The organism is Paenibacillus sp. J22P90 (assembly GCF_059692195.1).
Genome location: NZ_JCAUAY010000004.1, coordinates 230686 through 288356, shown reverse-complemented (window position 1 = coordinate 288356; position 57671 = coordinate 230686). Strand labels below are relative to the sequence as shown.

General features: G+C 45.1%; 50 protein-coding genes, 1 riboswitch and 1 other annotated feature (2 of these 52 only partly in view). Of the genes, 42 read left to right on the top strand and 8 right to left on the bottom strand.

Annotated features, from left to right (window positions below):
* The 7 genes from AC58UX_RS15545 to AC58UX_RS15515 form a co-directional block, all read left to right on the top strand.
* Positions 1 to 1354, top strand: partial view of an extracellular solute-binding protein gene (locus tag AC58UX_RS15545; protein ID WP_497254189.1) — the 3' portion only. The gene continues 299 nt to the left of window position 1, outside the view; 1354 of the gene's 1653 nt are visible here — the last part of the coding sequence; its start codon lies beyond the left edge, outside the window; its stop codon occupies positions 1352 to 1354.
* A gap of 85 nt (positions 1355 to 1439) precedes the next feature.
* Positions 1440 to 3020, top strand: a complete 1581-nt coding sequence (locus tag AC58UX_RS15540) for a sulfatase family protein (RefSeq protein ID WP_497254187.1) — start codon at positions 1440 to 1442, stop codon at positions 3018 to 3020.
* 4 nt (positions 3021 to 3024) lie between these two features.
* Complete coding sequence (locus AC58UX_RS15535) at positions 3025 to 4341, top strand: sulfatase family protein (protein ID WP_497254185.1); 1317 nt, start codon at positions 3025 to 3027, stop codon at positions 4339 to 4341.
* 25 nt (positions 4342 to 4366) lie between these two features.
* Complete coding sequence (locus AC58UX_RS15530; protein ID WP_497254183.1) at positions 4367 to 5422, top strand: alpha-L-fucosidase; 1056 nt, start codon at positions 4367 to 4369, stop codon at positions 5420 to 5422.
* Between the two features lie 57 nt (positions 5423 to 5479).
* Positions 5480 to 7831, top strand: a complete 2352-nt coding sequence (locus tag AC58UX_RS15525) for a helix-turn-helix domain-containing protein (protein ID WP_497254181.1) — start codon at positions 5480 to 5482, stop codon at positions 7829 to 7831.
* 210 nt (positions 7832 to 8041) lie between these two features.
* Positions 8042 to 10756: a right-handed parallel beta-helix repeat-containing protein gene (locus AC58UX_RS15520; protein WP_497254179.1), complete on the top strand. Its 2715-nt coding sequence runs from the start codon at positions 8042 to 8044 to the stop codon at positions 10754 to 10756.
* Entirely contained in the window at positions 10746 to 12479 is a 1734-nt protein-coding gene (locus AC58UX_RS15515) for an arylsulfatase (RefSeq protein WP_497254177.1), read from the top strand. The genes AC58UX_RS15520 and AC58UX_RS15515 overlap by 11 nt, the downstream gene beginning before the upstream one ends.
* Before the next feature lie 52 nt (positions 12480 to 12531).
* Here the strand turns inward: AC58UX_RS15515 and AC58UX_RS15510 are convergent, their stop codons facing one another.
* Positions 12532 to 13926: a sulfatase family protein gene (locus AC58UX_RS15510; protein WP_497254175.1), complete on the bottom strand. Its 1395-nt coding sequence runs from the start codon at positions 13924 to 13926 to the stop codon at positions 12532 to 12534.
* A gap of 84 nt (positions 13927 to 14010) precedes the next feature.
* Between AC58UX_RS15510 and AC58UX_RS15505 the strand changes: the two genes are divergently transcribed.
* Both AC58UX_RS15505 and nasC read left to right on the top strand, forming a co-directional pair.
* Positions 14011 to 14883: a helix-turn-helix transcriptional regulator gene (locus tag AC58UX_RS15505; RefSeq protein WP_497254173.1), complete on the top strand. Its 873-nt coding sequence runs from the start codon at positions 14011 to 14013 to the stop codon at positions 14881 to 14883.
* 140 nt (positions 14884 to 15023) lie between these two features.
* Positions 15024 to 17108 (top strand): assimilatory nitrate reductase catalytic subunit NasC, encoded by a 2085-nt coding sequence (gene nasC, locus AC58UX_RS15500; protein WP_497254872.1) that lies wholly within the window; start codon positions 15024 to 15026, stop codon positions 17106 to 17108.
* 21 nt (positions 17109 to 17129) lie between these two features.
* Here the strand turns inward: nasC and AC58UX_RS15495 are convergent, their stop codons facing one another.
* Complete coding sequence (locus AC58UX_RS15495) at positions 17130 to 18188, bottom strand: YheC/YheD family endospore coat-associated protein (protein ID WP_497254171.1); 1059 nt, start codon at positions 18186 to 18188, stop codon at positions 17130 to 17132.
* Between the two features lie 209 nt (positions 18189 to 18397).
* Here AC58UX_RS15495 and AC58UX_RS15490 point away from each other — a divergent pair, with 209 nt between their 5' ends.
* The 5 genes from AC58UX_RS15490 (at position 18398) to AC58UX_RS15470 (ending at position 23147) form a co-directional block, all read left to right on the top strand.
* Complete coding sequence (locus tag AC58UX_RS15490) at positions 18398 to 19705, top strand: collagen-like protein (protein WP_497254169.1); 1308 nt, start codon at positions 18398 to 18400, stop codon at positions 19703 to 19705.
* A gap of 139 nt (positions 19706 to 19844) precedes the next feature.
* Positions 19845 to 20540: a response regulator transcription factor gene (locus AC58UX_RS15485; RefSeq protein WP_497254167.1), complete on the top strand. Its 696-nt coding sequence runs from the start codon at positions 19845 to 19847 to the stop codon at positions 20538 to 20540.
* Positions 20533 to 21618 (top strand): sensor histidine kinase, encoded by a 1086-nt coding sequence (locus AC58UX_RS15480; protein WP_497254165.1) that lies wholly within the window; start codon positions 20533 to 20535, stop codon positions 21616 to 21618. Before AC58UX_RS15485 ends, AC58UX_RS15480 begins: the two co-directional genes overlap by 8 nt.
* Positions 21619 to 21714: 96 nt before the next feature.
* Positions 21715 to 22578: a M15 family metallopeptidase gene (locus AC58UX_RS15475; RefSeq protein ID WP_497254163.1), complete on the top strand. Its 864-nt coding sequence runs from the start codon at positions 21715 to 21717 to the stop codon at positions 22576 to 22578.
* Between the two features lie 38 nt (positions 22579 to 22616).
* Entirely contained in the window at positions 22617 to 23147 is a 531-nt protein-coding gene (locus AC58UX_RS15470; protein ID WP_497254161.1) for a VanZ family protein, read from the top strand.
* 128 nt (positions 23148 to 23275) lie between these two features.
* On the opposite strand, the gene AC58UX_RS15465 is transcribed toward AC58UX_RS15470, so the two are convergent.
* Positions 23276 to 24427 (bottom strand): stalk domain-containing protein, encoded by a 1152-nt coding sequence (locus AC58UX_RS15465; protein ID WP_497254159.1) that lies wholly within the window; start codon positions 24425 to 24427, stop codon positions 23276 to 23278.
* A gap of 125 nt (positions 24428 to 24552) precedes the next feature.
* Here AC58UX_RS15465 and AC58UX_RS15460 point away from each other — a divergent pair, with 125 nt between their 5' ends.
* From AC58UX_RS15460 to asd, 3 genes are all read left to right on the top strand, one after another.
* Positions 24553 to 24867 carry a hypothetical protein gene (locus tag AC58UX_RS15460; RefSeq protein ID WP_497254157.1) on the top strand — a complete coding sequence of 105 codons (315 nt, stop codon included), beginning with the start codon at positions 24553 to 24555 and terminating at the stop codon, positions 24865 to 24867.
* 123 nt (positions 24868 to 24990) lie between these two features.
* Positions 24991 to 26271 (top strand): L-cysteine desulfidase family protein, encoded by a 1281-nt coding sequence (locus AC58UX_RS15455; protein ID WP_497254155.1) that lies wholly within the window; start codon positions 24991 to 24993, stop codon positions 26269 to 26271.
* Positions 26272 to 26341: 70 nt separating this feature from the next.
* Positions 26342 to 26604, top strand: a binding site (T-box leader).
* A 146-nt stretch (positions 26605 to 26750) separates the two neighbouring features.
* Positions 26751 to 27836 carry an aspartate-semialdehyde dehydrogenase gene (gene asd / locus AC58UX_RS15450; RefSeq protein ID WP_497254153.1) on the top strand — a complete coding sequence of 362 codons (1086 nt, stop codon included), beginning with the start codon at positions 26751 to 26753 and terminating at the stop codon, positions 27834 to 27836.
* Positions 27837 to 27876: 40 nt separating this feature from the next.
* Here asd and AC58UX_RS15445 read toward each other — a convergent pair whose 3' ends face one another.
* Positions 27877 to 28287, bottom strand: coding sequence for a DUF1801 domain-containing protein (locus tag AC58UX_RS15445; protein ID WP_497254870.1), 411 nt, complete (start codon positions 28285 to 28287; stop codon positions 27877 to 27879).
* 176 nt (positions 28288 to 28463) lie between these two features.
* Between AC58UX_RS15445 and AC58UX_RS15440 the strand changes: the two genes are divergently transcribed.
* The 10 genes from AC58UX_RS15440 (at position 28464) to AC58UX_RS15395 (ending at position 37781) form a co-directional block, all read left to right on the top strand.
* A complete protein-coding gene (locus AC58UX_RS15440) occupies positions 28464 to 29369 on the top strand; it encodes a DUF3221 domain-containing protein (protein WP_497254151.1) in 906 nt (301 codons plus the stop codon).
* 27 nt (positions 29370 to 29396) lie between these two features.
* Positions 29397 to 30308 (top strand): aminoglycoside phosphotransferase family protein, encoded by a 912-nt coding sequence (locus tag AC58UX_RS15435; protein WP_497254149.1) that lies wholly within the window; start codon positions 29397 to 29399, stop codon positions 30306 to 30308.
* A 32-nt stretch (positions 30309 to 30340) separates the two neighbouring features.
* On the top strand, positions 30341 to 30949 hold the full coding sequence (locus tag AC58UX_RS15430; RefSeq protein ID WP_497254147.1) for a LysE/ArgO family amino acid transporter: 609 nt from the start codon (positions 30341 to 30343) through the stop codon (positions 30947 to 30949).
* Positions 30950 to 31015: 66 nt separating this feature from the next.
* A riboswitch (ZMP/ZTP riboswitch) is annotated at positions 31016 to 31096 on the top strand.
* Between the two features lie 47 nt (positions 31097 to 31143).
* Complete coding sequence (locus AC58UX_RS15425; protein WP_497254145.1) at positions 31144 to 31413, top strand: DJ-1/PfpI family protein; 270 nt, start codon at positions 31144 to 31146, stop codon at positions 31411 to 31413.
* Positions 31414 to 31687: 274 nt separating this feature from the next.
* Positions 31688 to 32353 (top strand): hypothetical protein, encoded by a 666-nt coding sequence (locus AC58UX_RS15420; protein ID WP_497254143.1) that lies wholly within the window; start codon positions 31688 to 31690, stop codon positions 32351 to 32353.
* Positions 32354 to 32367: 14 nt separating this feature from the next.
* Positions 32368 to 33459: a toxic anion resistance protein gene (locus AC58UX_RS15415; protein ID WP_497254141.1), complete on the top strand. Its 1092-nt coding sequence runs from the start codon at positions 32368 to 32370 to the stop codon at positions 33457 to 33459.
* A 147-nt stretch (positions 33460 to 33606) separates the two neighbouring features.
* Positions 33607 to 34431, top strand: coding sequence for a DUF6492 family protein (locus AC58UX_RS15410; protein ID WP_497254139.1), 825 nt, complete (start codon positions 33607 to 33609; stop codon positions 34429 to 34431).
* Positions 34428 to 35549 (top strand): glycosyltransferase family 4 protein, encoded by a 1122-nt coding sequence (locus tag AC58UX_RS15405; protein ID WP_497254137.1) that lies wholly within the window; start codon positions 34428 to 34430, stop codon positions 35547 to 35549. The genes AC58UX_RS15410 and AC58UX_RS15405 overlap by 4 nt, the downstream gene beginning before the upstream one ends.
* Before the next feature lie 48 nt (positions 35550 to 35597).
* Positions 35598 to 36923 carry a sugar phosphate nucleotidyltransferase gene (locus AC58UX_RS15400; RefSeq protein ID WP_497254868.1) on the top strand — a complete coding sequence of 442 codons (1326 nt, stop codon included), beginning with the start codon at positions 35598 to 35600 and terminating at the stop codon, positions 36921 to 36923.
* 72 nt (positions 36924 to 36995) lie between these two features.
* Positions 36996 to 37781 carry a hypothetical protein gene (locus tag AC58UX_RS15395; RefSeq protein ID WP_497254135.1) on the top strand — a complete coding sequence of 262 codons (786 nt, stop codon included), beginning with the start codon at positions 36996 to 36998 and terminating at the stop codon, positions 37779 to 37781.
* Positions 37782 to 37861: 80 nt separating this feature from the next.
* Here AC58UX_RS15395 and AC58UX_RS15390 read toward each other — a convergent pair whose 3' ends face one another.
* The 3 genes from AC58UX_RS15390 to AC58UX_RS15380 form a co-directional block, all read right to left on the bottom strand.
* Positions 37862 to 38863 carry a metallophosphoesterase family protein gene (locus tag AC58UX_RS15390; RefSeq protein ID WP_497254133.1) on the bottom strand — a complete coding sequence of 334 codons (1002 nt, stop codon included), beginning with the start codon at positions 38861 to 38863 and terminating at the stop codon, positions 37862 to 37864.
* 37 nt (positions 38864 to 38900) lie between these two features.
* Positions 38901 to 39044, bottom strand: a complete 144-nt coding sequence (locus AC58UX_RS15385) for a hypothetical protein (RefSeq protein WP_497254131.1) — start codon at positions 39042 to 39044, stop codon at positions 38901 to 38903.
* Positions 39045 to 39129: 85 nt separating this feature from the next.
* Complete coding sequence (locus AC58UX_RS15380; RefSeq protein WP_497254129.1) at positions 39130 to 39942, bottom strand: AraC family transcriptional regulator; 813 nt, start codon at positions 39940 to 39942, stop codon at positions 39130 to 39132.
* A 195-nt stretch (positions 39943 to 40137) separates the two neighbouring features.
* Between AC58UX_RS15380 and AC58UX_RS15375 the strand changes: the two genes are divergently transcribed.
* Both AC58UX_RS15375 and AC58UX_RS15370 read left to right on the top strand, forming a co-directional pair.
* Positions 40138 to 41172, top strand: coding sequence for a peptidylprolyl isomerase (locus tag AC58UX_RS15375; RefSeq protein WP_497254127.1), 1035 nt, complete (start codon positions 40138 to 40140; stop codon positions 41170 to 41172).
* 22 nt (positions 41173 to 41194) lie between these two features.
* Positions 41195 to 43084: a golvesin C-terminal-like domain-containing protein gene (locus AC58UX_RS15370; RefSeq protein ID WP_497254125.1), complete on the top strand. Its 1890-nt coding sequence runs from the start codon at positions 41195 to 41197 to the stop codon at positions 43082 to 43084.
* A gap of 60 nt (positions 43085 to 43144) precedes the next feature.
* On the opposite strand, the gene AC58UX_RS15365 is transcribed toward AC58UX_RS15370, so the two are convergent.
* Positions 43145 to 44530 carry an extracellular solute-binding protein gene (locus AC58UX_RS15365; protein WP_497254123.1) on the bottom strand — a complete coding sequence of 462 codons (1386 nt, stop codon included), beginning with the start codon at positions 44528 to 44530 and terminating at the stop codon, positions 43145 to 43147.
* A 262-nt stretch (positions 44531 to 44792) separates the two neighbouring features.
* Between AC58UX_RS15365 and AC58UX_RS15360 the strand changes: the two genes are divergently transcribed.
* The 13 genes from AC58UX_RS15360 to AC58UX_RS15300 form a co-directional block, all read left to right on the top strand.
* On the top strand, positions 44793 to 45647 hold the full coding sequence (locus AC58UX_RS15360; protein WP_497254121.1) for an ABC transporter permease: 855 nt from the start codon (positions 44793 to 44795) through the stop codon (positions 45645 to 45647).
* Between the two features lie 15 nt (positions 45648 to 45662).
* Positions 45663 to 46550, top strand: a complete 888-nt coding sequence (locus tag AC58UX_RS15355) for a carbohydrate ABC transporter permease (RefSeq protein WP_497254119.1) — start codon at positions 45663 to 45665, stop codon at positions 46548 to 46550.
* Positions 46551 to 46676: 126 nt separating this feature from the next.
* A complete protein-coding gene (locus AC58UX_RS15350; RefSeq protein ID WP_497254117.1) occupies positions 46677 to 48299 on the top strand; it encodes a type 2 periplasmic-binding domain-containing protein in 1623 nt (540 codons plus the stop codon).
* 151 nt (positions 48300 to 48450) lie between these two features.
* Positions 48451 to 49704: a DegT/DnrJ/EryC1/StrS family aminotransferase gene (locus tag AC58UX_RS15345; RefSeq protein ID WP_497254115.1), complete on the top strand. Its 1254-nt coding sequence runs from the start codon at positions 48451 to 48453 to the stop codon at positions 49702 to 49704.
* A gap of 24 nt (positions 49705 to 49728) precedes the next feature.
* Complete coding sequence (locus tag AC58UX_RS15340) at positions 49729 to 51456, top strand: polysaccharide deacetylase family protein (RefSeq protein ID WP_497254113.1); 1728 nt, start codon at positions 49729 to 49731, stop codon at positions 51454 to 51456.
* Positions 51457 to 51469: 13 nt separating this feature from the next.
* Entirely contained in the window at positions 51470 to 52687 is a 1218-nt protein-coding gene (locus tag AC58UX_RS15335; RefSeq protein ID WP_497254111.1) for a DegT/DnrJ/EryC1/StrS family aminotransferase, read from the top strand.
* Positions 52688 to 52730: 43 nt separating this feature from the next.
* The gene (locus AC58UX_RS15330; protein ID WP_497254109.1) at positions 52731 to 54041 is read left to right on the top strand and encodes a neutral/alkaline non-lysosomal ceramidase N-terminal domain-containing protein; all 1311 of its coding nucleotides are present in this window, start codon (positions 52731 to 52733) and stop codon (positions 54039 to 54041) included.
* 145 nt (positions 54042 to 54186) lie between these two features.
* Complete coding sequence (locus AC58UX_RS15325) at positions 54187 to 54666, top strand: RNA polymerase sigma factor (RefSeq protein ID WP_497254866.1); 480 nt, start codon at positions 54187 to 54189, stop codon at positions 54664 to 54666.
* Positions 54667 to 55623, top strand: coding sequence for a hypothetical protein (locus tag AC58UX_RS15320; protein WP_497254107.1), 957 nt, complete (start codon positions 54667 to 54669; stop codon positions 55621 to 55623).
* 91 nt (positions 55624 to 55714) lie between these two features.
* Entirely contained in the window at positions 55715 to 55984 is a 270-nt protein-coding gene (locus tag AC58UX_RS15315; RefSeq protein WP_497254105.1) for a hypothetical protein, read from the top strand.
* A gap of 95 nt (positions 55985 to 56079) precedes the next feature.
* Positions 56080 to 56544 (top strand): hypothetical protein, encoded by a 465-nt coding sequence (locus tag AC58UX_RS15310; protein ID WP_497254103.1) that lies wholly within the window; start codon positions 56080 to 56082, stop codon positions 56542 to 56544.
* Between the two features lie 120 nt (positions 56545 to 56664).
* Positions 56665 to 57177, top strand: coding sequence for a hypothetical protein (locus tag AC58UX_RS15305; protein WP_497254101.1), 513 nt, complete (start codon positions 56665 to 56667; stop codon positions 57175 to 57177).
* 136 nt (positions 57178 to 57313) lie between these two features.
* Positions 57314 to 57671, top strand: the 5' end (the start) of a protein-coding gene (locus AC58UX_RS15300) for an HD-GYP domain-containing protein (RefSeq protein ID WP_497254100.1). 758 nt of this gene lie beyond the right edge of the window; the window shows 358 of its 1116 coding nt (coding positions 1–358); its start codon is at positions 57314 to 57316; the stop codon falls past the right edge of the window.

Genomic DNA, 57671 nt, shown 5'->3' with positions numbered 1-57671 from the left:
GAAAAGGAATCTATTACTCGCAGCAAACTCGGATTTGCCAGATGTCTTTATGAACACGAAGATCAGTAATGTCCAACAAGTTCAGTATGGTAACCAAGGTGTGCTGCTGGAGTTGAATGGATTAATTGATAAATATGGCTTTCATATTAAAAAACTCCTGGATGCTAATCCGTTGATTAAGCAAATGATCACAACGCCAAATGGGAAAATCTATGCCCTCCCTTCCGTGGAAGAGACATACCATACGACATTAGGGCAAAAGCTCTGGATCAACCAGGATTGGCTGACGAAGCTTGGCCTCAAAATGCCGGAAACGACGGATGAACTCTACACGGTTCTCAAAGCTTTTAAAGAAAAAGATCCAAATGGCAATGGCAAAGCAGATGAAATCCCGTTAACAGGAAGCATCAATGGTTATAACACGAACGTCTATCACTATATTTTATCAGCTTTTGTGTATGATAGAGGCTTTGATGAAAGACCGTTTATTTTGGAAAATGGGAAAGTATCGACTTCCTTTGATAAGGCCGAGTGGAAGGAAGGCTTGAAATTCCTTAATAAGCTTTTTAAAGAAGGCTTATTAGATAAAGGAGCGATTACGCAGGATAATGCGCAGTTAAAGCAATTGGGCAACAATAAAAATGATGTGCTGATCGGTGCTGTTACCGCAGGTGCGATGACCGGATTCATGGCTGCAGGTACCGAGCGGATGAAAAGCTACACGTCTGTTCCACCGTTGAAAGGACCGAAAGGCGTACAGACAACAGGCTACTATCCATTCCAAGTGGACTCCGGTAAGTTCGCAATCTCAAGCGCAAGTAAAAATCCAGAAGCCGCGATTCGCTGGATCGACTGGTTCTACAGCATTGATGGGACACTGAGATCTAACGCTGGTAGACAGGATATTGAATGGAGATTCGGGAAAGACGGAGAGAAAGGAATTGATGGGAATCCCGGTTCGTTCTTCCGAATTCTGAAATTCGGCAACACGCAGAATGTCCACTGGAACAAGAATGCACCAGCCTATTACCCGCAAGCTTTCCGGAGTGCCAATATCGCGGAACCAACCGATCAGGAAACGATTTTATACCAAGAAACGAAGAAGAAATATGAGCCCAATAAACCGAAAGAAGTGCTGCCACCGTTTTTCCTAGAAGAAAAAGTAGCCGAAGAATACAATGGCATTGATTTCTCCATTATGGAATATGTGAAAGAGTCGACGGCTAGATTCGTGGTTGGTGATTTGGACGCGGACAAAGATTGGGATACGTACCTTAAAGAACTCGATAAAATCGGATTGAAAAAATACGTTGACCTGACACAGAAAGCGTACGACAAACAATACAAAAAGTAAGAAACAGATCATCTTCAAAAACGGGGCACGAAAGCTGTGCTCCTTTTTTTCGAATTCCTATAGTTGAGAGGACGGGGATGGAAGCATGCAGACAAAGCGCAAAAATATCTTATTCATCACAACGGATCAGCAGCGTAAAGATACGTTAAGGACATACGGTAATGAGCTTATCCAGACGCCGAATTTAGATCGGTTAGCTCAAGAAGGCGTCCAATTCAATCGCGCTTATTGCGAAAGTCCTGTGTGTACACCTTCACGAATTACGCTGATAACCGGCAAGAAATCGAGTCATCATGGGGCGACACATCACAATAATTCCATGCGCAGCGGTGAAAAAACGATAGGCGATGTGTTGACTGAGCAGGGATACAGGACCCATTTTATAGGCAAGCCGCATTTCAAATCTCAACAGCACAGAGGCTCGGAGGAATCGATCGCTGATTGGCGAGAAGGAAAGTTCGAGTCGTGGAATGGACCTTATGCAGGGTTTGAAACCGTGCAGATTATACTTGGACATAGCAATTCGCTGTATGGCCATTATGGCAAATGGCTTCGCGAGGAGCATGCCGAGCATTATCACTATTTTAAGTCGGAAAATATGCAGAAGTTGGACGTTTCATGTGGTCAAGGCGTGTACAAGAATGATATACCTGAGCATCTATTTTCCTCTAGCTATGTTGGAGATCAAACGTGCAGCTTTTTGGAGTCGATGAAGGATAGTGAGCAGCCATTTTACTGTTTTGCCAGCTTCCCAGATCCGCATTGGCCAGTTATGCCGCCGAAGCCGTTCTTTGAGATGTATGACAATGTGGAAATCCCGGCTGTGACTCCCTATAACGGCGAAGCCGAGAAGGACAATTACCCGCAGCAATTCAAGGCGCTTCGCTATGAGAATCGGAAAGGATATGATGGCGGCGGCCATTACCTGAAGGATCAATCCGATATTGCAACGATCACTCGCGCATATTGGGGGGCCGTCAGTCTTGTTGATAAAAATGTAGGGAAGATGCTCGATAAGCTGGAAGAACTCGGCATGGCGGACAACACCATTATCGTATTTACGTCAGATCATGGGGAGTATATGGGTTCGCATGGCTTGATGGCCAAGGGGGGCTGTCTCTACGAGGAGTTGATTAATATCCCTTTCCTTATTAAAAATCCGACATCATCCCATCGCGGTGTGCAAACGGAAGCCCTGCTTTCCTTTGTTGATGTGGTCCCTACTTTATTGGATGCCGTTGGCATCGAGCAGCATCTTTTGTCAGCAGACGGGGTGTCTCAATGGCCCGTTGTAAATGGCGAGATCGAAAACGCACGTGAACGATTAACACTTCTCCATGCCGGTCGAGATCGTCAGTTGAGCCCTGATCAACACGCTTTGGTCACAGACGAGTGGAAGCTTGTTTATGTGGCTGGTGACCCGAATGGCGAACTCTACAATTTGAAGAACGATCCACAAGAGCTCGATAACTTATATAACAAAAGAGAGTATGGTGTGATCCAAAAGCTGCTCACTCTCGACCTCTTGGATGAGTTGATCCTCCAAATGGATTTGGAACCTATTGCAACGCAGCAAAAGGCAGGGAAATTCGGCGCTCATCATATGTCTTACGAGGTTTGGAAAGAGGAGTTTGATCGGCTAGAGCTCCAGACTGGAAAGGTATGATGAGATGACGAAGCAACCAAATATCTTATTTCTATTTCCCGATTCTCACCGAGGGGATTGGATGCCCTATGCGGATAGTAACCTTCCTTTACGAATGCCGCATATTCGACAATTGATGGAGCAAGGGGTTACGTTTACCCAAGCTGTGACACCATCCCCATTATGCGCGCCTGCTAGAGCCTGTTTGGCCGCTGGTGTTAGGTATGATCAGTGTGAAACACCGAGCAATGAGGCGAATTTCCCATTGGAAAAGAAGACCTTCTACGCCGTACTTAAGGAAGCTGGATACAGGGTTGGCGGCGTTGGGAAATTCGACCTGCATAAACCTACTTATTGGTGGGGGCTTGATGGTTGGATCGATGATTTGGCAACCCTTGGCTTTACCGAAGCCATCGATAATGCCGGCAAAATAGATGCCATTATTTCGGGCAAAGAAGGCCCAAAAGATCCCTATATGGCATATTTGTACAGACGTGATCTGGCCCAGCTGCACATTGCAGACATGAAGGGACGAAAAGGGCATGATACGGCGCCAACTGAGCTTCCTGAAGAAGCCTATTGCGATAACTGGATAACATCGAATGCAGTAAGTATGCTGCAAGCATTTCCAGCCAAACAGCCTTGGTTTCTCATGGTGAATTTTACGGGTCCGCATGGTCCGTGGGATATTACCGCGAGGATGAAAGAGGAATGGCAGGATGTCGCTTTTCCACTTCCACATCATTGGGAAGCAGATTCGGAAAAAAATCCGACCGAGATTAGACAGAATTATGCCGCCATGTTGGCCAATATTGATCGGAATATCGGACTCATCATCGACGAAATCAAGCGTAGGGGAGAATGGGACGATACGATTGTTGTCTATAGCTCAGATCACGGTGAAATGTTAGGGGATCATGGTCGATTTGGGAAATGTGTGCCTCATCGCAGCTCTGTGCACATTCCAATGGTTATCAGCGGTCCTGGTATACAACGAGGGGAGATTTCTACCGCTCTTATTGAGCTGCAGGATTTAGCTGCGACGTTCGTTGACTACGCGGGGACTTCGATGCCTGAAGCTGCTGAATCCATTTCACTGAAGCCTCATCTTGAAGGTAAGCAGACGAAAATACGAGACTACCAAGTCTCGGCACTGGATGCAGATGGTAAGCACAACAAACAGTATTGGTCGATGATTTCAGATGGCACATATAAATTGATTCAAAAAGAAAACCAAATCCCAGAATTATTTAATGTGATTAATGATCCCTGGGAAACGAACAATATCGCGAGTCAGCATGAACATATCGTAAGAGAGCTTCTACACGTATTAAAAAGGTAATTAAAGCAAAGGAGAGATGATCAGGATGCGAGTGCCAGCCTATTTAGAACATTATGCTGAGCTTTACCAGAGCAACCCGCGTGAGGCGAACCTCGCTTGGTTCAAGGAAGCGAAGTATGGATTATTCCTGCATTACGGCCTATATTCCTTATTGGGAACGGATAGCCGTGAAGACGAGAAAATCATGGAATGGGTACAATACAACCGGCAAATCCCAGTTGCTGAATACGCGAAGTTGAAGGAGAAGTTTACGGCAGAGAACTTCGATGCCGATGCCATTGCAGCTTTTGCCAAAGAATGTGGGATGAACTATATCAACCTAACGACACGTCATCATGAGAGCTTCTGTTTGTTTGAGACGCAATGGACCGATTTCAACAGCTTGAATTCGCCAGCGAAGCGTGATTTGGTCAAGGAGTTGGCTGAGGCTTGTGAGAGGCATAAACTGGGTTTCTTCCTGTACTACTCGCATGGGAGAGATTGGAAGCATCCGCATGCACCCAACAATAATCTTTGGGGCAGTGCGGCGAGACCCGCATATAACCCTCCTGAGCCGTCATATAAGTATGGAGATGAGAGTCAGCTGTCTATTTATGTTGCATTCATGAAGGCGCAAATAACAGAATTGCTTATCCAATATCCAACAGCGGCAGGCATTTGGTTAGATGGCATTGGTGTATTGAAAACAGGAGATTTTACGCAGTTCAAATGTGAGGATTTGTATGCACATATCCGCGAAACATCGCTGCATGCATTGATCTCATATAAACAAGGCTTACTGGGAACGGAAGACTTCTTTGCACCCGAGCATCATATCAACAAGCTAGGCGAGCAGGATCAAGAAGGTCGTAAGCTTATTGAAGTCTGCACAACCATGATCAAAAATCCAGTCTCATGGGGGTACAAAGCCGAAGCTGAGCACCTGACAGAGGAGGAAGTGTGGGATAAGCTGCTGGCGGCTCGAGCCAGGAACTATAACTTACTTTTGAACATTGGCGTGTTGCCAGATGGATCTTTGGATCCTCGAGATAGGGATGTGCTTAAGCGAGTTGGCGGCAAGCTGGTTAATGAGCAAATATGATAACGTTTGATCTCGTGGAATTAATCCGACTTGACGCATTGGAATTATATGAATATAATGAGTTCAATGCTATTGTCGGAGGTGTTTCCGTTGAAAAATAAGCTGAAACGAACGTTCTCCAGCTTATTGGTATCCTATCTGGTTATCATGTTCTTCACCGTGTCTATAGGCGCAGTTATGTATGTTGTGGCTTTGCGAGTCGTTGAGAAGGATGCTACGGAATCCAATGTATCTATGCTCAGACAGAGCAGTGAAGTCGTGGATGCACGGTTGAAGGAAGTCGAGAATATCGTGACACAGGTGAGTTTTCATCCGAAAATCGGCTCATTACTAAATGTCACCTCAGTATCAGAGGATACAGATTCCTATAAGGCGATTGATACATGGAAGTATATACAGAATTACAAATTTACCAGTGATTTTATTGCTAATTTCTATGTTCATTTCAATAATTCAGATTTGATCATGTCCCCTAAGGATATGTCGCTCAGAATGCCGATGTACTACCAAGAATCTTTGAAGTACAGCGGGCTTAGCTATGAAGAGTGGAATACGGAGTTTTTGCAGAAATATCATAAAGGTGAGTATTTGCCTGCTCGGGAAATAAAGGTAAACGGAAAAACGAATACCTTTGTAACCTATATTCAGTCAGTTCCTTTAGGATTTAATCATCCGAAGGGAACGATTCTTGTCTTAATCCCTGAAGCCGAAATTCACCGACTCTTGAACCGGCTCAATCTACAGAATGGTGCATGGTCCTATATTTCAGATAGTAATGGTAGGATGATAACTTCGATAGGTGGAAAGAACGAACCTCTTCATGTAGAAAGCTTAGCGTTAACTGGCAAAGAAGGTTTCATCCAGCAACAACTGAACGGGGAGGAGATGCTCGTTAGCTATTATACATCTCCAGAAACCAAGTGGACCTATGTATCTGCGATTCCTACCCGATTTGTGATGAAGAAAGTGGATGATCTGAAGCAATTCAACACGATTATCATTATTATTGGTCTCCTAGTAGGCCTAATCATCGCGATCTTTTTTGCCAATCAAAATAGTAAACCTATTCGTGCATTAATTAAACGATTTGGTGAAAAGCTTGCGGGGACGAGTGAGGGCAATTCGAATGAGTATAGCTTTCTAGAAGGTTCAATTTCAAAGCTGATTGTGAATAATGAAAAGCTGCATTCTGAGATTCAACAGCAGACACCATTGCTACGAGCAGCCTTCGTAGACCGGTTATTGCGTGGAGAATTCAACGACTTGGATGAGATCGAGGCTACGATATCAGATATGGGCTTACACATGCAGGGAAAATACTATCTAGTTGCTGTACTGAGGTTGAAATGGCTGGAGGAAGCTCGCACGAGTGTGGCCCAAGATTCTTTGACGATGAAAAGGGTCGTTATGAAAGAGCTGCTGAGTCAATCGCTGGGACCCTCGGGCTTCATTCATGATATGCGACAGGATCGTATCGCCATTCTGATGAATTTCTCTGAAGGGAATCTGGAGCAGATTGAACAACTCGCGCTGGGAACCATCCGCAGATTAAGTGAGACGGTGAACGAATTTTCCGATATACAAGTCGACTTTGGCGTGGGTAGTATTTATGAAACGCTGCTAGAAGTGTATCGTTCCTTTAATGAAGCGAATAAAGCGCTTGAAATGCTGACGAATAGGAATGAGACATACATCCTTCGTTACGATGATATTCCAAAGGATGACAATGGCTACTATTACCCAATTGAAATCGAACAACGAATGATTAATTTAGTGAAGTCAGGGAATGAGAAAGAGGTTCGGAAGCTTTTTGAGGATATCTATAAGGAAAATGCATTGGACAGACGCATGTCTTCGAATACGATGAAGCTGCTCGTTTTTGATATTTCAGCTACGGGGTACAAATTAATTCATGAGGTTTTTCAGTTAAATGGCAGAGAGGAAGATATCGCCTATCGGGACTTCATTGAACGAGTAAGCTCATTTCAAGTCTTTCAGGACGCATTTGTCTACATAACCGACACGCTCGCAAGCTTATGTCGTTATGTGAATACACAGAAAAAGAGTCGTAATGTGGAACTGAGGGATCGCATTATCGGTTACTTGCATACGAACTATTCGGATGGCAACTTGTGCTTAGCAAATGTGGCGGAGCATTTCAGTATTAGCGAGGTGTATTTGTCCCAATTTTTTAAAGAGCAGGTAGGGGAGAATTTCTCTAGCTATATGGAGCAAATTCGAATGAATCATGCTTGCGAGCTCCTTTTAAAAGAAAGTCTTACGATTGATGATATCGCGAGACAAGTTGGTTATCTCAACACAAATACGTTTTATAAGGCTTTTAAGCGAATGGAAGGTATCAGTCCTGGAACGTTCAGGAAAAATACGGGGCAATTAAGAAGCATATGAGGAATTGGTTGTTAGTTTGGAGCATTGGCTCGAAGCTGTGGCCAATTCCTTTTATTTATTCCTAATCAAATCCAATCACACAAGTAAAATCAACCTGCTTTTTCTTAGTTTAATCCAGAAATCCAGGGTGTTTACAGTATAAAATATAAGGCGAATCAGCTAATCTCTACTATGTAGATAGGAATTATATACTATGTAGGAGAGAGGATGATGATAATGATTTTAAGATTGTCCAAGAAACGCTATTCGGTCTTCATGCTTTTCGTAACAGCCCTTCTTATTGTTCAGCTTTTTGCAGTCGCACCAAATGTCGGGCACGCAGCCACGCAGGCTGCGTATTATGTAGCTGCTAATGGTAGTGATACTAATCCGGGCACACTGTCGCAGCCGTTCAAGACCATTGCCAAAGCAAGGGACGTTGTCAGAACCATTAATACGAATATGACGGGAGATATCCTTGTTTATATTCGTGCAGGGGACTACTTCAATGATACTAGCATTATCTTCACGGAAGCTGATTCAGGAACCAATGGCTACAAAGTTATTTATAAAAATTACGATGCACTCGGGAGCGCACGCATCATTGGCGGTCAGAAGCTGACGAACTGGCAGCTGCATGCGGGCAATATTTATAAGACGAATGTCGGCACGAGCTGGAGCTTCGATACGTTGTACGAAAACGGTGAAAGAGCCAACATCGCCAGATTTCCGAACAACGGTTATAAGAAAATAAAAAGCAGCGATGCGAGTCAACCGAAAAAGGCGTTTATTTACAACAGCGGCGACGTTCCGGCGATCGCAGATATTAGCAACCTGCAAGTCTATGTTTGGCCTGGGGCTGTCAATTGGGCGAATGAAATCCTGCCTGTAGCCGCGATCAATACGACGAGCAAGAAAATCACATTGACGGAGAATCAACGATGGGCCTATTTAGGTAACCTTAGTGCGAACTCTAGGTACTTCCTGCAAGGGGCGATTGAGCTGCTTGATCAACTTGGTGAATTTTATTTGGATAAAGCGGCTGGCTATTTATACTACTACCCAAGGAATAGCAGCATCAGTACGCAGGAGATCATCGCACCGAAAGTGGATCGAATTGTAACCTTTCAGGGAACTACAGCGACGAATCGAGTGACGAATATTCAGCTGGAAGGCTTGACGTTCATGGTCTCTAATAGCACCTATGCGGATATGAATAGTGGAAAAACAGGGAATATTGTCATTCTGAATGCAGATCACATTACGATTAAGAATAATCGCATTGTGAATTCGGCATCGAATGGCGTCTCTTTTCCGCCGAATGATTTTCAGTCGACACCGGTGAAAACACGTGCCTACGACACACTCATCTACGGGAACTACATCCATGATGTTGGCGATAGCGGGGTGCGGATTACAGGTGCGGCTAATACAGCGGATTACACGCATACAGGTCATCTTGTCTCTAATAATGAAATCGATGATATTGCGCGTACGTCAACGAATGGTTCCGGGATTTATTTTGCTAATGCGGGCAGTACCGAAGCTTCCTATAACAAAGTGACGAATGCGACCCATTATGGGATTCAGGTGAAGGGAAGTAAATGGACGGAGATGCCGAATGTGATCGAGGGCATTACGGTGACGCCGGCGAATCGCTATAATTTTAACCCTGGTCGTTATAATGTCATTCAATTCAACGATGTGTCGAAAGTCAACCAAGATGCGCAGGATACGGGTATTTTGAAAACAGGCGGCATTGTCTATGCGACAATTAATAATAACCGTCTTCATGATAGCGGCAGATTCGGCTTACAGAAGGGACTATACCTCGACGATGTGTCTGATCACAATACGGTGACGAACAACATTGTTTACGGGCTAAAAGGCGGCACCAAAATAACCTATAATGTCAAAGGTATCGAAAATCTGGTGCAAAATAACATCGCAGACGCAACTGGCGGTGCCAAAGGCGTGCAATTGAACGTGATTGGCGATCAGCCTACACGTGATAATCAACTTTTGAACAACATCATATTTAAGGCCAGAGTGTTCTATAATTTCTCCTCATGGTCAAGCAGCAGGGTGCAATCATCTAACAATAATACGTTCTATAGTACAACGGGGGCGTACGCCTTCGTCAACATTCCTGGAAGTGATACGTTAGCAACATGGAAGAACCTCTACAATAATAAATATGATCAAAATTCAACAACAGCCAATCCGCTGTTCGTGGACGCGGCGAATCACAATTACACACTGCAATCCACATCACCAAGCTTAGCGCGCGGTTTCGTGCAAATTGATCAGAGCTCCATTGGCTTGAAAAGTGATTATCCTTACTCCGATTCAGCCACCACGATGAGTATTGAAACGAGCATTGTAGAGCCGAATCCAGATGCTTCGTTCGCGGAGGACTTTGAGAATGGCTTCGATGCGTGGACGCCTGTGTACGGAACACCTACGGCAACTACCGCGCATGCGCACACGGGAACCCAAAGCTTTTTCCCCAATCAGGAGCAGGATGAGATCGTCCATGTAATGGGGGATGAAACATATGGCATCCTATCGGTTTGGTTCTGTGACAATCTGAATTATAACGATATGAAGGTCCGCGCAAGATTAACGAGCACAACAACGGAAGAGAATGCGATGATCGGCGTGGTTACGAATACGTCGACGAATAAATATTCCTATTTAGTGGATGACCAAACATGGGTAGCTTCATCCGTCAATCGTTCGTCTGGCTGGCATGAATTTAAGTTTGATCTCTCATCGGGGATCGATACGAAGCTGTATATTGATGGCACATTAATTGCGACAACCGATATCCTCACATCCTTCGATGAAATTTATCTTGGAGATGCTGCCGATACGACGACAACGGGCAATGTCTACTTTGATGATGTGAAATTGTTTGATGTGTTTGAACAATATGAAGAATAAGGAGTCGAATCCCATTTCTAAAAAACCGAACATTGTCATCGTCATCACTGATGATCAAGGCTACGGGGATCTGGGTTGCTTAGGCAACCCGATCGTTTCCACCCCCCATATCGATAAGCTCTATACCGAGAGTAGTCACCTCACGGATTACCATGTCGGACCGACCTGTGCCCCTACAAGAGCCGGGTTGCTGACAGGTCATTATCACAACAGTACAGGCGTTTGGCATACGATTGGCGGCAGGTCGTTGCTTCGTAAGGATGAAGTGAGTCTAGCCGATGTGTTTCGGGCCAATGGTTACCGCACGGGCATTTTTGGCAAATGGCACTTGGGTGATAATTATCCTTATAGACCGCAGGATCGAGGCTTTGATGAAGTCGTTGTCCATGGAGGGGGAGGTATTGGTCAAACGCCGGATTACTGGGGAAATGATTATTTTGACGATACGTATTATGATCGCGGAGTTCCTAGGAAATTTGAAGGCTATTGTACCGATGTCTGGTTTCGATTAGGACTAGATTTTATAGAACGGCATCAGGATGAACCCTTCCTCTGCTATATTCCGACGAATGCACCTCATACGCCTCTCCATATTGCAGATCAGTATGTGGATCCCTATCGTGATCTTGTGCCAGAGAAGCGGGCCAAATTCTACGGCATGATCACAAATATAGATGAAAATGTCGGGGGACTCCGTCGAAGATTGGATGAGTTAGGGCTCACTGATAACACGATATTCGTGTTTACAACAGATAATGGCACTGCGAATGGGTGTGAGCTGGACTCAAGTGGATACGTTACAAGCGGATACAATGGCGGGATGAGAGGGAAGAAAAGCTCGCCTTATGAGGGCGGTCATCGTGTGCCATTCTTCCTTCACTGGCCTAACGGAGGCTACACCGCTGGAGTAGATATCAACCAGTTAACCTCCTACGTGGATATTATGCCTACACTTATGGAGCTGTGCGGGATTCCGACCCCAGCAGAGCTGAGCTTTGATGGGAAGAGTCTGACGCCGCTATTAGCGAATTTGGATGCATCGTGGCCTGAGCGAGCAGTAGTCACGGATTCACAACGTGTTCCAACCCCTGTGAAGTGGAAGGATAGCGCGGTGATGCGAGGCCATTGGCGGTTAATCAATGGCAAGGAGTTGTATCTGCTTCAGCTTGACCCAGAGCAGCGAAGTAATGTTGCAGATCAGTTTCCTGAAGTCGTTGAGCAGCTGCGAGCGGATTATGAGGTCTGGTGGAACCTTGTATCCAGACAATTTGATGAAGAGATTCCGATCAGCATCGGTTCGGAGAAGGAGCCAGTAACCAACATTACGTCTCATGATTGGCGAGGAGATGTCGGAGACTGCGCGTGGAATCAAGGTGATATTCGTGCAGGAAAGATATGCAACAGCTATGTTGAGCTGCATGTCGAAACGGATGGGGAGTACGCATTTGAGTTAAGGCGATGGCCGATAGAGGAAGACCGTGACATCATAGGCGGTATACCTGGCGAATTGCAAGGGTGGTACAGCGGTGGCTTGGCGATTGCGGTGACCAAAGCTACCTTGAAAATTCGTGGTATTGAGGTTACTAGCGCCGTTACCGAGCATGATAAACACATTACATTTACGTTAGCTTTGAGCGCAGGTCCTGCGCATCTGCAAACGTATCTGGAGGATGACGAAGGGAACATTCGAGGTGCTTATTACGTGTATGTGAGGAAAATGTAAAAAGAAGCTCCCACTCGATAGCGATATCATGGGAGCTTCCATTTCATTGTTGTTACCGCTGATAAGCTTCCCAAAACGATTTTCCTAATGGATGGAGTCGATCGTCCCACTCATCTCTGTAACGAAATAAGAGCTCGCGCAACTCACCTACAATCGCTTCGTACGCTTCGTCGTTAATCAAATTCTTCGTTTCATAGGGGTCATCGATGAGATCAAATAACTGCGTTTCTCGCACATTTCTCACATATTCTATGAGCTTATAGCGGTCATTTTTCACACTGCGAATCAGATCACTATAGGCAAAATAAAGCGAATCCCGCAAACGCACAGCTGGATCCTGCATCATTGGGAGTAAGCTAAGTCCTTCTACAGTCGCTGGAGTTTCTACACCAACAAGATCACATAGCGTCGGATAGACATCAAGCAAGTATGCGTAGTTATCCAGTCGCAATCCTTTGGGAACTCCAGGTCCTGCTAAGACGAGTGGGACTCGAACGCTATGCTCATAGTGGCTTTGTTTCCCCATAAGTCCATGCTGGCCTACGGCAAGTCCGTTATCACCAGCGAGCAGAATGATCGTATTCTCTGCGTGCCCTGTCTGCTCCAAGGTAGCGAGGATCCTGCCAATTTCCTCATCGAGGTGGGTAATCATCGCATAGTACTCTAAAAGATGACGCTTAATCTCAGACTCTGTTCGTGGATACGAGGCTAATTCTTCGTCTCGAATTTGCTTAGCGCCGTAGTTAAAAGGGTGCTCCTCCATGAAATTCGGGGGTAGACTGATCTTCTCCACATCGTACAGCTCTCTAAAGCGAGGAGGCATCGTTCTCGGATCGTGTGGAGCCAAATAAGAGACATACATGAAGAAAGGCTCGTCTGATGCGTAATTCTCTAGAAATTGCACGGCTTCCTCACTAAACACATCGGTAGAGTGTTTACCCGTGGAGAAATAGTCGCAGTGAACGTCAGTGGTCTTACTCTCACGAAGAAAATTTTGCGTGAATGGAATGAGATTCTCATACTTACCTGTTGGGTCAAAGTGACAGAGCGGTACATTCCAATGGTCCCACATGCCGCCGAAGAAAACCGAATTCCCGTCCGAGAAGCTTCTGCCGAATGACGCTGGACCATTGTGCCATTTGCCGGTTGCGAAGGTGCGATAACCAACAGCGCGCAGTGTTTCGCCGAGCGTTATGTGCTCAGGTGGAATCTCTTGCCCATTTCTCTCAATATGAAACAGTGTTCGTCCGGAATGAAGCATAGCTCGGCTTGGCATACAAATCGCGGGTGATGTCCCGCTAGGAATATGAGCATGGGTGAAGGCGGTTCCACGAGCGATAAGTGAATCCATATGCGGGGTTATGATTTCAGTATTTCCTAGTGCGTGAATGGCATCGAAACGTTGATCGTCGGTAAATAAGAACAAAATATTCGGCTTTTGTGCCATAGTCATCCCTCAATATGATGTATTTATTACCTATCATTATAGGGCAAAATCATTACCTTTTACATGGAAATGGAGGAGTCTATGATGTCAAATTTGGAGAGTGATCCTGCACTAGCACTTAAGTTATTCCAGCACTTGATCGAATCCATGCTTTATCACTTTCATATCAAAATCCATAGCTGCTATAACCGAATTGTCCCTCGTCATTGGAAATTTCAAGACCGTATCAATGCGGATTTTCACATTATTTATATCAAGGACGGTGAAGGTCGCTATGATATTGAATCGTCAGCCATTCCATTTGAGAAAGGCAAAATCATTTTTGTCAGTCCAGGAATGCTTCATTCCGCTGTTCAAAACACGAAGCATCCGCCTTCGATCATTCCTGTACGTTTTGGTATCTATGATAACCGGACGATGGAGATGGTGAGGCATCACGAGCAGCCTTTTTATTTTTCCTTTACTTCGAACGACTCGATCGCCTTTCAGTTGTTATTTGAAAAGCTATTCGCCTATTCAAAGCTGGCTTCCAAGCCTTCTGGCGAAGCATTACGCGGCACGATTATGAGTGAGATTTTGTTGAGAATCCAAATGGAGCTCTTAGAGGAAGGGGCTGCACCAGCTTGTGATGAAAGAATTGAACGTGTGAAACGTTTCGTGGAACATAATCCGCAGCAGCGATACTTGCCAAATCAATTAGCGGAGATTGCCGGGCTTTCTGAGAAATATTTTCGTGAGCTGTTTAAAAAACAGGTTGGTCAGACGCCAATGGAGTACCAAGTCACAACTCGGATGGCACATGCTCGAATGCTATTAACGGAGAGTGGACAAAAAATTCATAAAGTAGCAACAGCTTTAGGTTATCCAGATCCGTACTCATTCTCCAAGCAGTTCAAACAATCCATGGGATATCCGCCAATTGCGGTGAAAAATAAACAGACAAGAGGTTGGTCATAGGAATCTAAGTTTACTAGGTGTTGAATATAAAGACTTTGTAGGTTACCATCGGAATGAGTTAGTCTGGAGTTGCTTTGGGAAAACTAAAAAGTAAATTCGCAGCCATGGGTTGCTAATAATAAGGTGAAACTATGAAAGTAATGGATACACAATGCCCTTTTTGCAGTGTACAGTGCAAGTTGCAGGTTGTTGAAAAAAGAAGATCTACCGACGGAGAACTGGTATATTCCGTTGTACCCAAGTCAAATCAAGCCTCAGAAGGACGTCTATGTATCAAAGGAATTTACGCACACCAGCATGTGCTCACAGGAGAACGCATTCATTATCCGATGAAGAAGAGGCATGGCGAGTTCGTACGTATTTCATGGGATGAAGCTTATGAGCTCATTGTCAACAAGTTTAACATGCTTCGCTCCGCTTATGGCAATCACACGGTTGGTGTCTATGGCGGCGGTTCACTTACGAATGAATCTGCCTATTTACTAGGCAAATTCGCCCGTGTTGCACTGCAAACGAAGTTTATTGATTATAACGGCAGATTTTGTATGTCGGCTGCGGCATCAGCGGGCGTCAAAGTATTTGGGATTGATCGCGGGTTAACGAACCAGCTGGCGGACATTGAACTCGCTGAATGCATCCTGCTTGCGGGAACGAATATTGCAGAGTGTCAACCGACGCTGATGCCTTATTTTACGAGAGCGAAAGAGAAGGGTACTCTCATCATTGCCATCGATCCTCGGGAAACGGGCACAACGCGGATTGCGGATATTCATCTGCAGGTGAGGCCAGGGATGGATGCAACTTTGGCAAATGGCATGCTGAAAGTTATTCTTGAGTACGGATTAATCGATACAGCCTTTGTGGCTGATCGAACGACGGGATTTCCCGAGTTGAAAGCTCATTTAGAATCCCTTGATATGGCTGAGATTGCTGAATTAACGGGTGTACCCGCGGAGTTGATTCGTAAAGCGGCGCTGAGTTATGGTAAAGCGAAAACAGGTATGGTATTCACGGCAAGAGGCGTGGAGCAGCAAACGGATGGCCACATGGCTGTGCGAAACTTTCTTAACCTTGTCTTACTTACGGGGAAAATCGGCAAACCTGGCTGCGGATATGGCGCTGTAACAGGCCAAGGGAATGGGCAAGGCGGCAGGGAGCATGGGCAAAAAGCGGATCAACTCCCCGGCTATCGTCTGATCGAGAATCCGGAGGATCGCGCTTACGTGGCGAAGGTTTGGGGGATCGATCCGAATGAGCTTCCAGGCAAGGGGGTCTCTGCCTATGAAATGATGGAGAAGGTCCACGAGCAGGAAATACGAGCGCTATTCGTCATGGGCTCCAATCCGCTCGTATCCAACCCGAATGCGAACTTCGTTGAAGAAGGCTTAAAAAAGCTTGATTTCCTTGTCGTAGCGGATTTTCTAATGTCCGAAACGACACAAATAGCTGATTTACTTTTACCAGTCTCCGCGTTTTTAGAGAATGCAGGTACGTTGACGAACCTCGAAGGCCGCGTGCTCTTAAGAGAGGCCGGTCGTCCTGCACCCGGCGAGGTTAAGCACGATTGGCAGATCCTTTGTGAGCTTGCTGAAAAGCTCGGGAGAGGTCGATTTTTCCAATTTGCGGATGTTGAAGCTATCTTTCATGAGCTGCGTGTTGCAAGCCGTGGAGGGACTGCCGACTACTACGGCATCACTTATGATCGGTTAAGGAAGGAAGGGGGCGTTTACTGGCCTTGTCCCGAAGAGGCGCACCCAGGTACTAAACGATTATTCGAAACCTCTTTTCCGCTGCCTGAAGGGAGAGCGCTGCTCACCACCGTGGAGAATCATCTGCCCAAAGAGCAGGTTAGTGAAGCGTATCCGCTCTATTTAACGACTGGCCGAGTGCTTGTTCATTACCTTACTGGCGTGCAAACTCGCAAAAGTCCATCGTTAGCCGCGCGAGATGTGGAATCCTTCATGGAGATCCATCCAAGAACAGCGAAAAGGTATCACATTGAAGATGCGACATTAGTGAAGCTGACCTCCAAACGCGGCGAAGTTTACGTGCGTAGTCGCTTTAGCGAAGCGATTCGCGAGGATACCGTATTCGTGCCTATGCATTGGGGAGATACGCAAAACGTCAACAAATTGACTAATGACGCACTCGATCCAACGTGCAAAATGCCTGGTTTTAAGGTGTGCGCCGTACAAGTAAGCCCATTAGTACCGGAATATGCCTAAAATGAAAACCGAACTCATCGATCACTTAAGCGATGAGTTCGGTTTATTTGTTTGAGTAAGATAATAAGCATATTCCATTGGTTTACGATAAAGATTTTTAAGTTTAAAACCCTTAAGATCCTCGTATATCGTTTTCTGGGGCATTCCATTAAGTTCAATAATCCATAAGCTACTTTGATTGTCTAATACAAAATCCACACTCAATTCTCCCAATGATCCCATAAGAGACTCTGCAACTTGAGCTGCCTTAATGCTTACTTCATTCAGTGACTGTAAGATTTCATTTGCTTTTTCAGGCGAAAGGAGTTGCGGGAGAATCTCTGCTACATCATAAACACGCTCACACATACTTGTGTTAAAGTAACGCTCGTAGGCCACTCTACAAGCTATGTTGGAAACTATCCACTGACCAACATTTCCCTTTTGAACAAGGACACGAATGTCAAAATATTGACGATTGAGTTGACTCATTTGAATCCCTTGTTGAACTAGATAATTCTCTTTTGCTAGAAGTTCATTTAACTTCTCCTGTAGGCTTTCATTTTTTCTGCAAATTATTCTTGGCGCTAAACTGTGTAAGGAAATGTGAATATCTTCATTATCAAGACGTTCAATTCGATAGACAGATGCGCCTTTAGATCCATAAATCGGCTTGATGAAGAGAAGATTATTTATCTCTAATAGTTCTGATATGTTCTCTTCATTATATGGAAGTGTGTTGGGTACATATTGAGAAAGACTTGATTGATGTAGCTGGTTATAGAGTTCCCATTTATTGAATTGATTGATCGTATTGAAACACATCTGATTACCTATTATTTTTTCTAAATGTTGAATTGTCTTGGATACTTTGTTGTAACAACGGTTATAGACGACACGTGGAAATGGGTACAAACGTTGAGTCCATTTGCCATTTTTCAAGCTAAGCCCAATAATACGTTGCTTCTTCCAACGTATATCTGCTGGAGTGAAAGCATAAAGTCTCAGGTTTTGATTTTGATAACGTTGACATAGAGCCAAAATTCTTTTTCTACTTTTCCTTGTAGGTACCATAATGCCTATTAATGGGCGCTTGTCCATTCATCTCACTCCCTAGTCATCGAACCATCTTTAGTAGCTAATGCTAGTAGGGGCATTTTGGTATGGGACAATGACATATACGATCTAATTTATAATGAATATTTGTCTTTATTTACCACTTTCATTAATTTGATAGGCATATACTGTGTCTATCTATTTAGGCTTTTAATATGATGAAATACGTTTGAAAATAGGGAGATGAGATAAGTATGGGGAAATGTAATTGCCCCCCAGGACCTCCAGGGCCAGAAGGACCTAGAGGGCCTCAAGGACCTACAGGGACGCCAGGGGCAGCAGGTTCTACAGGAGCAACAGGACCAGCAGGAGCTAGAGGAGCTACGGGGCCAGAAGGGCCGCGGGGTCACAAAGGACAAGAAGGACCGGAAGGGCCGCGAGGTCACAGAGGGCCAGAGGGGCCAGCAGGACCACGAGGTCAGCAAGGACCAGAAGGAGCAACTGGGCAAGAAGGACCTATGGGACCTATGGGGCCAGCTGGAACAGCGGGGGCTACAGGAGCTACAGGGGCTACAGGTGTAGGAACAACGGGAGCAACAGGAGCAACGGGTGCAACGGGAGCAACAGGGCCAGCGGGTGGTCCACCGGGCCCAGAAGGCCCAACCGGCCCACAGGGAACAGCGGGTGCAACAGGAGCAACGGGAGCAACAGGTGCTACAGGCATAGGAGCGACGGGCCCGACAGGAGCAACAGGAGTAACTGGTCCAGCGGGTGGTCCACCGGGCCCAGAAGGCCCAACAGGTCCAACCGGAGCAACGGGACCAGCGGGTGCAGGAGGAGCAACCGGAGCAACCGGAGCGACAGGAACAGCGGGTGCGGCTGGACCAACCGGAGCAACGGGGCCAGCGGGTGCAGGAGGAGCAACCGGAGCAACCGGAGCAACCGGAGCAACCGGAGCAACAGGGACCGCGGGTGCGGCTGGACCAACCGGAGTAACAGGTCCGGCAGGGCCAGCAGGAGCTGGAGGTTTAATTCCTTTTTCAACGGGGATCATCCTCAGTGGTGCTACAGTCGTTTCGGCTGCTCCGATTCTAATGGGGTTTGGTAGCCACACGGTTGAAGTTATTGATGGTTCTGGACAATCAACGAGTCCACCAGAAGCAGGTGGTTTTGCATTCCCGATTCCCTTTAATGGAACCGTTCAAAATTTACAAATAAGTGCAGATTTATTGGTTGCTTCGGTGGCTTCTATAAATGTGACACCTCTTATTTATGATTTTACAGTTTTCAGAGCACCTTCATTTCCTAATAATGGGGTTAGTCATCTTGCTGCACAATACTTGACAACTCCGCTGACTAGCTCACTTACTTTTGGGGGACCTGGTAATACGGTTGTTGCCGGTACTTTCTATGCAGCAACCAATATCAATCTCGGAGCCTTAGGTGTCGTAGCTGGTGATCGTATTGGTATTCGTATTAGGACAAATGTAGCGTCTAATCCCTCAGCAGCTGATATCACCCAGCTCTCATTTAGCGCAAGTTTATCGTACACACCATTTTAAAAGGTGTAAGATCATCCTCAAAAGCTGCCGCGTGCAGCTTTTTTTACTACATAAGCAGAGCTGTTTTTATCTCAATCGGTTATAATAGGAATGAATTGTAAAGAAATGTAGGACAAGTTTTTTTAGGAGCGAGATAAGAATGAAGCGGATTACGATATTAATCGCAGATGATGAGCCAGAAATTGCTGATCTCGTTGCGCTGCATTTAGAAAAAGAAGGGTACCAGCTCATCAAAGTATCCGATGGGAAGGAAGCCCTTCAAGCAATTGAATCACATGCCATTGATCTGGCGATTTTGGATATTATGATGCCTAAACTTGATGGGTATGAAGTGACGCGGCACATTCGTGAGCGCTACGCAATGCCGATTATTTTTTTGAGCGCTAAATCTTCTGACTTGGATAAAATAACTGGATTGGTCATGGGCGCCGTTGATTATATGACGAAACCTTTCAATCCTATGGAATTGGTGGCAAGGGTGAATGCGCAGCTGCGGCGATCCATGCAATTGAACCAGCCCACAGCAGTTAGTAGTCCAGTGTTGGAAGCAGGCGGCGTGACGATTGATGCGGATCAAAGATCCGTCCTTGTCTTTGGCGAGAAGGTTGAGCTTACACCAAAAGAATTTGATATTTTATTTCTTTTAGCCAGTCATCCTAAAAAAGTGTTTAGTGCGGAGCATATTTTTGGACATGTATGGGGCGAAGCCTATTATGAAAGTGGCAACACGGTCATGGTCCATATCCGTACGCTGCGTAAAAAACTTGGCGAGGATACGAACAAGAATAAATTTATCAAAACTGTCTGGGGAGTGGGATATACATTCAATGGCTAACCTACTGCGCAGTTTCCGCTCCCAAATGATCGGCTTATTCGGACTCAGCATGCTGTTGTCTGGTGCGTTTACCTTTTTTTTGTATAGATTACTGAAGCTTTATTACTCAGGCGTTAAGTATGGCGAGCCCGCAGCTAAATTGCGCCGTTATATTATGTATATTGGTGACTTAAACTTCTTTATAATCGTGTTTATCCCGTTTTCCATTTTGTTTTTCTATTTTCTAACGAAACGATACGCCACTTATTTTCGTGAGATCTCAACGGGGATTCATCGACTTGCTGGCGGCGATTTTCATAATCGAATTTATATTGATTCGAATGATGAGTTCAAGGATATCGCGGATGATATCAACATGGCTAGTGAGAAGCTGCAGCAAGCGGTTGAACGCGGGGATTTTGCAGAAAGCAGTAAAGATCAGCTTGTCTTGAATTTAGCGCATGATTTGCGAACGCCGCTTACTTCGGTCATTGGATATTTGGATTGGATTTTGAAAGATGAACAGTTGTCGCGTGAACAAATGATTCACTACACGACAATTGCTTATAACAAATCACAACGGTTAGAGAAGCTTATTGATGAATTGTTTGAAATCACACGGATGAAATACGGCATGTTAAAGATCGATCGAAAGCCAATCGATTTAAGCGAGCTGCTCGTCCAACTGAATGAGGAATTATACCCTGTGTTTGAAAAAAGTAACCTCATCAGCAGATTGCACGTGACTCCGCATTTGGAGATTATAGGCGATGGGGAGCTGTTAGCCCGCGTTTTTGAAAATCTGCTGACGAACGCCAATCGCTATGGGAAAGATGGTCAATTTGTTGATATCCATGCCCTTCATGATGAGGGGGAGACGGTTGTTCAAGTGATTAATTATGGCAACTGTATTCCCGAAGAGGAACTGCCGCATCTCTTTGAAATGTTTTATACGGGCGACCAGGCGCGAACGCATCAAGGCGGGCGTACAGGTCTTGGCTTATTTATCGCGAAAAATATTGTAGAGCAGCATCAGGGGACGATTACTGTCCAAAGCAATGTGATTCGTACGATGTTTGAAGTACGGTTACCCATTTAGGATGCCATTTAAGAAAAATTTTATTTTTGTCCCACTTCTTTTTTAAACAGTTTTCATTATTCTAAACGCAGTAAGGTTTAGGAGGGAAAACAGTCGATGAAGAAGTGGTTTTTTTGGCTTGTGATAGCTGCACTGCTTGGCTACGAAGCTATACAACAGCATTCAGGTGGCGTTGATGATAATCAAGTGAAAGAAAATGATAGAGCAAGAATAGTCATTCCCCAAGAAAAAGACTTCGCGATTAAACTGACGAAGGATCAGATTCATCAAGGGAATTTGGTCTTAATCAATCAGGAGAATCCCGTTCCTACAGGGGGAATGAATAACGATGTGCTCAACCTTTATCAGCATAAAGAGCTTGTCAAAGGCTTTGGATTGCTAGATAACACCATTCGGCTTTCACGAAGCGTCATAGCACCTTTTACAACGATGATGAATGCCGCCGCGAAAGATGGGGTTAATCATTTTATGATCAACAGTGGTTACCGGGATAATAAAGAGCAAAGTCAGCTGTATAAGGATATGGGCGCTAATTATGCACTGCCAGCGGGACACAGTGAACATAACTTAGGACTGGCACTTGATATCGGTTCTAGCCAAGGTGATATGAATCATTCTCCTGAAGGAGAATGGTTGATAGAGAATGCCGCGTCATACGGATTTATTTTGCGATATCCAAAGGACAAAACGGCGATCACAGGCATCCAATACGAACCGTGGCATTTTCGCTATGTCGGCTTGCCGCACAGCGTAATTATGCAACAGAAAAATTTTGCGTTGGAGGAATATTTGGCCTATTTGAAGCAGCAGATCAACGTCACTACGACGATTAAAGGCAAGAAATATGAAGTTTCTTATTATCCAGTTACCCAAAACAGTACCATTCATGTGGATGGCAATCGTTCTTTTCAACTATCCGGCAACAATATGGATGGTGTCATCGTAACCGTTTTTCCATGATCGTATATCTATCAAAAAGAAGAGAGTGAGGCTGCGGTATGAAACAATTGCAAGGCTGGAATGAAATAATGCTGTCGGCTTTATATGCCGTAAATATGTATGTCGTGTTCAAAATCATTTTATTTAAGTTTAGTTCAATCAACTTACCAATTCTATGGGATCAGCTTCAGCGGAATATAGCGAATCCTATGTATATCAAAAATCGGTTGGAATTCGCTAATTTCATCCCATTTGAATCGATTTCTGAGAATATCCAAAGGTTTAATACCCATGACCTCGTCAATTTATTTGGAAATATTGTGATTTTTATACCATATGGAATTTTTCTCGTGCTTTTGTCGAAGCGGATTTCGCCATTGGGTGTATGTATGCGAGCATTGGGTTTAAGCCTAACATTGGAAGGGTTGCAGGTTATAATGTCGATGGGAAGCTTCGATGTTGATGATCTTATTTTAAATAGTGCTGGAGGCTTGTTGGGGTATTGTGTGTACAAGTTGTTCATTAAGTTCAAAGTAAGCTTGCTGAGTATCATCCAATCGCAAAACATGGAATTATCGAAAGAAAGATAACAAATAGGCCGTCATTCAAGTGGAGTAATCTACCTGAACGACGGCTTATTGGTATTCATTCATAGAGGCGAATGGCTGATCCTATCATGATTATGGTACTATGATGTGAGAAATCTCAAAATAACTCATTATTTCTCAATGGGACCGGTATCCACGACTTCGAAGTCACTGCCTTTGATTTTGCCGAGTTTATGTAAATCGTCATCGTCCCATTTGGGATTTGGTGCTCCGCTCACATAGAGATCACTGCCATTGTCGGCGACAATCATCCCGTATTTCTTCATTGCACGTAGGATGGCTTGATTCGTCGTAGAGTAGCTGGAAATATCAAAATCGGCACGCAGCCTAAACCGAAGTCCCATCGGAGGCAGATTAGGATCCGTACTGCTTGATGCAAAATGGGTAGCTGGAGCGACGAATCCACGTTGTGTCTTGCGCACCGTGAATCTCAGTGCATGGTTAATTTCTCCCGTTATCGCTTCCTCATACCGAACAAGACCAGGGAAGATAGGTAATCCGGCTGCGTCAGCGGACGTCCAATATTTGGGGCGCGTTGCATTTGATGTTAAATCCCACTTTGCACCATTGGAAGCTTGCCAGCCATTGGCAGTGGCGTGCGCGTTGAACAACTCATACAGCATGCTATTGTCTTTATCAACCACAATCACATGTCGGTCGCCATCACCTGCTGGGCCGCCTTCTATTGGAGCAGTCGCAGGGATGGGATAAGGTCCTGGATCACTTTCATCACCGTAATCTGTAAACGTTACGTTTACTTTTGGTTGATTGCCATCTACGATCGTATAGGGAATCCCAATCGGAGCACCTTCCCATTCGGTACCGAAATCAGCGTGTACGCTAGTATTTAAGCCAATTGCATCGATAAACTGTTTGGATTTCTGATGAATAGGGAAGCTAGAGATATCTGTATTCCAAGCATTATCCTTGGGAAATACTTGCAAGCTTGAATTCTCGGATGGCTTGGATGGTACTGGCCAGTTTTGGGGCTTGTCCCCTACAAATATCGAACTGGTTTGATCATCCCAACCCACAGGCTTCCCTAAAGATTCTGACAAGAAACGAAGCGGGACGTAGGTCGTATCTTTATAAATAAATCCTTGAAGGTCTGCCGGAGGCTGCTTGTTCTCTCCATCGAAATAGTACTGCAACTTACGGAAATATACGTCGATTCCGACTGATTCTGTCGCCGCGTAGGAAAGCCCTGAGAAGAATAAAGCGCCGCACAAGAATCCAACTGATCCTGATTTCCATTTACCCACGAATAAACCACACTCCAATTTTCTAGTTGGCTTTCTTTCTTTTATGCCCTATCATACAAGTATTCGTAGGTTAACCATCGATTTAAGTCTATTTTTAACCATATATCACAGACGGGGGAAGTACCATGAGTCAACGTTATCGCATCACCAAAGCATTTCAACAAACGGAAAATGAAACAGAAGCACCAACAATTTCGTTGGAAGATTGCAAACAATATTTTTTGACACAGCCTGATTTTACGTATACATCCGTTTATACCGTAAAGGGTGCGACCACCATGTCCATTGAGGGTGATTTTTTCATGTGGAGCTATGGTGAGGTCCTAATCCCATTCCGTCACTATCAGGGGGATCTTTACGTTTCGGGGACGAATGAAGCCGTAATTCCGAGAATGTTAGAGGTTGCAAGCGCATTAGGCGCCGATGTAGCGGAAGGCTAAAACGGAAATCTCATAATTTCAACATACTATCCTCATACTTTTCCGTTATAGTAGTAGTACATTCTAAATGATCATTCAGGGGTTATCGCCATTGCCAGTTGGATGTTAAGGGGGATTACATCTTTGCATACGAATACTTTCATTAACATATTACAAAACGAACTCGTAGTCGCGCTTGGCTGCACAGAGCCGGTTGCTATAGCCTTAGCTGCCTCTAAAGCACGAAGCTATGTGGAGGGTTGCTTAGAGCAAATTACGGTACATGCCAGCGCAGGCATTATTAAGAACGCGCTTGCCGTTGGCATTCCAGGCACGAATCTGACAGGGATTGATTTTGTTGCTGCGTTAGGGGCAATTGCAGGAAATCCAGAGAAGCAATTAGAAGTGCTTGCTGATATTAAGCCCGAAGATATCGTTGCTGCGCAAGCTTTGGTTGAACAAGGAAAGTCCGTCGTTCATCTAGCAGATACGAGCAGGAAGCTGTATATTGAGGTCGTTGTTACTTCGGCGCAAGGGTATGCGAAGGTTGTTATTACGGATAATCACACGAATATAACACTGATCGAAGTAGATGGAAAAGTTGTTGAGTCAGGTGGCTGTGCGAATGCAACCTTCAAGAGCTCCAACGAGGAGCGAGGCTCGCTGACAATTGATGGCATCGTACAATTCGTGAATACTGTCGATCTGACCGAGCTCAATTTGGTTAAACAGAGCATTGAATTGAACCGTAAGGCAGGGTTAGATGGCTTATCCAAGTCCTATGGACTTGAAGTAGGGAAGACAATAAAGGAAAATGTCCAAAGAGGCATTTTGTCAGATGATTTAATCTCCCATGCAATGGCGCTTGCTGCTGCAGGATCAGATGCGCGTATGGCCGGCTCCAGTATGCCGGTTATGGCGAATTCGGGCAGCGGTAACCAAGGCATCGCAGCGACGAATCCGGTTATCGCGGCGGCTGAGAAGCTTGGCGCTACGGAGGAGCAGCTCATTCGTGCCGTGGCCTTGAGCCACTTGGTCACGATTCATATTAAATCCAAGTTTGGTCGTTTGTCCGCGCTATGCGGCATCACGGTATCCGGAACAGGCGCAAGCTGCGGAATCACTTATCTACTCGGTGGCGGCAACCTTGAGATTAAAGCTGCAATTCAGAACATGCTCGGTAATGTGACCGGGATGATGTGTGATGGGGCCAAGGGTGGTTGCGCAATGAAAGTAGCGACTTGCACGAGTGCTGCGGTACAATCAGCGCTGCTTGCTTCTAAGGGGATGACCATCTCGTCGACCAACGGTTTTATCGAAAATGACGCCGAGAAAACGATCGACAACTTCTGTCGGATCGGGAATGAAGCCACTTCTGACATCGACAAGCTCATCCTTGAGATGATGTTAAATAAAGACATTTAGCTAGGTATTTGCCCATTTTTAAAATTAATTGTTTACGTACCTCCCGTAATTTGATAATATAATCGCAATAACAAATGCGTTGAAGAGAAGAGTAAATAAACGATATCTTTTACAGAGAGCTCCGTTAGCTGAAAAGGAGTAAAGAGAACTTTATTGAACAAAGCCTCCGAGCAGCACATCGGAACCTAATCCGTAGGGGATGGTGTGACAGGAGCTCCTGTTACAGAGCTAAAGTATACGCAAGCTAGTCGCTTGTCGTACTTGAAGAGGCTTGTATGGCGACATACGAGTGAAACTGGGTGGTACCACGAGGATATGAATCTCGTCCCTAAGACTGGCAATAGTCTTGGGGGTGGGATTTTTTTGTATAAGTAAATTAGCGCCCGTGCTGCTCCATTTGGCACACCAATTCATGAAATTTGAATGTAATAGTGAGACACTTTATCCCATCATACGAATTTGAAAGGATTGAATTTAACATGTCAAGAAAATTAAAAGCGGGTATTGTCGGAGGCACTGGCATGGTTGGCCAGAGATTCGTTGAATTACTAGATCAACATCCATGGTTTGAAGTAACAGCGATTGCTGCAAGCAGCAGCTCCGCTGGTAAAACATATGAAGAATCCGTGCGCAACAGATGGAAATTGGCTACCCCTATTCCTGAAAATGTGAAAGGGATTGTTGTGCAAGACGCTTCGAAAGTAGAAGAGGTTGCTGCTGGCGTTGATTTTATTTTCTGCGCAGTCGATATGAAAAAAGATGAAATTAAAGCACTAGAGGAAGCCTACGCGAAAACAGGAACACCTGTTATCTCCAACAATTCGGCTCACCGCTGGACACCAGATATCCCGATGGTCATCCCAGAGGTGAACCCAGGGCATATCGAAGTGATTGCTGCTCAGCGCAAAAGACTTGGAACGTCGACTGGTTTCATTGCTGTGAAGCCTAACTGTTCGATCCAAAGTTATGTGCCAGCGCTTAACGCTTTGCTCGATTTCAAACCAACGAACGTGGTAGCATCGACGTACCAAGCGATTTCAGGAGCAGGTAAAAACTTTACAGATTGGCCGGAAATGCTTGATAACGTTATTCCTTACATTGGCGGGGAAGAAGAGAAAAGCGAGCAGGAGCCGCTGCGCATCTGGGGCAGCATCGTTAATAATCAAATTGTGAAAGCTTCTTCACCACTCATTACGACGCAATGTATCCGTGTTCCAGTTACAGACGGACATATGGCAACAGTGTTTGCTTCCTTTGAGAAGAAACCATCGAAAGAAGAAATTCTTGCGCGTTGGTTGGCATTCAAAGGCCGCCCGCAGGAGCTTGAACTTCCAAGTGCGCCGAAACAGTTTATTACGTATTTTGAAGAAGAAAACAGACCTCAAACGAATCTTGATCGTAACATTGAACGCGGAATGGGCGTTTCCGTGGGTAGATTGCGTGAAGACTCCATGTTTGATTTTAAATTTGTAGGCTTATCGCATAACACATTACGCGGCGCAGCTGGTGGAGCTGTTCTCATCGCCGAATTGCTGAAGGCTGAAGGGTATATTCAAGCGAAATAAGAAAAAACAGCGAGCATCTTCGATGCTTGCTGTTTTTTAGTTAAGTATGATCTGGATATCGTTCCTTCGTAAAGGTAACTGAATGTTGGATTAACGCCTTTAACACATCAACGTCGATATCTGCAATCTTATTGATATAGATGCAGGCTTTTGCGAGTTCATGTTTGCCAAAGTCTTTCAATAAGTTCTCTTGAACTGTATCACCCGTACCAATATATAAACTGATTTTGGCTTTGCGTGGTGAGAAGCCGGTTAACGGCGCATTGCCTTCGTGCCCGGAGGCATATTTATAGTGATAGGCGCCGAAGCCAATGATGCTGGGTCCCCACATTTTCGGTTCATAGCCTGTCGTTTCCGTAAAAAGATCAAGTAACAAGTAAGCATCTGCTCGCTTCTTAGGGCTTTCAACACTTTCGATAAACTCAAGAACGCTGCTATCGTTTATTTTCATTTTTGCCTCGTACGCCAATAGAAAACACTCCTTCTTGATCTTCACATGTGATGGCTTGTCATGATTATTCTACCAAATAAAGGTTGGAATTAGAAACATTTATAAGGTAATGATCGTCTAATAGTTACCCAGTGTGTTTGTTAAGATGATGTGGAGGATAGATGGGGGGATGTTATGTGAAGAAGGCGTATTGGTTTCCAATGCTAATAGCTACGATGCTTATTGCTGGTTTAATCGTGGGGTGTGGTGAACGATATACAGCGAATCCTCACGAAAATGGTACGAAGCAATCAGAGGTACCAAAAAAGCTGGAGTCTGTATCCAAAGAGGACTTACAGAAGTATGCCAATCAACTTCCAACTTTAGTGGCCGTTTTTGAAAAAAATCAAGTCAAAATGCAATCCTCCTACAGCACAGAGAAAGAAGTTTTTCTGGAGGTGCGCCGCGTAGGCGAGCATGCGAAATCGATGTCGGATGCAGAAAAAGCTAAGCTAAAGCAATCCTTCTATGAGGCGATCGGCGTGGAGTTCCCATTGAACATAACGGTATATACGATTGATGAGCAATCAGGTGTAAGTGGGAAAATCACGGCAATCGATGAGAAGGGAAGATTTTTAGTCGTCTCTGGCGACAAATTCCTTGACCAAGAGAAGAAAATGCCAGATGCCGCATGGTATGCCATGTCTGAAGATGCTAACATTGAATTCGAAGGGAAAAAGCTTAAACCGAATGCGGTTCAGATTGGATCCGTCGTCAAAGTGTGGGCGGAAGGCACGATGCTCACGAGTTACCCAGGTCAAACGACGGGGCTGCGGCTTCAAATCATCTCAGAGGACAAAGGCATCGGTGATGTAAGTGGGAAGGTTACAGGCATCGTTACCAAAGGTGAGGGAGTAAACATAGAGCGCACCATTGAAGTAGACGGTGTAAAATATAGATTATTTCCATTTACCCAAATTAGAACGGGAAGCGATCCAGCACAATTCCCTGACATCACAGTCGGTAAGCAGGTGAAAATGTGGTTCGCAGGTTATGATTTCAGTACGGAGAAATTTGTGTCGAAGGTCGTTATCGATGGTTAAATGCGAAAAGTGAAAGGAAGTTCACGAATGAGCCAAGTTCATGTTCAGCATATTGACGTAAGACTCGTACAGCAGTTAATCGCTTCACAATTTCCACATTGGGCACATCTCCGTATCCTGCCAGTGGACTCAGCCGGAACGGACAATGCTATTTTTCGTCTTGGGGATGATAAGGCGGTGCGGCTGCCCCGTGCGGATTGGGCGATCGGGCAGGTGGCAAAGGAGCAACGTTGGCTGCCCACGCTGGCACCGTTGATACCTCTAGCTATCCCGGTCCCACTGGCGATGGGAGTTCCTGCTGAAGGCTACCCGTGGCAATGGTCCGTCTATCGCTGGCTTGAAGGCGAGAACGCAACGATCGCCACACTCGAAAGCCAGGAACAAGCGGCAACAGAATTAGCGCATTTCATTCATGCTATTCAACGCATCGATACCACGGATGGCCCTGTTCCCGTTTCGCACACTTCTGGCAGAGGTGTGCCACTAGCACTGCGTGATGCAGCGGTCAGAGAGGCAATCGCCAACTTGAGCGGCATTATCGACACGGATGCGGCAACTGCAGTTTGGGAATTGGCTCTGCAAACGCCGGTATGGCAGGGGAAATCCGTTTGGCTCCATGGAGATCTACATCCAGGGAATCTGTTAATCGAGCAGGGAAAACTAAGCGCGGTGATCGATTTTGGTACGCTTGGTATTGGCGATCCTGCCTGTGACCTGATGGTTGCATGGACTTTCCTCTCAGCGGACGGCAGGAAGCTATTCCGCACCTTGCTTACAAACGATGAAGAGACGTGGTCGAGAGGTCGCGGTTGGGCGCTATCTTTTGGATTGATTGCTTATGCGTATTACATAAACACAAACCCAGGACTGGCCGCCATTTCCAGACGTACGATAGATGAGGTTCTTTGTGAATACGCACAATTCAAAGAGCCTAGTTAACGTTTATTAGATAGGAGTAGGAGAACAACATCATGCTTTCGGCTATCTTTCAAGGCATTCTTTTAGCAGCAGGACTTATCTTGCCCTTAGGTGTTCAAAATGTATTTGTCTTTAATCAAGGTGTGACCCAACCACGATTTATTCGGGCGCTGCCTGTCGTTATTACCGCATCACTGTGTGATACGTTGCTCATATCATTAGCTATTTTAGGAATATCCGTCATAGTAGTAACGCTGCCCATGGTTAAAACGGTGTTATTTTTACTAGGTATTTTGTTCCTCCTGTACATGGGGTTTGTCACTTGGAAAAGTAAACCATCGTCAAGTGACTCGGAAGAAAAAGCACTTTCGCCTAAGAAGCAAATCGCTTTTGCTGCATCGGTTTCCTTATTAAATCCGCATGCGATTTTGGATACGATCGGTGTTATTGGAACGAGCTCTATCCACTATGCGGGAAAAGAAAAATTTGTTTTTGCCATAGCGTGTATTTTGGTTTCTTGGATATGGTTTTTGGCGCTTGCGCTTGTAGGTAGACAAGTTGGGAGATTGGATAAGTCGAGATCATTTATAAGTTTTCTTAATAAAGCTTCCGCGCTCATTATGTGGGGAACTGCTGTGTATTTAGTTTTCCAATTAGTCTAGCGGAATGAAAGATAACGAAATCTTACTAGTTTTTGTTAGATCATGCGGATTATAATAAAGGTAATATTTGGTATGTGTAACTGGCGAAACGTAGATCACTACGAGGGAGCACATATGTCATAACAGCCGTTCGCCTGGGCAGAGCATTTGATCATTGGATCAGATGCTCTTTCATTTTAAAGGAGAGGTTATCCATGGAACGAGCTAGAAATGTGGCAGTCCTTATTTATGAGAGGGTAGATTTGCTGGATATCGGAGGTCCTTATGATGTATTCGGCGCATCAACTAACTGGGGCAAAGATTTCAAAGTCTACACCGTGGCGGAAGAAGTAAAGCCAGTGAATACCGTTAGCGGACTAAGTATAATTCCCAAATTCAGCTTTGCGAATTGTCCTATACCTGATATTTTGATTGTGCCTGGTGGTTTAGGATCACGAACTGGATCGTCATGTCCGCAGGGGTAACGGCTGGGTTCGATGCCGCGCTATATGTTGTTTCTAGGCTTTTTGGCGAGGAGCGTGCGCTAGCGTCAGCTTCGTTGATTGAGTATCAGTGGCGGAGATGACTCCCATTCTTGATTCCTCGAATCGAACGCAGCTTTCCAACAATAAGGGAACTTGACACATTACGACGATTATTTCCCTGGCGCATCGTTTTTCTGTATGAAATTGACATCAATCGCTAGGGGAGCTATGATTTTAGTAGGGTAACACGATGGAACAGGGGTGTGAACGTATCATGCAAAAGCAATTCAAAGTCGCTGCAGGCATCTCAGTCGCAGGATATGTGGCGAGTCTTATAACCGCTAATTTTTTACCGGAATCACTTAATTTATTAGTTCCCGCGGCACTAACTTTCGGTAGTATTCTGGTACTGAGCCGAACTTCTATAGCTATAAAGGGAAGAACAAATCCGGCTCCGCTGAATGAATCTTCCCAAACCCAGGCTGCATCAGCTTCGCAGAGCCCTAGCCCTGCTACGTCAATTGCTCCCAAAGACGATAGTGACCCTTTCTGGGATCCCATCGCGGAATATATTCATGTCATCGAGGAGACGATGATTTCAGAGGGACAGAAGAATACGTTAGACGACGAAATTGTGGAGAAAACGTTAAGCTTGCTGGCTCGGGTAGGCAGATTAATCCCACAGCTCAAAGAATTAAATGATGCAAATATGAATCATAACATACAACGATTAATTTTTAAGGATCTGAATGGTGCGATTAACCCCTTCCTGAAGCTGGGAGGAGAAGCGAAACGAATGAATCGTCGGTTACTACTTACAGGAATTAAGGACATTAACTCGAAACTTTCCGACTACGTAGAAACGATTGAACAGAAAGATTTAATTGAATTACAGACACGTATGGAACTTATCCAACAACGTTATCGTTCAACAGACTAAGGAGGCATGGTACATTGACTACCCAATTGGTGCAATTAAAATCAACAGATTTGCAGAAAGTTGAACAAGAAGCAAAGCAGCTGCTCGAGAAAGTATCTTCGACCGATACCATGGAATTAGAAACCTTGATGGACTCCATCGGTCGCATGGGTGCCAAAACGATGGAACAAGCTGGGCAATCCTTAGCCATGCTGGAGCGTCCCGTGACTGAATTGATGTCAGGCAAGCGCTCAGAGGTGCAGAACAACATTTTGAAGCTGCGCGGCGAAATTGATTCTTTGAGCAAGAGCAAGCAGCTTGGATTTTTTGAGAAAATGATGAAAAAGACGCCGCTGAAGAACTATATTTATAAGTATCAATCGGTAAAAACGAACGTAAATGCGATTGTGCAATCCCTGCGAAATGGCAAGGAAACACTGGAAGAAAATATGGCGTATATGAAAACGTTGAAGAAAAATTCGTTAGAATCCGTCTACAATTTGCAAATGCGGATTGCAATGGGTGAGAATTTAAAGCAGCTTTTCGAAGTTGAAATAGCCAAGCCCGAGAATGAAAACCGCAAAACACATTTAGAAAGAGGCCTGCGTAAAGTAGTTACTCGCATTCAATCTTTTCAGGAGATGGTTATTCTTTACCAACAAGCGATCGCTGGAACGGATATCATCAATGACAATAACGATAAACTGATTGATGCTGTTGATGCGACGATTGATAAAACGCAGAACCTGCTGACCGTCTCCGCGATGATCTCGATGGCGATCGAGGATCAAGTTCAGACGATTGAAGCGGTAAACTCCGCTAACTCAACTTTGAATAAAATGTTCGAAGATAACTCGCGTTTGTTGAAGGAAACGACGCAAAGAACGAATGAGCTGCTTGGCAAACCAGGCTTGCAAATGGATTCGATCGAAAGAGGGATGACCGATCTTTTCGCTGCTTTGGATCTTTTTGAACAGTCGAATCGGACAATCATTCAATCGGCAACAGAGCATACGCAGCGGCTTGGGAACATCAGTCAGCAAATGACCCAGCGTTTAGGTCTAGCGCCAGGAAATAAAACAACAGCGGAAATTAAAGCTTCCGAACTAGGCGGGCTTTTGGAATAAAATAGAATAAGTAGAATGTGCTGTCAGGGATGCGATCCTTGGCAGCTTTTTTGCATGATTTTAAGTCAAAAACCTATCTCTATACCCATGCCATTTCATTCTCCTGACATATGATAATCCATACGTTTGAATATGGGAGATGAGTAGATGTCCATACAAAGTAAAGAGGAGCCTGTGAATCCCAATCAAATTGATGTGCTTATTCCCGCGATTGAGAAGGATCTGGGCACGCTCCCCCTTGTGATTGATGCCGTAAGAAAATACGTGAAGCACCCTATAGGTGAAATCATCATTGTAGCTCCACGGAAACAACGTATTCTTGATCTTTGCGCGAGGAAAGGCTGTCGATTCGTAGACGAAGATACGGTACTTCCGATTACGAAAAAGGACATCCATTATCAATCCAAGCGGTGGGATCGGACCGGGTGGCTATATCAGCAATTACTTAAGCTAAATGGAGATACCTTAGCCTCATCCAAATACTATATGGTCATTGATGCAGATACCGTGTTGATTCGGCCGCATGTCTTTAAAATAGGCGATAAAACCGTGTTTTATTGTCGGAACTGGAGTCAAGGCGAATATTTTAGAACATATCGCAAATTAATGGGAAGAAATCGCTCAGCCCGGCTGTCCTTCGTTACTCACTACATGCTGTTCGAGAAAGCAAAAGTGAAGCAATTGAAACAATTCATTGAGTCCAAACACAACACCAGCTGGTATACAGCAATTATGAAAAGTATGAATAGAACGCGGCAGTTTGCCTTTTCTGAATTTGAGACGTACGGGAATTACCTGTACGCATCCTCGGCTGACAAGATGATCTTGAAGCCAGCTTTGAACATAAGCTTACATGTGCCAATTACCGGGTTAACTGCTTTAAGGATGAATGCCCTGTCCCAGAGATATAGATCTGTTTCCCTTCATAAACGTAAAGGGTATGTGAAATCCGTCAAGCTGGTGACACGATGAAGCCTTACGTAGTTGTCTGGAAAGGACCCGTTCACAAAGTAAGTGGGCTGGGTCATGCGAGCAGAACGTATGCGGCATCCCTTAAGCAAAAGGGGGTTGACGTTCGGATCGGTAGCTTGAGGTCTGGCTTACGCCCGATCAAAGGCAAAAGAGTATTGATCTTTCACGATGTACCCAGCTTTATCGATTGGAAAACCGAACGGAGTATTTATGATGCTATTATTTTAAATACGGTTTGGGAAACGAGCAAAACACCGAATCAATGGCTGGCTCATATGAACAAATTTGATGCGGTTTGTGTACCTACACTGCATAATAAACGAGCTCTTCAGAACAGCGGAGTAACGGTCCCGATTTATTTGGTGCCCCATGGTGTAAATACGCAGGTATTTCATCCGAATAATAAAAAGTTTCCTTTGCCGCGAGCCGCTGGCAGGTTTACATTCGTGTCTGTTTTCGGTTTCCAACATCGTAAAAACCCGGAAGGCTTGCTGCGCGCCTACTGGGAGGAATTTTCCTCGAAAGATAACGTCATTTTGGTCATCAAAACGAATGGCTACGCCTCGTATGAGAATGAGTCGTGGATTCAACGACAAATTTGGCAATACAAACAGCGATTGGGGATTCGGAAAGATACGGCTCCTATTGTCATCATTGGCCGAAGACTTCACGAGAGCAAGCTTAAAGGGCTATATACCTTGGCAGATGCCTTCGTCCTTCCATCAAGAGGGGAAGGCGTTGGTCTCCCGTATCTGGAAGCGTTAGCTAGCGGTACTCCTGTCATTGCAACCGCTTGGGGCGGTCAAATGGATTTCCTCACGCACAATAATTCCTTTCTCATCCCCTACCAGATGAAGAACCCCGAAGTGAGCATGAACAGCCGACATGCCATCTCGCGCTCATTCAGTTACCTGTTTGCAGAGAAACGGCAGCAATGGGCGGAGCCTGATCATGCTAGTTTGCGAATGATCATGCGAAAAGCGTATGAGAATCCCGAGCTATGCAAGCGAAAGGGACGGCAAGGAAGACGGGATGTTCAACATATAACCTGGGATCGCGCGGGGATGTTATTGAAGCATGCGGTAGACAAAGTCATGCAATCGAAGAATGAAGGGTGAAGCGAGAGGTTCCCCGGGAAAGGAGAATGGGGCTTGCGAATTGTGCTAATGTGTGGGGGATCGGGAAAAAGGCTGTGGCCGTTTTCTAACGAGATTCGTTCCAAGGTGTTTCTTAAGCTTTTGAAATCCAAAGATGGGTCTAGAGAATCTATGATTGAGCGAATATGCAGACAATTGGATGAGGTTGGCTTGTTGAAAGACACCTGTATCATCACTCATCACAGTCAAGTTGAGATCACACGCAATTATGTTGGCGAGCACATCCCTATTATAAGTGAACCTTATAAAAGAGGGACGTACCCAGCCGTTGTATTAGCAGCTATGTATCTGCATGAGCACATGCATGTTGATCCAGATGAAACGATCTGTGTTCTCCCTGTGGATACGTACGTTGATTCTGCGTTTTTCGGATTGCTTAACCGATTTCCCGATATCATTTCACAAGCGAAAGCTAATCTTGCACTCCTAGGTACAAAACCGACCATGCCCTCCGATCAGTATGGCTATATCGTACCCATTCTTCCGAAAGAGCAGAATGACTATGCATCTGTCCGTCATTTCATTGAAAAACCGAATGAGCAAGCAGCAGCCGATTTGATCGAGCACGGCGCATTATGGAACTGTGGCGTCTTCGCGTTCCAGTTAAGGTTCATGCTGGATCATTTGAAGACTAAGGGACAACCGGTGCAAGTTGACAACTGGCTTAGTAGTTACAAACAGTTAAATAATACTAGCTTCGATCGTGAAGTCGTTGAGCTCACGCCTCAAACGGTTGTTATGGGGTATGATGGTTACTGGCATGATGTGGGAACTTGGAAGGCACTAACTTCATTTATCGATGAGAAGGTGATCGGATCAGGACGGGTGTCCGAGGATTCCGTTCATACACATCTCTTTAACGAACTCCCTTATCCCATCGAAATCATCGGCGTATCGGATCTTATTGTCGCAGCTAGTTCAGACGGCATACTCATTGCCAACAAGGAGAAAGCTCATCTTATCAAGGAAAGGCTCACACCAGTGTCACAGCTGCCTAGGCACGTCGAGAAAAGATGGGGATCTTACCAGGTCTTAAACTGCTGGAACGATGGGCGGGGGAAAGAAGGCATGATGAAACTGGTGAAAATGACCCAAGGGAGTCAGACGAGTTATCATCAGCATGCCAATCGGGATGAAAGCCTTACGATTCTGTCTGGGAGTGCGGACATTCTTATGGAGGACAAACTAAATAGGCTTTCCGCAGGCAGTGTACTGCATATTCCAGCTGGCAGCAAGCATGGCATCAAGGCGGTTAGCGAACTTGCGTTGATGGAAGTCAGTTTGGGTAAAGATTTAACAGAAGAAGATATTAATCGCATTTCAATCACATGGTAGAATCCCCAATAAATCAGGTTATGAATAGAATGTAATGTTCCTATTTCGTGGGCGCTTGAAGGGGGAGTCGCTTTGGAAGATCATCATCAGCCAAATAACAGGCGTACGTTTCGATTCGTCAGGCCAACATCTTCAAATAATTCTCAGCAAGAAGTGGAAATTACACCCGTTCATTTGGGAGGAGACAACACAGAAGAACGTGTCGTACAAACAGCTCAAGACATCAGCTTGCAGCATAAGGATAGACAAACAGGTCATTGGATAACCGATTTCAGGAAAACGAAAGATGCGCCGATTCTCTATCAAATTTTATCAGGTTATTTTAAAGAAGCTAAACAACCTGTTCTCATTCTAAAGGGCTCGAGGGGAAGCGGTGGTTATTTAGCTTATACGATCCTAGGCAAACAAAATGGCAAAGTTGTCGCGTTGGTTGACAAAGAGGATGTGTATCGGGGCGACATTTTCCTAGAGGATGGACGGCTGCTAGAGAAAAGAGATGTCCGATATTCGGAGTGGGTAGTCAAGAATGGTCGCTTAAAGCTGATTCCTTATATTATTCCTAAAATTCCAGGCGCACTTCGTATAGAATATGCCATTCTTCCAGATGGCCGAGTGAAAATTGGTAAAACACGGTATTCGGTTCCAGTAGGGACCATCGTGCAAACGATCCGAACGGACTCGAATGAAATCAGAGAGCTAGGATTTATCGATGGTGGCGAGGGGGATTCAAACATCATTAAATACCTAGATGCCTATAAGCAAGCCTTCCAAATCGTTAAGCCAGGGATCGTCGAAGTGAAGTTAGTGCCGGGTCTCGATTGGAAGAAAGTATTTACATTTACGATTGAAGCCAAGTAGGAGCGGCCCGAGCCCTTGCCATATACATGAAAACTAAAACGACAACTCACTTCAGCGTGAATTGCCGTTTTTTCATTTTCTCAATATCCTATCGTAAAATCAGCCTCGTTTATCCAACCCTGCCCCTGAAAATCACGTCCCCGAATATGAACACGCTCCGCGTACACATCTATGACCAAGCCCTCGGACCGATTCCCCTGAATCAGTTGGTCGTTGCTGTCATAAGGGTAACTCACCGACGAACTATTGACCATCGTGAAAACATCCCTGACTAGCGTTGTTGGCAATCGCAATTCCCAGTGCGTATGTCCTGTGAAAAAAATAACTTCTGGGAATTGAGAGAGAATCTGTTTCAACTCGTTTTTTTGTACAATGCCGCGAGGCATGCTGCCCGAAACGGTGCCTTGCAGTGGCTGATGCAGAAAGACGAAGAGAGGTCGCTTCTGGACATAGTTTTCTTGGAGTTTACTTTGCAGCCAGCTTAACTGTGCCGAGGATAACCAAGCATCTTCCGCATTCGCGGGATTGGACTGTCTATACTGCTCGGAGCCAAGAAAAATAAAGTGATACCCTTGAACCCAACGATCGTAATACACGCTGGGCATTCCTGTACTGGACAGAAAGCGTGTGATCGAGGCATGGTCCGATTCGCCATTCGGAAATGTGCTTGGCGACCAGTCACCAGCTAAATTGTAATAGGATTTGTAAAAGTCATGGTTGCCCATCGTATAGCAAACGTGCTCCGGCAGCGAATGCTTCTTCATAATCGAAGCTAACATGGCATAATCAACCGAGCGTCCATCGCCTAGGTCCCCATTTATGACTAGAGCATCCAGACTCGGATTCATGCGATTCAAATCAGCTAAAGCATCATTCCATTTCCGCTGAGCTGTCGTATCCCAATTTTGAATATGAATATCACTGACGACGGAAAAACGCAATCGAGGAGATTGCTCAGCAGCTTTTCGCAGCTCATTAGAAAGACGAAGTATCTCATTTTTCTCTGATTGTGATTTGACGAATTGCAAACGCGGTTGGAGAAATGAATCTATGATTGTGAGCGCATCCTTGTCTCGCAGCACCTGAATCCTCCCCCTTAACAACGAAGTTGTCCATCTCTTAATCCACAGCTTGACCTGAAGCTAATCTTAACTCATTGGCAAGTCGGTGAATTTCATCCTTATCCGCTTGGGACGTGACGAAATACCACATCGGACTCAAAAATGTCTCAATAATTGTATTGGCATCTTCTGGGCTTAACACGCGCATCGCCTCCTGCTATCAGGTTGTCCTACTCGTACTAGCATATGTTGCATTCTACATAAACGAAATGAGTAAGAGACACATTTTATCGATGGAGCTTACGATATTGCGAGGGGCTCATGTTCATATGGAGGTTAAAGACACGGCTAAAATAGTATCCACTCGTATAACCGCAAGCTTCTGCTATTTTTTCGAGTGTGAGGGATGTCTCCTGCAAGAGGATTTTCCCTTTTTGAATACGGAGTGATGTTATGTACTGAATGGGGGTTATGCCGTAATATTTGTGGAACCGACGTGAAAACTGAACCGGACTAAGTCCAATCCGCCGGGCAATATCCATGACATTGAGGGGGCTGAACATTTCCTGATGTAAAAGCGTGCGTGCTTGCTCGATCAGCGGATCGGCTTTAATTAACAAATTCTGTTCCAAATTGCTTTCGTGAAAATAGGCATAAAACAAATTGGCCAGTAAAATGTTGCGCCACTGATAGGATAAAGGATCGATGCGTTCTTCCAATTTGCGTAAATTCGCATAAATGGTTAACAGTTGATTCATGTCTTGAAACGAAATTTTACCACTTGGCAGGGTTGGTTGGAGGTTCAGCGATTGCTTGGAACTGGCTGTTTCATCCCAAGTGAAAGAGATAAAGTGAAAGGTGAGCGGTTCAATTAATCGACGAGTCATAAGTACAGTAGGGGGACAAATGACGATATCACCAAAACGTGCAGTATCAGCATGCGTTCCAATTTCAAAATAGCAAGAACCTTCTTCTATAGCGAAGATGGTCCATTCCGGATATTGATCGGATTCCAGAAGAAAATGTGTCTTCTTTTTCCAGTAGGTATAGTCGCTGATTGTGGGGAAAAAAGCTTTACTTGCCTGTGCTTCAATCTTCATGTGGTCCCACCTCGCTTCGATATATTCAAACTATAGTGCAGCTGTTGGGTATTGTAAATATAACTATAAGCATGGACAGGGGAGTGAAATTTTAGATATGGTCGCTGTCACTTTTGTGTATTTGAATGCGATTTCATGTCATTTACAATAAATGTAGGCGTTTTCAATATGAAGGAAGTGATGAGGTGAAAATGAATGAAAAATCAGCTTAAACTCATGCTTGCTCTTGGCATCATCCTTGTCGTCTCGTTAGCTGCAGCTGTATATGGAACCGTTATGGGGAAGCCATCTGCGCCTTTATTGACCATTAACGATGTCCCGATCGATGAGCAGGAATTTATGCTTTTCATGAACACACAACGGGCGCAAGTATTCGGCTATTTCAAAGATAAGTATGGCATCGATGATCATCCGAATTTTTGGCATACGACGTATTCGGGAGAAACGCCGATTGAGATGGCGAAGCAGCTTACGCTTGAACAGTTGAAATCGGTGAAAGTGCAGCAGCTTTTAGCTAGAGACAACGGACTTGTAGACGATGTAACTTATACAACCTTTCTCAACCAATTATCACAAGAAAACGCGCGCAGACAGAAGGCTGTCCAGCAAAAGCAAGTGATTTATGGACCCGTACAGTACGAGGAGTGGGGGTATTATAACTATTTATTCAGTCATTTGGTGAACAATTTGAAGAAAAAATTGTCTGAGCATGAAGAAAAGATGACGGAACAAGAAGCGAGGCAGGCTTACGAAAACATGAAGGATCGCTTTTATAAGTATGAGGATGAATTGAGCATTGAGAAACTATACATTACCGGCACAGACAAATCAGCTGCCAAAAGAAAGATGGAGGATGCCTTACAAGCTTTGAATCAGGGGCAGTCCTTTGAGTCGATGTTGCGAAATGATCAAGGTTTACCGCCTTTGAAGCTGGAGCAGCAGCGATTTGATGCAACCACTGCGAAAGTAGATGCCAGGCAGAACATCGAATTGAAGGATGCAGCCAAGAGATTGGAAGTGGGTCAATATAGTGGGATTGTAGAGTTCGATCAGGGGTTGTATATCCTACGCAGTTTAGAGAAAAAGGAGGGGGGATACAGACCTTTTGAAGAAGTGAAAGATGATCTCAACATCAGATTTGAGGAAGAACGGTATCAGAGAAAGGTGGAGCAGTTGATAGAGCAAGCGGTGGTTACGATAAATTACGATGCCTACAATGCAATAAAATAAAGATAACAAGGAGCTGATTGTGATGAAATGGAATCAGAAGAAGAGCCTTATCTGGACATGTTTGGCGGTTTTGCTTTGTGGCTTGCTCCCCTTATGGCATGTACCGACAGCCCTAGCCGTAGGCACGACGTACTATGTTGATTCCGCTGGCGGTTCGGATACGAACAATGGCTTAAGTGCAGCGACAGCTTGGCAGCACTTGTCTAAAGTCAATGCGACGACGTTCGCGGCTGGGGATACGATTTTGTTAAAAGCAGGCGGATCTTGGAGTGAGCAGTTGTATCCAAAGGGGAGCGGGACGTCCGGTAATCCAATTAAGATTGATAAATATGGCACCGGCAATAAGCCAATTATTAGCTATAACATTGCTGCGGTAAGAGCTTCAGGCGGGGAATTTAACAGCAATGGCGCTGTTTTTTTGAAAAATCAAGATTATTGGGAACTCAGCAATTTGGATGTGACCAATAATTTGGGCAATGGCGTCACAGTACTTAACTTTAATGGCGGCAACAAAAACTATATCAGACTGCGCAATCTTAATGTGCATGACACGGCGAAGAATGGCATTCTTCTCAGCTCTGACGGAACAACGGCAAGTAAATGGAATGATGTCATTATTGAAAATAATACGATTACCAATGCCGGTGATCAGGCTGCAATACGAACAGAAGCAAATTCGGTAGCGACGCGAAGCACCAATCTAATTGTAAGGTCGAATGCCATTACCAATACGAAATATGATGGCATCGTCGTAACGGACTCAACATCACCACTGGTGGAGTATAATGTGTTGAATGGTGCGGGCACAGCTGCTCCCGCTTGTATTGCAGGCATATGGAATTACACAACGAGCAATGCTGTCTTTCAGTTTAATGAATCATTCAACGTGAAAAATACGAATGGGTTATGCGACCGCCAAGGCTTTGATGCCGATATCGATACGACCTCAACAACGTTCCAATATAACTATAGTCATGATAATGCTGGCGGGTTTTTACTCGTGATGCCGAATGCGACGAACGTCGTGGTTCGTTATAACATGATCATGGAAGCAGGCTTTGGAGGAGGTACAACGGGTGCTGTCACAGCTTACAATAATACGATCTTTGTCCCAGCGAATGCTGTGAATCCAGCAGTCACATCCTCCTCGAGTACAGCCAATATGTTGGCTACGGGGGCTTCCAAAAACAACATCGTCTATAAGGCTGGTACCGTAGGTGCTTTACCATCAGATGGTGCTTCCAAGACGAATAATTTGATCTATGGTATCGCTCTTCCTTCTGGATATAATAGTTCCAATCTCACGTCAAATCCGCTGTTTGTCGGGCCTCTTCCAACAACAATGCCGAATGGGATCGGCAGTCTGGGGGCCTTCAAGCTGCAAGCGAGTTCACCAGCGATTAATACAGGTGTGTTGATGGCTTCGAATGGGGGAAGAGACTATTTCGGAGCTACCGTGTCCAGTACAAATGCACCAAACATCGGGGCAGATAACACCTATAATTCCACAAGCAGCGCCATCATCGTCGATAATGGAACAACCGGATATTCAGAGCTGTCGGGGACATTCGGGGATAGCTCGTTGTTTGGCTATAACAATTCATCTACGCGCTATTCTTATACACCTGGAGCAGGAGTGAGATGGACGCCGACTCTAGCGGCAGGTACCTACAAAGTATCGATTTATCGGATCGTCTATCCGACTAGTGATAACAATGCGCAGATTCGCGTGAATTCTGCGGCTGGACTTTCCAGTCCAATATCCGTGGATTATACAACAGGTACCAGTGGCTGGTACTCACTTGGTAATTTCACATTCACAGCAGGAACTAGCGGTTATGTAACGAATTCGTTCAGTGGGAATACGGGCAAAAACCTACGAGCGGATGCGGTCATGTTTGAATTGCAGTAGTGAGGGAAAAGGGCCGCCGGAAAGTAGGAAAACCTACTTTTCGGCAGCCCTTTTTGTCTATCATCTGCTAGCGACTTTCTTGCGAGGAGAGAGCAGCTTGTATAGACGCTGCGCACATTGTTCGGCCGACTCCATGCCTTCCCAGTAGAGCATCATCTCGTTGTTAACCTCTAACATCAGTTGATTGTCGGAGATCGTTTCATGTTGATAGTAGGCGTCATTCACTTGTCCGTCAGCAATGTGAAGGGACTCCAGATCAAGAAGGTCCCAGTATAGTTCGTTAATTTTGTGCAGAACGGAGAGGAAGCGGGATTTGCTTATTTTGGCTTGCACATCGGGATGGCAGGCGGTTTGTAGAAATTGAATAGCGAGCTCACGCTCCGTGCTGGCGGCATGCACCATCAGCGCATTGGCGATGAGCAGGGTTTTGGGTGAATCGCCGAACGGCATCGGTGCGAACTTGGGCTCGAAAGGCAGCTTGTCGCCAAACCCGGCAAGCTCGATCGTCGTCGTCAGCATCATGGCGACTTGCTCGCTCTGGAAAGCAGCGCGATGCAGTTGCATATGGGAAAGCAGCGCGCTCCGTTTGCGATATAGCATATCGTGCATGAAGGTGAGTGTATCTAAAAGCGCTTTTTTATTCGGTTTATTATAGTCAACACCGTTTTGCATGGCAATAACGTTCCAGCGGTTCAGCGTGGATGGCAGCGAAAAGCCATAATTATCGAGTATGCCGTCTTGATTTGTATCAAAGGTCAGCTGCTCAGCTGTCCGAATAAACGCCTCTTTGTTCCAACCTGGACGAGGTTTCTCGATGTTGTTTTTGTCGAACATTCTCGGATTATAGGCCAGGCAAATACTCGAAAATGTGACAGGAATCGCTTTGATATTACCGTCTTTGCGAAATCCGTCTAACAGTTTAGGGTACATGCTCGTCAATTCGTTGTCCATAATGCGATCTAAACTCACGAAATCATCCATCGCTTTGAGCTCCTGGAAGATCCCGTCCGTGATGATGCAAATGTCCGGTTGAATACCCATTTCGATGCACTTGTGCAAGGATTCCCAGAATTGCGCGATGGGAAAGCTTAGCAATTTAATATCCACATCGAGGTGCTGCTGTTCGAACGTTTCGCAAATGGAGGGCAAGCAGTGATCGACAAAGTAAGAAGGCGTAATGGTTAAAATGCGCAGTACTTTCCGCTTCGATTTCCGAACGGTCACGTTAGGAGAGACGAAGGTGCCGAGTCCGGCCTTCTTCACGACAAGCCCTTCCTTGAGCAGGAGGTCAAGCGATTTACGAACAGAGCTACGGCTGAGCTCGTAATACTTGCTTAATTCATTTTCTGACATAAGGAACTCATCTTTCTTAATAAAACCAGACAGAATTTGCTCCCGAAGGATATCGGTCAGCGAAGAATAGCAATATTGGTCCTTTTTTCTCATATCTAGAATCGCCACCTATTTGCGCAGTTGTATGTATTCTAAACAATATTTGGAAAATTTACAACATAAAAAAAGTGAGACAACACTAGGGTTTTGGTCAATTTAAAGACACGTTTTAAACATGTATAGCACTTGTATTTTTTTGGTGATGTAAATTATAATGAGATTGTAAACGGGGGGTGACCACATGGCATACATCGCCAGTATAAAGTCAAATCGTGTTATTCGAAAAGTATATCGCTATAGGTGGTTTTACCTGTTAATGGCCCCAGGCCTCCTGTACTTCCTCATCTTCCGGTATATTCCGATGGCAGGCTTGCTCGTCGCATTTAAGGATTACAGCGTCACCAAAGGGATGTGGGATAGTCCTTGGGTCGGTTGGCGCAACTTCGAAACCATCTTCAAATCACCTGATTTTCTTCGCCTCATGACCAACACACTCCTCATCAGCGTTTATCGACTTGTCTTTAATCTACTTCCTGACTTAATTCTCGCCTTACTGCTTAATGAAATTCGCGTTGCTTGGTTTAAAAAGATTGTGCAAACCATTACGTACGGACCATACTTCTTATCTTGGGTCATCGTATACGGATTGGTATATTCCTTTTTCTCTCCAGGGACAGGACTTATCACAACGTTGTATCAAAATATGGGGTGGGGTGAGCTCAACGTACTCGCCAACTCAGACCTATTCAGACCGCTCATTATTCTCACTGACGTATGGCGGAACACAGGCTTTGGCGCCATATTCTTCCTGGCTGCACTTGCCACAATTAATCCAGAGCTTTATGAAGCTGCAGTTGTTGATGGGGCTGGACGCTGGAAGCAAATGTGGCACGTTACACTGCCTGGTGTCAGAGAAGTATTCATTCTACTTCTGATCTTGCGTCTAGGTTCCATTCTGGATGCAGGCTTTGATCAAATTTATGTGTTCCTCAACGCGAGGGTTACGAATGTCGGAGATATTCTAGATACATGGATTTTCCGGCGAATCGTTGAACAGAGTGATTTCAGCGTTCCTGCCGCAATGGGCGTTTTCAAATCAGTCATTGGATTTATTCTCGTCGTTGCTGCTAATCGTATCGCCAAGAAATTTGGAGGCTCAGGCATTTATTAAAAGGTGGTGGAACCATTGTCCTACGCGGTACATAAGACCAAGTCTGATAAAATTATTGATGTTGGTATTTATTCCATGCTTACGCTCGGCTGCATATCTGCACTGTTCCCGCTCTACTTTGTCTTTATTGAATCCATAACGCCTTATAAAGAATTGATCCGCAATGGCGGCTTTGTCCTTTTCCCGGATGAGGTGACCTTGCAAGCCTATCGGGCGATTTTCAGCAGTAAGCTCGTGCCAGATGCACTGAAAATTTCCGTTTTTATTACCATTATCGGCACCTTTCTAAGCCTGCTAATCACAACATGTCTTGCCTATCCGCTTTCTAAAAAGGAAGTGCCAGGCGCCAGATTTTTTCTTCTCGCGATTGTATTCACCATGCTGTTTAACGGCGGCATTGTTCCCACGTATCTCGTCGTCAAAGGAATGGGACTTATCAATTCGGTATGGTCCCTGATTATACCGACGCTCGTTTCACCTTTTTACATGTTCATTATGCGAACGTACTTCATCAATTTCCCGACAGAAGTTGAGGAATCCGCGAGAGTGGATGGCTGTGGAGATATCCGCACATTATTCCAACTCGTGATACCGTTATCTATGCCGATTATCGTTACCATTGGTTTGTTCTATGGTGTTATCCAATGGAATTCCTACTTCAATGCGATTTTGTATTTATCCGATCGTCATTTGTATCCAATTCAAGTCATTCTCCGCAACATGATCGTGACATCCAGTGTAAGCCAGGAGTTGAACACGAATCCTTCGGTCATTCAAACACTGCCACCAGACACCATTCGCATGGCGACGGTTGTGGTGACGACACTGCCATTACTGGCCATCTATCCCTTTATCCAAAAATATTTCATAAAAGGAATGCTTGTCGGTTCTATCAAAGGGTAGCTGCTCTTGAACTGCTCGCTGCACCGCCCATGAAAGGAGTGATGCCTTGTTCTTGCTGCGTATCAGTCACAATTTCAACCGATATAATCTTGTGAATGAATCGAGTACAAATGGGAGGTCGTTTGCATGAAAATGCGTAAACAGGTAGCATTCGGCGTAATTACTAGCTTGGTTGTATTAAGTGCTTGTTCGAAAGACGAATCAACGCCATCACCATCGGCTTCAACAGCCGCTTCAGCTGCTCCAACGACAGCGGCAGCTACGAAAGCTCCACCGATGACTTTGAACTGGTTAACTTACGTTCCGACCAATGATGTATCCTTACCTTCGCCAGATAAAGATTATATTCGCCAGACGATTGAACAAAAGTTTAACGTCAAGCTCAATATGGAATATGGCGTTGTCGGTGAAGATATGAAGACGAAAATTAACTTGAAAATCACGTCAGGCGCAACCCCAGACATGTTCCAAGCCGACGGCGCGCAAACGAATCAATTTATTATTGACAAAGCTGTCGCCGATCTGACCCCTTATGTAAATCCGCAAACGATGCCCAACTATTACAAATGGGTAACCCCAGAAATTATTCAACGCTATCAAGTACAAGATGTATTCATGCGTGCTCCCGTTCCTTATGAGAAACAGCTGTACCAATCGTATTATGTGCGCAAAGATTGGCTGGATAAGGTTGGTCTGAAAGTACCGACGAATTATGATGAAATGATTAATGTTATGAAAGCATTCACGTTCAACGATCCAGATGGCAATGGTAAAAATGATACCTTTGGATTTACTACAACGGGTAACGGAGTAGGGATCTCTAAACAATTCCCGGAATGGTACAAAAATGGGTTAGGCATCGATCTCTGGTATGATCAAGCCCATGGCGAGTATGTCGATCCGCAATCCGATATTCGGGCAGGAAAAGTGATTGATGATATTCGGGCAACATTGGCTCAGAAAATCGTAGATCCAGACTGGTTCCTTGCTAAACCAGGGCAAGAGCTTGAAAAAGTTCAAGCGGGGAAAGCTGGAATTTTCATGAGCTTGCAGCGTACTGCTGCATTTGATAACGTAGCAACAAGCGTGAAGAAGAAGACGATTGATATCAGCGGCGTCAAAACGGCGGATTTTGTTCCGTTCCATATTGCGCCAGAAGCTGTTAACTTCGCAGCACTGCCAGGTGTGCCATTCTTGTTTGGCGCTAAAACAGCTCCAGAAAAAATAAAGAAAAGCATTGAAATCATGGATTGGCTAGCAAGCCCAGAAGGCTACTTGCTGTCGCACTTTGGTAAGGAAGGCACGAACTATACGAAAAACGGCAATACGATCACACTTATTCCTGATGCGATAACGAAAGACAATCAAGCGAACGGCAATTTCTTCGATGTGTATAGCTCAATCTTTGCTTATGGCGTCCAAGATCCGAGTCCAATTGGCTTGACGATCATCGATCCGCGTGAAACCGATCATGACCGTGCCATCGTTGAGAAGCTGAAAACGTATAAGTATCCAGTACTCGGTTCAAACGTTTCTCCTCCGACAGGTTTTGATATTGGCGCATTCCGTACGCAAATGCGTGCGTATATGGTGAAAGTTCTTTTTGAAGAGAAAGATTCAAGCAACTGGCCAAAATATCGGAAAGAACTGATGACAACGTACCACGGTAAAGAAATTTTCGATAACTATGCGAAAACTCTTTCGCAAGTGTTTAAAACGCCTGTCGTCTTTAAGTCCGAAAATCCTTAAAATAAGGAACCTTAGTCGTTTCAAAGGTTATCACGCATGGCTCCCGTGAATTCGAGGTGAATAGCGGGAGCGTGCTGTGATTTTATATCTGATTATTCCTATAGAAATATATTAAAATAAATACCCATATCAATCTGAGAGAAGGTTTGGCATGAGCAAAGATACGTTGGCCATTCTAGGCGGAAGTAAAAGTAAAACGACGCCTTATGGAACAGGCAAGCGATTTGGCGAAGAAGAAGTTCGAGAGCTTGTTGAAGCACTTGAACAAAATACACTCTTTTACCACTCAGGACGTAAAGTAAAGTTGTTTCTTGATCGATTTAATGCTCTTTATGGCGTTACGCATAGTGTTGCTACCTCATCAGGTACGGCAGCTCTCCACGTTGCGGTCTGCACGGCTGGAATCAGTGTTGGAGATGAGGTTATTACAAGCCCAATCACAGACGCAGGTTCTATCATCGGCATTTTATATCAGAATGCGATTCCTGTATTCGCTGATTTGGATCCGCATACGTACAATATGACAGCAGAAACGATTAGGGCAAGGATTACGCCGAGAACAAAGGCGATTATCGTCGTCCATTTAGCTGGCAATCCAGCGGATATGGATCCGATTCTTGAGGTCGCACGCGAGCACAGCTTGATCGTCATTGAAGACTGTGCACAAAGCTATATGACCTACTATAAAGGCCGTTTAGTCGGGACGATTGGGGATTATGGCTGCTTTAGTACGAATGATTATAAGCATATATCGACGGGGGATGGCGGTATTGTCGTCGTGAACTCGCAAAACGAGGTCGACTATCAACGTACGCATGCGTTTGCGGACAAAAATTACAGCCGTTTCGGTAATCAAGTTTCGCGAGACATGGGTTTGCTTGCTCCGAACTACCGGATGACAGAGCTTCAAGGGGCCGTGGGCGTTGCGCAGCTGACGAAATTAACGTGGATTTGTGATCAACGTAATAAGTACGGTGACGCGATAACACAAGGTATTCAGGGCATACCGGGAATCATTCCGCACGAAGTGAAGACAGAAGATCGTTGTACGTATTGGTTTTACATGTTTACGATCGATCCCGCTGTTCTCAAATGCACGCGAGATAAGTTTGCTGAGGCGCTGCGAGCTGAAGGCATTGAAAGCTCATCTGGATATATTCCACAACCTGTGTATTTGCAGCCTTTGTTTCTAAATCGGGAAGCGTATACAGGCAGTCATTTTCCGTTTGATCTAACCGATGTTACCTATGCAGAAGGACTTTGTCCGGTTGCTGAACACATTTTGAAACAAGCGATTCGAGTGCCTGTCAGTGAATTTTATACGGAACAAGATATCGAAGACATCATTGCTGGTATTCGAAAAGTGGCAGCTCATTTCAGAGAGTCGGGGTTAGAAGCGTTGTAGCCGACAGCGGATGGAGGAAGCAAAATGAAGATAGCCAAAGTCGGTGTGCTCGTAGAAAACGAAGCAGCTGAACGTAAATGGAAATACGGGCTTAATGTGTTTGAAAAATATGTAGAGGAAGTTTTGCAGCATATTGGCATGCCATTTGAAGCTGTTTCCCAGTTGGACAGGGAGAGTCTAAAGGAATATGACATTCTAATCGTCGCCTGCTCGCAAGAGAATGGAGTTAAGTCTTCTATTTTATGGTCTTTTGCGGAACAAGGCGGAACGATCATTAGCTATGCTGGATTAAATGCGATGGCGCTACAGCTTGGATATATTCAAACTGGAGATACAGGTGTTGGGTACGCAGAAATCGAGCCTACACGATCAGGACAGCCGGGCTCGCTTCGATTTTTGTCAGCCAATCCATGGATAAAAGCAGATGAGAGCAGTTTGGACGGAGCCGTCCAGGTTGCTTACGAGTCTTCTGGTACTATTAAACAGGGACGTCCTGACGGACTGGAACTAGGCGCTGCGCTTCAGCAGTTTACAATCGGTCAAGGAAGTCTTCATCGTTGGACGGTAAATATCCCGCACACGATCGTGCATATGCAGCAAGGTACGGGACCCGTGTTAGATGATGGGGTGCCAGCCGCCGATGGGAGCGCCAATGTCAATGAGGATATTTTGAAAGCGGATGATCGCATCGCCTTGGATTGGACGTTTGACCGTGTGCTTACGGAAACAGGTATTCCTTATTTCCCATGGCCATATGCGGATTATTGGAGAGAGGCATTGGTTAGGCATCTGCTTCAATGTGCGCTCGACAAGGATATGACGCTGCCGTTCACGGGGTATTGGCCAGATGGCATCCAATCGATCGCAATGGTTTCGCATGACAGTGACGCTAATGATGTTGCGCATGCCGTTGCTGCGCTACAGCTGCTTGAAGAACTTCATATTCAGACTACGTGGTGTATGCTTGAACCCGGCTACGGTGCCTCTATTTATGAGCAGGTGAGGCAAGCAGGTCATGAGCTCGCCTTCCACTATAATGCATTGGACAAAGACAATGGCAAATGGGACGAAGAAGAGTTTAATCGACAAGTGAGCTGGGTCAAGCAAGCGACAGGCCTGCAGCAGATCACTACGAATAAAAACCATTATACACGTGTAGAAGGCTGGGGCGAGCTATTTCAGTGGCTTGAGAGGAATGGGATTCAGAGCGATCAAACGCGAGGCCCAAGTAAAAAGGGCAATGTTGGGTTCATCTTTGGCACCTGTCATCCATATAAGCCTATCTCGTTATTTGATGAGAAGAATCGGTTTTACGATGTACTCGAGATAGGATTCCTAACTCAGGATTTGGATTTGGGCCATCTGGCTGACAATAAGGTGATTGAGCCGTTCTTGCAGCAAGCCATGGAAGTGAATGGTGTTGCGCATTTCCTTTTTCATCAAATTCATATCTATACCCGTGAGGAAGTCCGAGATGCCATTCGGATGCTGGTGAACAAAGCTGATGAGATGGGTTTCACGTTTTGGACGTCGAAGCAAATTCAAGATTGGACGCGCTTACGCAGATCTGTTCAGATAACAGCATGTGAGAGCAATGGTGCTGTTGCGCTGCAGGCAGATAAAGAGGTTGAGGGTATTGTTGTTTGGGTGCCGCTGCAGACTTCTGAAGCATTCTTACCTGATGAAGGACATGAAAGGCATTTCGGGATCCCATGTCGCAAAGTTGTTCAGCATGCCAAAATATCAGGTTAGATGAGGTGAAAATATGGAAAAGTTGGCACTAGCGCTGGAAGGCGGTTCACCCGTTCGGACGGAAGGCTTCCCAGCTTGGCCGATATTTGGCGAATTGGAAGAGCAGCTCGTCCTTGATGTTATTCGGTCGGGCAAATGGGGCGGTACTGGCGCCGTTCATTCGCCCGAATATTCCCCGAAGCTCCCTGAGATGGAGCGTCGATTTGCGGCGCTGCATGATGCGAAGCATGCGATCAGCGTCGTTAATGGCACGGTTGCGATTACAGTTGCCTTGCAAGCTGCAGGGGTTCGACCAGGGGATGAGGTCATCGTACCTCCATACACGTTCATCGCCACGGCTGCGGCGGCACTTGCTTATGGCGCTATTCCCGTCTTTGTAGATATAGAAGAGGATACATTACTGCTCGATCCAGAGAAGATTGCTGCTGCCATCACACCGAAGACGAAGGCTGTCATCCCTGTTCACATCGCTGGTGCTCCGGCGAATATGTCTCGGATTCAGGAAGTGGCGGCAGCTCATCAGCTTCGGGTGATCGAAGATGCAGCACAAGCTGTTGGGGCGAGTTGGGAGGGTCGTAGTGTAGGGGCGATCGGCGATTTCGGAACGTTCAGCCTACAATCGAGCAAAAACCTGAACAGCGGCGAAGGGGGCATCATCCTTACGAATCATGAGGAGCTGGCGGAGATCGCTTGGTCCTTATGTAATGTCGGTCGCTCGCGGTCGGGAGCTTGGTATCAGCACGATCGCATCGGGCAGAACTACCGGATGACGGAGATGCAGGCGGCTATCGTGCTTGCTCAAATGAGCCGATTGGAAGGGCAGATGCAGCTGAGGGAACAGAATGCGAAGCTGCTCACAGAGCTGTTAGGCCAAATTGACGGAATTTCTGTGGTGAAATCAGAACCACGCATCACACGGCATGCTCATCACTTATATATGTTTAAGCTCGCATCAGAGGTCACGGATCGTATTGAGAAGAGAGATTTCATTCGTAAAGTGAACGCGGAAGGCATTCCGATTAGCCATGGGTACGTCCCGCTTAATCGCAACGAAGCTATTATTAAAGCAACGCGAGACTTGTCAGGAGTAGACCGCTCTTATGCTTGTCCGATCAGCGAACGGCTTAGTGACAAAGAAGTGCTTTGGCTTGGTCAGAACGTATTGCTTGCTGATGAGCAAGCGATGCATGACATCGCAGCAGCTATCCGTAAAGTAATCGAATCGTATTAACAACGGTACTTATTCAATTCATGTATGAAGAGGAATGGTGGCGATGGTGACGATTCCGAAGACGACTTATCAGCTAGGGGTAAGTAAAGTGGATATTACACCTGACTTGCCCGTTCCGCTCGCGGGATTTTCCGTACGCAGTGAGCTTGGTCCTTTTGAGAGCATCGCTCACCGTTTGTATGCGCGAATTTTTGTGTTTGTGACAAGTGACGAAGCGAAGAAGGAGAACGATGGGAGCGGCTGTTCAGCAGATGAAATAGCAGTTCTCATCTCTGCGGATTTGCTCTGGTGGGGCAGCGACCGTGTTCCATTGATGAAGCGGCGAATTCAAGAACGATTCGGGATCGCGGAAGCTGCGATTCTCATGCATGGCACTCATACGCATTCCGGTCCGCAAACGAGCGGAATGTTCACGTCATACTTAGGCGTGATGGATTTAGCCTATGTAGAGGCACTGGAAGATCGCGTGATTGAGGGCATCGATGCGGCATGGCAACATGTCGAGCCTGTTCGAATCGAACAGGGCAATGGCTTCTCGCCACTTGGCATTAATCGTCGTGGCGTGGTGAAGTCGCCGCCGGATACAGGACCGGTCGATCATGAACTGAACGTCATTCGGTTTGTCAATGCGGATGGTCATACGAAAGGGCTGCTCGTCCACTATGCGTGTCATCCGGTCATCACAAGGCAGAATGCAGTGTCTTCCGAATATGTCGGAGTTGCTATGGACACTGTGGAGCAAGCACTAGGCGAAGGGGCAATTGCTGCCTTCTTGCAGGGAACTTGCGGCGATATTAACCCCGGTGACGGTCAACAGGTCCTTCGGGGAGATAACGGAGTCGTCACCTCAATTGGCAAAAACTTCGCTAACAGTATCCTTGAAACGTTGGCGAAGCCGATGCATGCATTGTTGGCATGTCAGCTGCAATGGAGCCTTAGCACAGTTGAACTTCCGCTCGCCTCGCTGCCTGAGCGAGATCAGCTTGAGCAATCAGCTTTAGCGCCAGATGTTCTTGGCGAGTGGAGCAGGATGATGCTGCAGCGATGGGACAGCTTATCGCCAAGTATTCCACTTGAGTTTACGGTGCTGAAGCTTGCTGATGGTCTCACCTTGATCGGCATGAACGCCGAAGTCGTTGTCGATTATGGTCTGTTTATCAAGCGAATAACGGAGGGAGCTGTATTGCCAATCGGCTATACGAATGGGATGTTCGGCTACATCCCGACAGCTGAGCAGCTATCAGAGGGTGGCTACGAAACGCACGAATCGACGTTGTACTTTGCAATGGCTTCGAGCTTTGATCACACGGTCGAGTCGACAGTCAAGCAAGCTTTGCTTCAAATATTGAGCTAATGTAATAGGAGTGAAACATAAAACGGGCGTTCCTTCAGTTGATGGAGGAGCGCCTGTTTTGTGTATGTTATATTTAACCATAATAGAAATGTGACCAAATGAGCTTTCTCGTTGTGTTAGTAGTGAAAGGAGGGTTACCTGCGTGATGGAGACACACTCGCTTCCTAAAGAAGACTTCTACAGCAGATATAGGCTGTACGGAAATATGTTGTTTAAGATTGCTATGGTTCATCTAGGAAATAAAAGTGATGCGGAAGAAGCAGTTCAGGAAGCTTTCATCAAGCTGATCTATAAGTGTCCAACCTTTGTAGATACCGAACACGAGAAGGCATGGGTGATCCGTGTACTTATTAATATTTGTAAAAACATGACCCGCAGCTTATGGAGAAAACGCATTGTATCCATGGAAGAGATCGAAGATTACTGTAACAATGCTTCAGATTCAGCGCTAGTAAAGAGTGTGCTTCGGTTGCCTTTTAAGTACAAAGCGGTGATTCATTTATTTTATTATGAGGATTATGCGGTTAAACAAATAGCGGAAGTGCTTCAAATTAGCGAATCAGCTGTAAAGATGCGGTTGCAGCGCGGCCGTGAGATGTTAAAAATGGAAATGGAGGCGGAATAAGTGAATAAGAAGTCCTATAAAGAAGCATTCGAGAAGATACAGCCAGACGTACAATTCGAACATCGATTAGCGGAGAAAATAACACTGCACGGACAATCTCTTCATTTTAGTCGTACACGAAAGTTCTTTCTTCCGGTTGCTGCCAGCTTTGTAGTTGCTTTATGCATATGGTTATTCGTCGTCCCTTCATTTAAAGAGGAATCTAGTCCGATTGCATCGGGTCCTGCCTCTCAAACAACGGTTGAAGGATCCGTTTTCGTTCCAAAGCTAGAATTACCTAAAGAATCATCAGCAATGATGGATATGATCGGATTGCTCGTGTACCAAGGCAGAATCTATACCCAAACAGCAACGCGTATCCCACCGGAAGCTGCCAAAGCTGTTCTCGGAGAGAAAATTGGTAGAACCAAAGGAAATATTGATGAATGGAGCAGTCAAAAGGAATTTGCAACAGAGTTCGCTTCTTCCATTGGAGAACAGGATATCTTTAAAGTAAAGGGATATAGCAGTGATTTTCGACTTATGACGTATCAGGTTGTCGATGGCCAAATTTATTCGGAGTTTTACGAATGTTTGAACGGGATCACGATTTCGAACGGTGCAGATATAGTAACGAAGTTGAACATCAATGGGAACCTGCAGGCTGCGACTTGGGAGAGGTATGAAAGTTGGAACAATGATAAGAAACAATACGAAGTACTTCCTACAGGGGCTCCGCTCGAGAAGTTCTTACAGTCTGTTAATACCGCAACTCCCATACAGTGGGAGAAGCTCTATAACGAAGGCATTTATGATAAAGGTGGGGCCAATCAAAAGTTTCTATATCTGACGCTTAAGGACCATAGTCAAGTTCGGCTCGATTTATATCAAGGCGGATATGTTAGATATTCAAACGTTCATGTATTTTTTAAACTGGATGACGACGTATTTGCGGCCTTTTGGGATAGCTTGAAGTAGAGGTTGTTTTTGGGGAAAAGGGTTAAAATGGTAAAACTTCCATAGTTCATGTATAATATAGATAAGTTCAACTATGAGAGGGGTGCCAAACATGTTGCAACAAATTTCAGATTATTTATTTATGGGTTCCTTAATCTTCATGGTAATAACCGTAATGATATTTTTCTCAGGGAGCGGCGGTGAATCAAGTTATATTAATGCCGCCAACTCTACTGGGGCTATAACAGACTTACAAATGAAACACGATCACAAAAAAATGGCTAATAAACAGCACATGCAAGTGGTTAAGCTTCTAAAATCATATTTATTTTGGATTCCAGTGGCTGGAATGCTTGTTTCGGTTGTTCTTTCTAAAATATAGAATAAAGTCCAAGAGATGCGAAAGCATCTCTTTTTAATTTTTTAGTTCGTTTCCTTTTAATGGGGAATAGTACCTTCAAATGGAGGTCGATTAAGGTGTCAAAAAATGTGAAGCGCATACTTATACTTGTAATGAGCTGTACGATTCTGATGTCACAAACCGTTGCTGCATCAGAAGGGGCAGAGGTGTTTGATATCGGAAAAGGTGAAGTCATCCGAACCATCCCCAACTCCAACCTTTTACAAACCCAAGTCAAAGAATGGCTTTCTTCCATAAATGGTACTGTAGAATCACTGGAAATTGAGCCGCGTAACGGTATAGCCATCAAGATCCAGCTTACGCCGCCATACAAAATGAATACGCAAAGGATGACGGGAACCGTTACCGAAGTTGTCATGTTCATCAGTACATCTCCCACCTATTACCCAACGCTTCTCATTTTTAAGAAAGAACGCGGGATTACAGCTGTTCATTTTGATAGTAAGAGCTTAAAGACTTTTCTAGAGGAGAACAAGCTCTACGATCCCAGCTTCAACCTAACCAATCCTCCAGCGCGGTAATCAGAGGAATGTCCAGTTTATGTTTTTTTAATAGTTGCTTTAGATGCAGTTAATCTCCATTGCGTATCTTATAGGTAAGTATCTTATAGGTAAGAAGATAACAGGGGAGATATTGGAACGATGAAAACCATGTCGATGACGCAGAAAAAATGGTTATTAAGCTTACATATCCTATTCTCAGCTATCATGCTGGGGACGAGTGTGACGTTTCTCATTTTGAGTATAACGGCTGTAAGCACCAATGATTCAGGATTAATTCTATCGTGTTATAAGGCTATGCATGTGCTATCGGAATCCTCTGTAAGAGCTTCCGTGATCGGAACCATCGTGACTGGGGTACTACTATCTATGTGGACACACTGGGGCTTGGTAAAATACAATTGGATCATAGCGAAAGAGGTGCTAAGTTTGGTGGCCATTCTCTTAGGACCGATTGGCATGTATGTTTGGACATTGCAAGGCATTTCGCTTCTGACTGATGTGGGTGTAGAAAGCGCCAATCAAGGGGCTTATGTAGCTAATACGATCTATTTATTTATTGGAATCGGGTTGCAGATAATTTCGTTAGTGTTGATGTTTTTGCTTTCGGTATTTAAGCCTTGGGGGAAGCGGAAGGTAGTAAAACCGGGTTAAATAAAGTTTCAATACGTCGGAAAAAGGAAGAAAATTTTTTCCATCGCTATCAGTGTTCGACAGTTTTTTCGTTCACCACTCCGTATACTTGAAAAGAATACAGATAAATATGTATCTTTCGGCGGAGGTAGAAATCATGATTATAGTTCCTACGGCCCTATGCCAACCGGGCATGAGGATTGGGAAAGCAGTTTTGTCCGAACACGGACGAGTTATGCTTGGACATCGCGTAGAACTTACACAATTTATGATAAAAAAACTAGTCCAAATGGGACTTGACTTCTTGTATATCGAAGATCGAGAAACCGAAGATATTCCTATAGAAGAATCGATCGAAGAGGAGACCCGCACAATGCTGCGGATGGCGTTGTCTAAGATTTTTCACAAATTCAGCGCTACCTCAACCTTAGGGGGATCGACTACCTCCACCGAAATTTCGCGTATGCTTTTTGATGCGATGTCTAAAGTGATTGAAGATATGAATAAGGGCAGAC

Bases quoted from the DNA above. Each gene is read 5' to 3' on its own strand.
- AC58UX_RS15540 (WP_497254187.1), top strand. From the start codon at position 1,440: ATGCAGACAAAGCGCAAAAATATCTTATTCATCACAACGGATCAGCAG.
- AC58UX_RS15535 (WP_497254185.1), top strand. From the start codon at position 3,025: ATGACGAAGCAACCAAATATCTTATTTCTATTTCCCGATTCTCACCGA.
- AC58UX_RS15530 (WP_497254183.1), top strand. From the start codon at position 4,367: ATGCGAGTGCCAGCCTATTTAGAACATTATGCTGAGCTTTACCAGAGC.
- AC58UX_RS15525 (WP_497254181.1), top strand. From the start codon at position 5,480: ATGAGTTCAATGCTATTGTCGGAGGTGTTTCCGTTGAAAAATAAGCTG.
- AC58UX_RS15520 (WP_497254179.1), top strand. From the start codon at position 8,042: ATGATAATGATTTTAAGATTGTCCAAGAAACGCTATTCGGTCTTCATG.
- AC58UX_RS15515 (WP_497254177.1), top strand. From the start codon at position 10,746: ATGAAGAATAAGGAGTCGAATCCCATTTCTAAAAAACCGAACATTGTC.
- AC58UX_RS15510 (WP_497254175.1), bottom strand. From the start codon at position 13,926: ATGGCACAAAAGCCGAATATTTTGTTCTTATTTACCGACGATCAACGT.
- AC58UX_RS15505 (WP_497254173.1), top strand. From the start codon at position 14,011: ATGTCAAATTTGGAGAGTGATCCTGCACTAGCACTTAAGTTATTCCAG.
- nasC (WP_497254872.1), top strand. From the start codon at position 15,024: ATGGATACACAATGCCCTTTTTGCAGTGTACAGTGCAAGTTGCAGGTT.
- AC58UX_RS15495 (WP_497254171.1), bottom strand. From the start codon at position 18,188: ATGGACAAGCGCCCATTAATAGGCATTATGGTACCTACAAGGAAAAGT.
- AC58UX_RS15490 (WP_497254169.1), top strand. From the start codon at position 18,398: ATGGGGAAATGTAATTGCCCCCCAGGACCTCCAGGGCCAGAAGGACCT.
- AC58UX_RS15485 (WP_497254167.1), top strand. From the start codon at position 19,845: ATGAAGCGGATTACGATATTAATCGCAGATGATGAGCCAGAAATTGCT.
- AC58UX_RS15480 (WP_497254165.1), top strand. From the start codon at position 20,533: ATGGCTAACCTACTGCGCAGTTTCCGCTCCCAAATGATCGGCTTATTC.
- AC58UX_RS15475 (WP_497254163.1), top strand. From the start codon at position 21,715: ATGAAGAAGTGGTTTTTTTGGCTTGTGATAGCTGCACTGCTTGGCTAC.
- AC58UX_RS15470 (WP_497254161.1), top strand. From the start codon at position 22,617: ATGAAACAATTGCAAGGCTGGAATGAAATAATGCTGTCGGCTTTATAT.
- AC58UX_RS15460 (WP_497254157.1), top strand. From the start codon at position 24,553: ATGAGTCAACGTTATCGCATCACCAAAGCATTTCAACAAACGGAAAAT.
- asd (WP_497254153.1), top strand. From the start codon at position 26,751: ATGTCAAGAAAATTAAAAGCGGGTATTGTCGGAGGCACTGGCATGGTT.
- AC58UX_RS15445 (WP_497254870.1), bottom strand. From the start codon at position 28,287: ATGAAAATAAACGATAGCAGCGTTCTTGAGTTTATCGAAAGTGTTGAA.
- AC58UX_RS15435 (WP_497254149.1), top strand. From the start codon at position 29,397: ATGAGCCAAGTTCATGTTCAGCATATTGACGTAAGACTCGTACAGCAG.
- AC58UX_RS15430 (WP_497254147.1), top strand. From the start codon at position 30,341: ATGCTTTCGGCTATCTTTCAAGGCATTCTTTTAGCAGCAGGACTTATC.
- AC58UX_RS15425 (WP_497254145.1), top strand. From the start codon at position 31,144: ATGGAACGAGCTAGAAATGTGGCAGTCCTTATTTATGAGAGGGTAGAT.
- AC58UX_RS15420 (WP_497254143.1), top strand. From the start codon at position 31,688: ATGCAAAAGCAATTCAAAGTCGCTGCAGGCATCTCAGTCGCAGGATAT.
- AC58UX_RS15410 (WP_497254139.1), top strand. From the start codon at position 33,607: ATGTCCATACAAAGTAAAGAGGAGCCTGTGAATCCCAATCAAATTGAT.
- AC58UX_RS15405 (WP_497254137.1), top strand. From the start codon at position 34,428: ATGAAGCCTTACGTAGTTGTCTGGAAAGGACCCGTTCACAAAGTAAGT.
- AC58UX_RS15400 (WP_497254868.1), top strand. From the start codon at position 35,598: ATGTGTGGGGGATCGGGAAAAAGGCTGTGGCCGTTTTCTAACGAGATT.
- AC58UX_RS15380 (WP_497254129.1), bottom strand. From the start codon at position 39,942: ATGAAGATTGAAGCACAGGCAAGTAAAGCTTTTTTCCCCACAATCAGC.
- AC58UX_RS15375 (WP_497254127.1), top strand. From the start codon at position 40,138: ATGAAAAATCAGCTTAAACTCATGCTTGCTCTTGGCATCATCCTTGTC.
- AC58UX_RS15370 (WP_497254125.1), top strand. From the start codon at position 41,195: ATGAAATGGAATCAGAAGAAGAGCCTTATCTGGACATGTTTGGCGGTT.
- AC58UX_RS15365 (WP_497254123.1), bottom strand. From the start codon at position 44,530: ATGAGAAAAAAGGACCAATATTGCTATTCTTCGCTGACCGATATCCTT.
- AC58UX_RS15360 (WP_497254121.1), top strand. From the start codon at position 44,793: ATGGCCCCAGGCCTCCTGTACTTCCTCATCTTCCGGTATATTCCGATG.
- AC58UX_RS15350 (WP_497254117.1), top strand. From the start codon at position 46,677: ATGAAAATGCGTAAACAGGTAGCATTCGGCGTAATTACTAGCTTGGTT.
- AC58UX_RS15345 (WP_497254115.1), top strand. From the start codon at position 48,451: ATGAGCAAAGATACGTTGGCCATTCTAGGCGGAAGTAAAAGTAAAACG.
- AC58UX_RS15340 (WP_497254113.1), top strand. From the start codon at position 49,729: ATGAAGATAGCCAAAGTCGGTGTGCTCGTAGAAAACGAAGCAGCTGAA.
- AC58UX_RS15335 (WP_497254111.1), top strand. From the start codon at position 51,470: ATGGAAAAGTTGGCACTAGCGCTGGAAGGCGGTTCACCCGTTCGGACG.
- AC58UX_RS15330 (WP_497254109.1), top strand. From the start codon at position 52,731: ATGGTGACGATTCCGAAGACGACTTATCAGCTAGGGGTAAGTAAAGTG.
- AC58UX_RS15325 (WP_497254866.1), top strand. From the start codon at position 54,187: ATGGAGACACACTCGCTTCCTAAAGAAGACTTCTACAGCAGATATAGG.
- AC58UX_RS15315 (WP_497254105.1), top strand. From the start codon at position 55,715: ATGTTGCAACAAATTTCAGATTATTTATTTATGGGTTCCTTAATCTTC.
- AC58UX_RS15305 (WP_497254101.1), top strand. From the start codon at position 56,665: ATGAAAACCATGTCGATGACGCAGAAAAAATGGTTATTAAGCTTACAT.